Consider the following 55,941-nt stretch of genomic DNA (forward strand, 5'->3'; position numbering starts at 1 on the left):
CGTTCTCAACTGTACTGCCGCACCCGCGCCAGCAGATCTTCCGCGCTGTCGATACGATCGGCAATCACGATCAGCGCCTTGCCGAGCGTTATCGCGTGGCGCAGGCACTCGTGGCGCATCGCCTCGTCCTGAATGGTGTCGATATCCGCGACGTGGGAAAGCCCGACGCTGCGGCGAATGAGTTCGGTGCCGCAGAAGCCGATGGCGTCATGCCAGACCTTTTTCAGGAACGCGGAGGTATAGCCCGGCGCGCTGAGCGCCGCGTCGCGCGTTTTCTCGTGCGCCAGCGCCTGGAAGCGTTCCGCGAAGGTGTTCCACAGCTCCTGAATATCGGTCAGGCGCTGCTCGCGCGCGGCGGCGGCATCGCGAATGCCCAGGTGCCCCGGCAGGCCGCAGAAGTTGAGCAGCAGGTTGCCGATGGCGGTGCCGATATCAAATCCCATCGGGCCAAAATAGCCGAACTCGGCGTCGATGGCCTTCAGGCTGCCGTCGGCCACAAAAATCGAGCCGCTGTGAATGTCTCCGTGCAGCAGGGCTTCAGCCTGAGAAAAGAAACGGTGCTTGAGGGCGGCCACGGCAATTTTCAGCTGGGCGTCGTCGCGCAGCGCGGCGACGTCATTTTCCAGCTCGGCCGGGTAGCTGTTGCGTTCGTGGATCTGGTACGGATCGTTGAAGAACAGATCTTCGGTGATCTCACACATCTCCGGGTTGATGAATTTCGCCACCTGCGCTTTCTTCTCGTGCGGATGCAGGAAGAAATCGCTGGTGTGGAACAGCGCGTGCGCGAGGTATTCACCCAGCTGACGCGCCGCCTGCGGGTAATAATTATTTTTGATCAGCTCGCCGCGCCAGATGCGATGGCTGGAGAGATCTTCCATCACCATTACCGCCAGTTCCGGGTCAAAGTGGTGGATTTTCACGGTGTGCTGCGGGCTGTGCCGGTAGTGCTCGACCAGCGTTTGCGCCTCCAGACGGGCGCGATCCAGCGTCAGCGGCCAAGACTCGCCGACGCAGCGCACGTAGGGCAGCGCCTGCTTGACGATGATGCGGCTCACGCCCGCGCTGTCGAAAATTTTAAACACCAGATTGAGGTTGCCGTCGCCTACCTCCTGCGCCTCCACCAGCGATGAAGGATCGTCAAGGCCGCCAAATTGCCTGGCATATTCCACGGCGTCCTGAGCGGTAAAGGTACGGTATTGCGACATGGCCTGCTCCTCACGGGTTTGCTAATAAAGACATGTAGACGTCTATACATCTGGATTTCATCCTGACACAATGTGCTACAACAACGCAACAGGGAATTAACGACATGCAGACATTACAGACGACCAGCCTGCGGGTAGCGGATAATCAGCTCTTTATTCTCGACCAGCAGGCCCTTCCGCAGGAGAAACGCTGGCTGGATGCCTCAACGGTAGAGGCGCTGGTGGGGTATATTCACGCCCTGCGGGTGCGCGGCGCGCCGCTGATCGGTCTCTCTGCAAGCCTGCTGCTGGCGCTGCTGGCGGAAAACGGCAAAAGCCGCGACGAGCTGGCGGTTGCGCTGGAAACCCTGCGCGCCTCCCGCCCGACGGCGGTGAACCTGATGAACAACCTGGACCGCATGAAGCGGGCGCTCTGGCAGGAAGATTTTGTTCCGGCGCTGGTGGCCGAAGCGCTGCGCCTGATTGACGAAGACAAACGACTTTGCGATGCGATTGCCAGCGCGGGCAGCCCGCTGGTGAAGCCCGGCAGCCGTCTGCTGACCCACTGCAACACCGGCGGGCTGGCAACGGCGGGGGTCGGTACGGCGCTTGGGGTCATTGCTCGCGCGCACCAGGAGGGTAACGTCAGCAACGTCTGGGTGGATGAAACCCGTCCCCTGCTGCAGGGCGGTAGATTAACCGCCTGGGAGCTGGGCGAGCTGGGCGTGCCGTATCAGCTGATTACCGACTCCATGGCCGCCAGCCTGATGGCGAAAGGGCAGGTAGACGCCGTGTGGGTAGGGGCAGATCGCATTGCCGCTAACGGCGACGTGGCGAATAAAATTGGCACCTACTCTCTGGCGGTGCTGGCGAAATTCCACGGTATTCCGTTCTACGTCGCCGCGCCGCAAACGACCCTCGACCCGGCCTGCCCGAACGGCGACGCGATCCCCATTGAGCAGCGTGCCGCCAGCGAAGTGACGGGCGTCGCCGGAAGCTTTGGCGCGGTGCAGTGGGCGCCGGAAAACGCGCAGGTCTACAACCCGGCGTTTGACGTGACCCCAGCCTCGCTGATTAGCGGCTGGGTGCTGGATACGGGCGTGGTCACGCCGGAAGAGGTTGCAGAAGGGAAATTTGCCTGAGTCCGGCTATCCTTTAAGGGGCTCCCTTAAGAGGACAACATCGTGACGCTTGACCCTGAAACAGACTTAAAACTGGAGCGCGTGGTGGACGCACCGCGCGACCTCCTGTGGCTCTGCTGGACTACGCCCGAACACATCAAACACTTCTTCATTCCTGCACCGCATAAGGTGATCGACTGCGACCTTGACCTCCGCGTGGGCGGGCGGTTCAACACCGTGTTTGAGGTGGACGGCCAGCGGATGGATAACCGGGGGGTCTTCCTGGAAATCGACCCGGGGAAAAAGCTGGTTTTTACCGACGGCTATACCGAAGGCTGGAAGCCGGCCGAGAAGCCGTTTATGACGGCAATTTTGCTGCTGGAAGACGCCGGGGAGGGCAAAACCCGCTATACGGCGATTGCGCGCCACCCCACGAAGGAAATCCGCGAGCAGCATGAACAGATGGGATTTCACGAAGGGTGGGGGATTGTGCTGGATCAGCTGGTGGAGTATGTGAAAGGGCTTAACGCGTAGTGCGCGCTGGTGCCCTCACTCCGACCCTCTCCCACAGGGAGAGGGAGAAAAGATCAGGCCAGGCGTGGATACGCATCCGCAATTGCGTCACCGGTAAACTGGGCAACCCAGCCTTCCGGATTGTCGAAAATACGAATCGCCGTAAAGTTCGGCTCTGAGCCCATATCAAACCAGTGCGGCGTGCCCGCGGGCACGGAGATCAGGTCGTTTTTCTCGCACAAGACCTGATATACCTCATCGCCGATGTGCAGGCAGAACAAGCCCGCGCCTTCCACGAAAAAGCGTACTTCGTCTTCGCCGTGGGTGTGTTCGTTCAGGAACTTCGCGCGCAGCGCGTCTTTCTGCGGATTGTCGGCGCGCAGGCTGATCACGTCCCAGCTCTGATAGCCCTTCTCTGCCACCAGTTTGTCGATCGCATGTTGATACGCCGCGATCACGGCTTCAGGCGCGGGATCGTGTCCTAAATCGCGATCCGCCGCCCAGCGTTCAAACCGCACGCCTTTCGCGTTGAGCTGTTGGGCAATCTCGGCGGCGTCGGTGCTGTGCCACTGGTGTTGACTGGCGTCTTTGTCGGAATAAATGGTCAATGCGCTCATGAAGGGATCTGCTCCGGGTTAATCTCGTCAAACTGGTGGACCTGATGGTGGTGGCTTGCGCCGTCATCATCGCCGCGAATCAGCTGCAGGGTACGAAAACCTGCCTGTTCAGCCGCGTCCAGCTCCTGATGAATATCGGAGAGGAAGAGGATCTGCGACGGGGCAATGCCCGTTTGCGCCGCAATGTTCTGATAAGACTGCACCTCGCGCTTGGCGCCGATGTGGGTGTCGAAATAGCCGCTGAACAGATGAGTAATATCACCTTCGTCGCTGTAGCCAAATAACAGTTTCTGCGCGGCGACGGAGCCAGAGGAATAAACATAGAGATCAATCCCTTGCGCTTTCCATTTTTCCAGCGCCGGGAGCACGTCCGGGTAGAGATGGCCGGTAAAGTCGCCGTTAACGTAGCCGTCGTGCCAGATGATCCCCTGCAGCGCTTTAAGCGCCGTGGATTTACGGTCTTCATCCATAAAGGCAAACAGGGCGTCGATAAGTTCGCTGACGCTGGCGTGTGGGTTAGCGATTTCATCACGCAGGTTGTCCAGAATGGATTTGACCGGCTCGGCGTACTGCTGCGCGGTCACGAAGGCCGCCAGTCGCTCACGCGCGTAGGGGAACAAAACATCATGGACAAAACGAATATCGCTGGTGGTCCCTTCAATATCCGTCACAATCGCGCGAATCATACTCTCTCCAGTTGTCGTAAACGCATTTCGCATTCAAATAAGAACTCTAATCCTTCCAGATGACGCCGGGCTTCGGCCACGTCGCGTCCCCAGCAGGTTAAGCCATGACCGCGCAGAAGAAAACCATAATTAAGCGGCCGTTCCTGGGCGTAATGAGCGATGCGTGAGGCGAGGGCGTCGATATCCTGGTCGTTATCAAAGACCGGGATAGCCACCGTATCCAGATGCGTGGTTTGTCCGGTGAGGGATTTTTGCATCTCAAAGCCGCTGATGGTGAGCTCGGCCTCTTTGACCAGACGCGATAGCACCGTGGCGTTAACCGTGTGAACGTGCAGCACGGCGTTGGCTTCCGGGAACAGGCGATAAATCAGCGTGTGCAGACCGGTCTCCGCCGACGGTTTACGACCGGACGGCGCGCGGTTGGTGGCGATCTCCACCTGCAGAAAGTCATCGGTTGTGAGGCTACCTTTGTCTTTGCCGGATTCGCTGAGCCAGCAGAGATGTTCGTCCTGACGCACCGACATGTTACCGCCGGTAGCGGGCGCCCAGCCTTTGGCACCGATCCAGCGGCAGGCGTCGACCAGATGCGTGAGTTGCAGGTTGTCTGTCATTTTCCTTTTACCCTCTCGGCCAGGAATATTCATATGGTTTATACCCGTCATACTTCAAGTTGCAGGTGCGTTGGCTGCACTCACTCACCCCAGTCACGGACTTATGTACGCTCCCGGGGATTCGTTCCCTTGCCGCCTTCCTGCAACTCGAATTATTTAGGGTATAGACGTCTAAGCGTCTTGATTGCCAAAGACTAACATCGTGTTATAGTGGCAGCAACATAAGTATTACAAGCAGGCACAACACAATGAGCATTAACGCCTTGATTCCGCAAAGTAAACTTCCCAACCTCGGTACTACCATCTTTACGCAGATGAGCGCCCTGGCGCAGCAGCACAACGCCATTAACCTTTCTCAGGGGTTCCCGGATTTCGACGGCCCGGCTTATCTGCAGGCGCGTCTGGCGTATCACGTGGCGCAGGGGGCGAATCAGTATGCGCCGATGACGGGCGTGCAGGCGCTGCGGGAAGCGATTGCCGACAAAACGGCGGAGCTGTATGGCCATAAGCCCGATGCGAACACCGACATCACGGTGACGGCAGGGGCGACCGAAGCGCTGTACGCGGCCATCACCGCGCTGGTGCGCGCGGGGGATGAAGTCATCTGCTTTGATCCGAGCTACGACAGCTATGCGCCTGCGGTTGAACTCTCCGGCGGCGTGGTGAAACGCGTGGCGCTCCAGCCGCCGCATTTCCGCCCTGACTGGCAGGCGTTTGCTGCGCTGCTGAGTGACAAAACCCGTCTGGTGATCCTGAATACGCCGCATAACCCGTCGGCGACGGTGTGGCAAAAAGCCGATTTTGCCGCGCTGTGGCAGGCTATCGCCGAACGGGAAATTTACGTCCTGAGCGATGAAGTCTACGAGCACATCTGCTTTGCTGAGGAAGGGCATGCCAGCGTGCTGGCCCATCCGCAGCTTCGCGAGCGTGCTATCGCCGTCTCTTCGTTTGGTAAGACCTACCATATGACCGGCTGGAAGGTAGGGTACTGCGTGGCCCCGGCGGCCATCAGCGCTGAGCTGCGCAAAGTGCATCAGTACCTGACGTTTGCCGTGAACACGCCGGCTCAGCTGGCGCTGGCGGATATGCTGCGCGCGGAACCCGCGCATTACCGCGAGCTGCCGCACTTCTATCGTGAACGTCGGGATCTGTTTGTGGCGGCGCTGAGCCAAAGCCGCCTGGAAATTTTGCCGTCTGAAGGAACCTATTTCCTGCTCGCCGACTACAGCGCGATTTCCGATCTGGACGACGTTAGCTTTTGCCAGTGGCTGACGAAAGAGGTCGGCGTGGCCGCCATTCCATTGTCGGTGTTCTGCGCCGATCCCTTCCCGCACAAGCTGATCCGCCTGTGCTTTGCGAAGCAGGAATCGACGCTGCTGGCGGTGGCGGAGCGTTTGAACACGCTCTGATTATTTCACCGTCCACGCTTCGGAGTAACGGCGGTCTGCAAACAGCTCCAGCAGACCGTTGATTTGCTTGAGGCGCAGCACCTCATCGCTGTCCATGCCCAGCTCTTTGCCTATTCGCTCATCATTCCAGCCGAGCTGTGCCAGTTCGCGCACGATATCTGACATGGCGTTGATCTGATGCCGACCCCGCGCCCGATTGTGGCGAATCGTGGCGGCCATACGGTCATGTTTATTCTGCCGGTGCTGGCGCAGGCAGGTGACGGGGAGATATCCCCTGAGCTGACGCTTTAACGCCGCCCGATTTTTGCCGATTTCGTGGCGATGAAAGCCATCCACAATTTCGTAGTGATGGGCTTCACTTTCCGTCACAACAATAGGTTGGGTGAATCCATCGAGTTCGAGCGACTTGCTGAGCAGCCGTTTTTCCGGAGGGGCAACGTTATTGGGGTTGTAGTCGTTAGCGATAATCGCGTCCTGTTTGATCCAGAGAACGCAGTCTATCGGTTGCTCGCGAAAAGGGCTGTTTTTATGGATCGCTTCGCGAAAGGCATTGATGGCGTTAATCCGATCCTCCTCGGAAAGTGACTGAAGGTACGTTTCGATCTCGGTAATTATTCTTTGTCGCATAAAATGCCCCACTCCTTGCGCTTCGCCTTCACTCGTTCGCTGTAGCGCTGATAATGTTTAGGTTTATTCGGGCTGAACGACAGCGCCCTGCACCAGTAGTCATTATTAAGTAAAACCTTACAAATACGGCGCCATGAGGGGATGTCTTTGGCGCCGATATCGCCGTCCTGCGTCTCGGGGATATCCGGCATGCCTCTCTTCTGATACCAATGCAGATAGATCGCGATTTTATTGCGGTAATGCTCAGCCGTGTTTTGCGGCATGCTGTTCAGCAGGAGCATGGCGTAGTCGCGCCAGCCGAGGTGATCGGGTTTGAGGATTTTCCGGTGGCCATAAAAGTGGTTGTCCTGCCCGGCGTAGAAGCCGCCGCTGCGCACGCCGCTGACGCGCTCGCACATGGCGGCCCAGCGCTCGGGCTCGAGAACGTGATAGAGCCACAGTCCCTGGCGCTGTTCCGGGCCGAAGGGCTCGCAGATGCGCATATAGCGCGGCGGGACGCCCGCCTGAAACATGAGGTTGTAGAGCGGGTTATAGCTGCTTCCGGATTTTGCAAACCATGTCCAGATGTCTGCGGTTTTCCAGTCGTAAAGAGGATAGACGTACCACGCGTGCCCGCCGGGCGCGGTGGTTGTCCAGGGCTTATCGTCCGCGAAGCGATGCTTGCGGTTGTTGGCGATGGTCAAAAATCGGTTGTAGGATTCATCGGCGCGAATGCCCACCAGCATGGCAGCCGGACGGTGCAGTGCAAACCAGTCGGAAAACGAACGGACAAAGGCTTCAAAGGTCATACCCGTCTGGTAAAAATCAAAATAATCCGCAGCGGTGATGGCGCCTTCCGGCGGCTGGCGCACCCAGCGCACGTCCGGCGCCCAGCATTGCCATTCAGGCTGATACTGTGAGAGGGAATTTTGCGTGGTCAGCGGAAGCGCCACCCAGTAAAAGTGCTCGATGACGTCCCGGTAGCCTTCGCGCAGCGCATTAACGTGCTCAATGGTGCATGAGAACTGTGCTTCCCAGTCAATAAAAAGCACGCTGATTTTTCGTTTTTGCGCCCGGGCCATTTGCGCGGTGAGATGCAGCATGACGGTGGAGTCTTTGCCACCGGAGAAGGAGACGCAGATGCGGGAAAAGGTGGCGAACGTCCAGGCGATGCGCTCCTGCGCGGCCTCCAGCACGTTAAGCTGCAGGGGATATTTATACAGTGACATGTTCAATCTCTTCCTGAGTATGACTGTCGGGGGCTTTTATTTACGCTGATTAACCATGAATAGTAAAGATATTAAGGAGAAACCGGAAGAATAAGATCTTCCATTAAAGGATTTGTTGCCCGAATGTAATTAAAAAGTATTCAGGCTATATCGCAAGTTATTCCACTTCGATTTTTTCAATGAATTGCGTAAACACGCTGCTGTTTAACGCCGAGCGATTGTAAAGCATGTAAACATCTACTTGAGGAATCGCAAAAGGCAAGGAAATGCTCTTCAGGTTGAGATGGTCTTTATATCGTTCAAACAATATTGTTGGTACAAAGCCTATTAAATCACTCACGCCAATAATATTCATAATCGAAAGCAGTGAGTCACTGCGGAAACAGACGTTGCGTTCCGGAAGGAGAATGTTTGACTGCAGCTGGAACTCTTTTATGCCATTCTCCTGACTGCGCATCAGCGTGAATTTTTCCTGGCCGAGTTCCTCAATCGTTGCGCTATCGCCGAGGCGGGGGTGATCTTTGCTGCACGCCAACAGCATTGCTAACTTCATAAAGCGGGTACAGACGATAGAGCGACTGTTAACCGGAGCAAAGCTAAACACCAGGTCGGCCTTGCGGTAGGCGAGCAAATCCTCGGCTGACTCAGGGGATAAGACCACATCATTATGTTCTATGTCGTAATTTTCGTCTGCAAGCAGAGAGCTTAGCAGGCTGCCGAAGCGCCCATGGGCCACAATCTGCGGGCAATAGATGACAAAGCTCTTTTTGATCTGCGCGTTATTCAGGATATTAATGGTTTGCTCAATGCTATTAAGGTTTTCTTCCAGATGGTGATGCAAATTGATCTCCACCGTCGTCGGGGTAATGCCTTTACCCGAACGAATAAAAAGCGGGTCATTCAGTTGCGCGCGCAGGCGTTGCAGGGACTGGCTCACTGCTGAGGGCGTGATATAGAGTGTTTCCGCTGCCTTGCTAATGCTAAGGTGCTGATAAATGCACTCAAAAATGACTAACAGATTAAGATCGAATTTTTTAAGGTCGTAAAGATTTGCCATAAATCATCCTGAGTGTGTTGTTGTCATCACATTACTGATAACTATAGTTCGAAGTTAATCATTTACAATCCTTGTGATTAACCTACTTAATTTGTTTTAAATACGAGCTTAATATATCACGAGGCTGGATTATTGAAATAGAACTTCAGCCGTTATTAAGATATTTTTATCTTTAAAACTTGCGGCGTTGTTCTCAAATAACCATTATTGGTTATACATTCGCTGTGACTCATTATTGTCACTTTCGTTCTGGCCACCAGGCAGACCACTTATTGCAACTCATTCTCATTATTAAGCCTCTCGTTGAGTCAGGCAGACGCGGAGGCTATTCGGTAAAACCTATCACAGCCATAGGGCGGAATGCCGGCGTGACGCATTGCCCAAACTGAAAACCGGTGCTGTAATCAAACCGCTGTTACGGCCTGAAATAAGGTATGTAGAGCGCAACGCAACGCCAGCCCAGGCTGGCACTGAAAGTTCCTGTGGAAAGTTCAGGTATCAGGGCCGCCCACCAGGGCGGCCTTTTTACGTTCAGGCTTTCCGTTGGTTCCGTTCACAAGGTTGTCTTGTTGGCGTTGTAAGGTTTGGCTGATTGATTTGATAAAGCATACGCATTAGCCCCGATGGATAAAGTTGGTTACCTTACATCTCAACGAAAACACGGAGGAAGTACAGATGTCTTTGATTAACACTAAAATTAAACCTTTCAAAAACCAGGCGTTCAAAAACGGTGAGTTCATCGAAGTAACCGAGAAAGATACCGAAGGTCGCTGGAGCGTCTTCTTCTTCTATCCGGCTGACTTCACCTTCGTTTGCCCGACCGAACTGGGCGACGTGGCTGACCATTACGACGAACTGCAGAAGCTGGGCGTAGACGTTTACTCTGTGTCTACCGATACCCACTTCACCCACAAAGCATGGCACAGCAGCTCTGAAACCATCGCCAAAATCAAATACGCGATGATCGGTGACCCGACTGGCGCCCTGACCCGTAACTTCGACAACATGCGTGAAGATGAAGGCCTGGCTGACCGTGCGACCTTCGTTGTTGATCCGCAGGGCATTATCCAGGCTATCGAAGTTACCGCTGAAGGTATCGGCCGTGATGCGTCTGACCTGCTGCGTAAAGTAAAAGCAGCGCAGTATGTCGCTTCTCACCCAGGCGAAGTGTGCCCGGCTAAATGGAAAGAAGGCGAAGCAACGCTGGCGCCATCTTTAGACCTGGTCGGCAAGATCTAAGTCTGTAAAGCCTGGCGGCGCTGCGCTTGCACAGGCCTACAGTATCGTAGGCCGGGTAAACGACGAGCCACCCGGCAATCAATGGGCGCACCCGCGCCCATTTCATTCCAGCACCATGATGCAAGTTGCATTCAGGCCGCCCGTATAAGGCAGCTTGCATGATGACGTTTTAAGAGAGGGAAGAACCATGCTCGACACCACGATGAAAACCCAGCTCAAGGCCTACCTTGAGAAACTGACCAAACCCGTTGAGCTGATTGCCACGCTGGACGACAGCGCGAAATCGGCAGAGATCAAGGAACTGCTGGCAGAGATCGCTGAACTGTCACCAAAAGTGACCTTCAAAGAGGATAACTCGCTTAACGTCCGTAAGCCGTCTTTCCTGATCACTAACCCAGGCTCTGAGCTGGGGCCGCGTTTTGCCGGCTCACCGCTGGGGCATGAATTTACCTCGCTGGTGCTGGCGCTGCTGTGGACCGGCGGTCATCCGTCGAAAGAGGCGCAGGCGCTGCTGGAGCAGATCCGCGATATCGACGGTGATTATGAGTTTGAAACCTATTACTCGCTCTCCTGCCACAACTGTCCTGACGTGGTGCAGGCGCTGAACCTGATGTCGGTCCTCAACCCGCGCATCAAACACACGGCAATTGATGGCGGTACCTTCCAGAATGAAATCACCGATCGCAACGTGATGGGCGTTCCGGCGGTGTATCTGAACGGTCAGGAATTCGGCCAGGGCCGTATGACGCTGACGGAAATCGTCGCCAAAGTGGATACCGGTGCCGAAAAACGTGCCGCAGAAGCGCTGAACAAACGTGATGCCTATGACGTGCTGATTGTCGGTTCCGGCCCTGCGGGGGCGGCGGCGGCAGTGTACTCCGCACGTAAAGGGATCCGTACCGGCCTGATGGGCGAACGTTTTGGTGGCCAGGTACTGGATACCGTGGACATTGAAAACTATATCTCCGTGCCGAAAACCGAAGGCCAGAAGCTGGCCGGCGCGCTGAAGGCGCACGTCAGCGACTATGACGTGGACGTGATCGACAGCCAGAGCGCCAGCAGGCTGGTACCTGCTGCGGTTGAGGGGGGGTTACACCAGATTGAAACCGCCTCCGGCGCGGTGCTGAAAGCGCGCAGCATCATCATTGCCACCGGCGCGAAATGGCGCAACATGAACGTGCCGGGCGAAGATCAGTACCGTACCAAAGGCGTGACCTACTGCCCGCACTGCGACGGCCCGCTGTTTAAAGGTAAGCGCGTGGCGGTGATCGGCGGCGGAAACTCCGGCGTGGAAGCGGCGATCGACCTGGCGGGGATTGTTGAACACGTAACCCTGCTGGAGTTCGCGCCAGACATGAAGGCCGACCAGGTTCTGCAGGATAAAGTGCGCAGCCTGAAAAACGTCGACATCGTGCTGAACGCGCAGACCACGGAAGTGAAGGGCGACGGCAGCAAGGTCACTGGTCTGGAATACCGCGACCGCGTGAGCGGCGACGTGCACAGCGTGCAGCTTTCAGGGATCTTCGTGCAGATTGGTCTGCTGCCAAATACCACCTGGCTGGAAGGGGCGATTGAGCGCAACCGCATGGGCGAAATCATCATCGATGCCAAGTGTGAAACCAGCGTGAAAGGCGTGTTTGCGGCCGGCGACTGCACCACCGTGCCGTACAAACAGATTATTATCGCCACGGGCGAAGGGGCGAAGGCGTCTCTGAGTTCGTTCGACTACCTGATCCGCACCAAAACCGCATAAAAAAGAAAGTAAGGCTACACCTGCAATAGCGAGAGGCCACCGAAAGGTGGCCTCTTTTTTTATCTGACGACCATCACCGGTATATGGGTGTGGCGGATGACGCTGGAGGCGTTAGAGCCCAGCAGATGCGTGGTAATGGACGGGTTACGCGAACCGATAACCACCACGTCTGCCTTCAGTTCGGTCGCCAGCTCATTGACCGCATCGCGTACGCTGCCGAATCTGACGTGCGTTTTGATCCGTGAAGGGTCGATGCTGAAGTGGCTGACCATGGTTTGCAGGCGATTTTCCGCTTCGTGCTGCAAATGTTCCTCGAAGCGACGCACATCGGCGGCAAAGCGGTGCAGGCTCAGGCTGGCGGAGCCTGGCAGCACGTGTAGCAGATGGATGACACCGTCCTGCTGCGCCAGAAACTCCGCGTGGCGTACGGCCTTGTCGCTCAGCTCCATTTCAAAAACATCAACCGGCATAATAATTCTCTGATACATACCCGTTTCTCCTTGTTTATAAACGCTGTACTCATTCAACCACAAAATAGTCATGGTTTCTGTAAGCGCTCCGTCAGTTTTCTTATCTTGCCAGGATAAATCTCAAAAGACCCGTATTCACAGGCAGATCTTCAGGGGTAGCTACCCTTATACACTTACCCGGAACCTTTCGGAGGTCGCATGAAAGCACTTACGTATCACGGTCCACACCATGTTCGCGTCGAGAATGTCCCCGACCCCATCATCGAACAGCCCGACGATATTATTCTGCGCGTCACGGCCACGGCTATCTGCGGCTCCGATTTGCATCTCTACCGCGGAAAGATCCCAAAGGTGCAGCACGGCGATATTTTTGGCCATGAGTTTATGGGGGAAATCGTCGAGTGCGGCGCAGAGGTGAAGAATTTGCAAAAGGGCGATCGCGTGGTGATCCCCTTTGTTATCGCCTGCGGGGACTGTTTCTTCTGTCGCCTCCAGCAGTATGCGGCCTGTGAGAATACCAACGCCGGGCAGGGTGCCGCACTGAACAAAAAGCAAATTCCCGCGCCTGCGGCGCTGTTTGGCTATAGCCACCTCTACGGCGGCGTGCCGGGCGGGCAGGCGGAATACGTTCGCGTGCCGAAGGGTAACGTCGGACCGTTTAAAGTCCCGCAGCTTCTTTCTGATGATAAAGCGCTGTTCCTGTCCGACATTTTGCCCACGGCCTGGCAGGCGGCAAAAAATGCGCAGATTGAAAAAGGCTCAAGCGTAGCCGTTTTTGGCGCCGGGCCGGTGGGGCTACTGACCATTGCCTGTGCGCGGCTGCTGGGGGCTGAGCAGATTTTTGTTATCGATCACCATCCCTACCGGTTGCGATTTGCCGAGGCGCGCTATGGCGCTATCCCCATCAACTTCGATGATGACAACGACGCGGCGGAAAAAATCATCGAGCAGACCGCGGGCCAGCGCGGCGTTGACGCCGTGATTGATGCAGTCGGGTTTGAAGCGAAAGGCAGCACCACGGAAACGATCCTCAGCAATCTTAAAATCGAAGGCAGCAGCGGCAAAGCGTTGCGTCAGTGCATTGCTGCCGTGCGTCGCGGCGGGGTGGTCAGCGTACCCGGCGTATACGCAGGGTTTATCCATGGCTTCCTGTTTGGCGATGCCTTTGATAAGGGGCTGACGTTTAAGATGGGCCAGACGCACGTCCATGCCTGGCTGGGTGAACTGTTACCGCTGATCGAAAAAGGGCTGCTTACGCCGGAAGAGATCGTGACCCATTATCTCCCCCTTGCGGATGCGGAACGCGCCTATAAGATTTTCGAAAAACGGGAGGAGGAGTGCCGGAAGGTGATTCTGGTCCCGGGCGCAGAGACCCCCGAAGCCGCAGAGCAGACCGTTAAAGGGCTGGTGAATGCCTTCCCGGGCGGGGTTGCCTGAGAATGTTCGCTTACCAGTGGCGTTCAAGATAGAGCACGGCCGTGACGATAATCGCCACAAAAATCAGAAAGATAAGTGTGATAACGCCTATCTCACTCATGACCGTCCCCGCGGCACCAAAACAGGTTAAGCGTGGATTAAGGCCATTTTGCGCGGTATAGGAAAATTGGGTGAATTTGCGGAAAGAGGATGCGGCTGCATCCTCTGTGCAAAGCGGGTAGGCGCTTATTCAGAAGAGATTAACGCAGGTAATCGCCCGCGGCTTCTGGCTGGTAGAGCAGCTCCAGCACTTCCAGATGGGTCGAGGCGCCACCCGGTAATTCCCAGTGGATCGTATCCCCCGTACGCAGTCCCAGCAGTGCGGCACCCACAGGGGCCAGAACAGAAAGCTGTGTGCTGCTGTCGGTCATCTGAGCCGGGTATACCAGCGTACGGGTCAACTCTTCACCGGTGGTCAGGTTGCGGAATTTCACCTGGCTGTTCATGGTGACCACGTCATGCGGTATCGTCTCAGGCGTGCACATCTGTGCCCGGTCGAGCTCCTCATTCAGGGCGTCGGCCACGGGGAGCGAGGCAAATTCCGCTTTTTCCAGCAGCCTGTCGATACGTTCTGCGTCGAGCTCATTGATGATAATGGTAGGTCTGGACATTTTTTACTCCATGTCGTTAATGCTGCGTCTAACGCAGAAACTGATCCAAAAGAAAACCCTCGCCGTCTGGCAGCGAGGGTTTAACTCTCCCGATGATACTGGCTGAGCGCGCAAGTTTGAAGTGATGAAAGTCACATTCATGGGCCATATGAATTTTCGCTGAAATTTATTCAGTCTTCATTCCTGACGGAATACGTTACGCTGAGTGTCCTGAACCCGGGCGTTGCCCACCAACGAGAGAGAATTATGTACTTCTATCAACCGTCTCAGGGGCACGGCCTGCCGCATGACCCGCTGAACGCCATTATTGGTCCACGCCCGATAGGCTGGATCTCCTCTTGCGACAAGGCCGGTCAGCTGAACCTTGCACCGTACAGTTTCTTCAACTGCTTTAACTACCGCCCGCCGATCATCGGCTTTTCCAGCAACGGCTGGAAGGACAGCGTGCGTAATATTACGGAAACCGGGGAGTTTGTCTGGAACCTGGCAACGCGCGATCTCGCACATGCGATGAATCAAACCTCCGCGATGCTTCCCCACGATCGGGATGAATTTAGCTTTGCCGGGCTCACGCCAGCGGCAAGCCAGCTGGTTAACGCCCCCCGCGTTGCAGAAAGCCCGGTGAATTTTGAGTGTCGACTGTCCCAGTGCATTCAATTGACGGGGGCCGACGGTACGCCGGTGGACACGTGGCTGGTGCTGGGGGAAGTGGTCGGTATCCATATTGCCGAAACGCTGCTGGAAGAGGGGATATACCAGACGGCGAAAGCGCAGCCCATCCTGCGTGCGGGTGGGCCGACGGCGTACTATGGCATCAGCGATGAAAACCGGTTTGATATGGTGCGCCCGGGCGCGGATCAGTAACCGGCTTTATCAATCACGAATTGTTTACCGCAGTTACCCGGATGTGGCTGCGGGGCAAATGAGGCCGCAGAAAGCGGGTTGTTAATGGCGTCAGCCTTCAGCGAAATCTGCATCTCGGTCAGATAAGCCGGATTGCCGTTGCAGGTCAGCTTGAACGCTCTGACGTTCTCCTTGCCCCAGCTTTTGGCTACGGCACTGTCAAAGTCGCTGCGATTGACGGGTTTTCCGTAGTTATTGGCAAGGAATTTACCGACCGCACTGTTTTTAACTTCCTGATTCATCCGCACCATCGTGCCGAAATAGGCATCCGGATCGAAACCAAAGCAGACGCCATGTTTGGCGTATTCGTAGCGTTCCAGGCAGGAATTACCGCCCGCACCCGGCATCACGTCGTTGAGCTTTGCGGCAGCAGAAAGCGACAGTCCGGTTTCGGCGGCATCGCATTTACGGCTGGCCTTCACTTCCGGCATGTTCGGAATGGGGCGCGTGGCGCAGCCAAAACGCATCCATCGACGTTCATCCACCCCGCGTGCGGCAATGGATTTCGGCAGGCCGGGCCATAGCCCGTGAACGGTCAGAAAATCGGCTTTATTTTCGCGCTCTTTTTGCAGGCGACATTCGTCAGGTTCATTGCGGTTGCGCTCGACCATGCTCTGGCAAAACCCGGTTTGCCAGGACAGAGCCAAAACATAGCGATCGAAATCGCCATACTGGGTTGCCTTGAGCGGTTCTGCCTGCGTGGAGAAAACACAGAGGGCAAGCGCGATTGCCCCAGACGGGATAACGATATCCTTCCTGAACATATGATTTCCTGATCGAATGAGCGTGATTGATTTCTGGGGGTTATTAAAGCACAAAAAGCGCCCGCAGGCGCTTTCTGGATATCAGGAATTTAGCTTAGGCTGCGCCGGGCACCAGCACTTCCGTGGCGATAATCACGATAATCAGCCCAACCATAACGGGCACTGAGGTGCGTTTTACCACTTCAAATGGCGAGATTTTTGCCATCCCGGCAACGGCGACGACCACGCCCGATACCGGGGAAATGGTACGGCCCAGGTTTGACGCCTGCAGCATAGGAATGGAGAGATAGGCCGGGTTAATACCGGAGGAGTGGGCCAGTTTCGGGATCATCTCCACAAAAGCGTAGAAAGGCGCATTGCCGGAACCGGTGGTCATGGCCGCCAGCATGGTGAGTACCACCAGGACCAGCATCAGGATAATACTGGCCGAGCCGAACGAGGTGGCGATAGAGATCAGGCTCTGGATAAAGCCGATGGTGCTCAGACCCTGAGCAAAAACGCCCGCTGCCACCAGCAGCATCACCACGCCAGCGAAGGCATCCGCCATACCGCGATAGGCGACTTCCAGACCAGAGAACACCTTTTGCGTGTTGAAACCGCGCACAAACTCCAGCACGGCAGCCAGCAGCATGCAGATCACCAGAATGGTGATGATGTGCAGCTGCGGGCCCCATTTGCCGTCAAAAATCAGCACTCCGATAATCGGCGTGAAGGGCAGAATGGCATAAAACGCGGGGGCGGTGGTGGTGATCTCACTCACATCCATCATCTCGTGACTGATGTTTTCTTTCTTATCCAGATAGCGCTGCCAGAAGAAATGCGCGATTCCCATTCCCACAATGGCGACAATAGAGATTGGCAGCGTGGTTTTAAAGGCGAAGTCGATGAGCGACATCTCCGCAGCCTTTGCCGCCAGCACAACGTCGCCGGAGGTCGGGGAGAGAATAATGGCTGCCGGAGACGCGCAAATGGCTGCTGCCGCGCCGCGGCTGATACCGACGTTCACCATGACCGGGAACAGCGTGGCCATGAGCAGTACGCCAAGTCCGGTTGCCGACGACACGGCCAGCGACATCAGGCAGGCGAGGAAATAGGCGGCGACCATCAGCAGATAGGGTGAGTTGATGTACTGCAGCGGTTTTGAGGCAAGCTTAACGACCATGTCGTTGGCACCGATATGGGTCATGTAGGCGGCAAAACCGCACAGCATCATGATCATCATACCCAGGTCGCCGCCGCGGCTCATGAGTAATATCTTAATGTATTCAACAATATCAGTGGCGGTGTAACCCGTACTGGTTGCACTGGCAGGTAATACCTGATGTCCCATTATGGCGCTGATAATCAGCAGCGTTAAACCGCCAACAAATAATACGCCCGTGGCCGAATAGCCTTTAATGATGTAGCGTGCGACACCGACAATGACGACGACCCCAATAAGGAGTTCGAATAACGTAAGCATGATTTCCCCTGTATCTCTGCTGCAATGGAGCACAAAAAATCAATAAAATAAGAAGGATGAAAATGTGCCGAATAAATGGCCTGTTCTTGCTGATTAAAATCAATAAACAGACGACTAGAGAGCAGAACAACCGTGTTTTTGCCATGGCTCTTACATTTACGCCATGAGAGTCTTGACCGTCAGAAATAGCGCAATATGTCCTTACAATGATAACAGATTGTTAATATTTTGTGTAATTCAGCATGTTGCTGATATACAAGGCTAAACAGGTTAAAGGCTCACTCTGAATGGGCTTATTCAAACTTGCGGTCCAGTTTATTGAGAATATTCCCGGAAAAAGGCCGAATAATTAGGAATAACGCTGATGTCGTTAAGCCTTGATTCAACTACTTTATGGTAAACTTTGCCTCGAATACTAAGAATGGTAATTGCATTGTGATCGTACGTAATACATTTTTCTCAATTTTATTGTTTATTTTTGGGCAGTTAACGTTTTCTTCTGTTGCACAGGCAGAGGACAACGCGACGGATAAAGGGTGGTTCTCAACCTTTACGGATAATGTCTCTCAGACCTGGACGGCGCCCGAACATTATGATCTCTATGTTCCGGCAATAACGTGGCATGCGCGTTTTGCTTACGACAAAGAGAAAACCGATAAATATAACGAGCGTCCGTGGGGCGCTGGTTTCGGTCAGTCGCGCTGGGATGATAAGGGAAACTGGCATGGCATCTATCTGATGGCCTTTAAAGACTCCTTTAATAAATGGGAGCCGATTGGGGGCTACGGCTGGGAGAAAACCTGGCGCCCGCTAGCCGACGAGAACTTCCATGTCGGGTTGGGCTATACCGCGGGGGTCACCGCACGTGACAACTGGAACTACATTCCGATCCCGGTGCTGCTGCCGTTGGCCTCTATCGGTTACGGCCCCGCAACGTTCCAGATGACCTACATCCCGGGCACGTACAACAACGGTAACGTTTACTTCGCCTGGATGCGTATTCAGTTTTAACTGAAAAAACTTTACCTGTTGGTGATAAAACGCGCAGCCGTTGATTCATAAACGATAAAAATCTGCCAGTGAAAATTAACGCGACTTTAGTCACTTTTTATCAAAGATCCGCTGGACAAAAGGTCTCACAATTGATGTACTGGTAACCGACACAGCATTTGTGTCGTTTTTTAATGTAAAGGTAATTTTGATGTCTAAGATTAAAGGTAACGTTAAGTGGTTTAATGAGTCCAAAGGATTCGGTTTCATTACTCCTGAAGATGGCAGCAAAGACGTGTTCGTACACTTCTCTGCAATCCAGTCTAATGGTTTCAAAACTCTGGCTGAAGGTCAGCGTGTAGAGTTCGAAATCACTAACGGTGCCAAAGGCCCTTCTGCTGCTAACGTAATCGCTCTGTAATCCAGACGCGTCAGCAAGAATTTCAAAACCCGCTCACTGAGCGGGTTTTTTTCGTTTTGAATCAGCCAAGCAGATACATTTTCAGGAAGCTGGCCACGATCAGCACGCTTAACAACACCATGCCTGCGCTCATCAGACTCTGTTTCATTCTGTCACCCTCGTTCATTACTGCATCCAGAGTGACAGAGAAAAATTAAGCCAACATTAACGGTTCGGCTGTTAATGCGCGCTTGCGGAAGAAAATAGCCAAAATGCGATCCCCGTCATCGCAAAGGAGCCGAGCATATTGATCGCCATATTCATCAGCGCCCAGCCGATACGGCCTTCCTGAAAGAGAAAAACCGTTTCCGCAGAAAAGGTTGAGAAGGTGGTTAACCCGCCGCAGAATCCGGTGGTAATCAGGACTTTCCACATTGGGTCAATGTGTGTCATTCGGTTAAACCAGGCCAGCCCCATGCCAATGATAAAGGCACCTATCAGGTTTGCAGCCAGCGTCCCCATGGGAATCGCCTGATGCAGGGGGTTAAACCGCATACTGAGAAACCATCGCGCAACGCTACCCGTTCCCCCACCAATAAAAACGGCTAAAAGTAGTTGTAACACGCTAAATACCTGCTATTTGATGTGTAAGAGAAGCGAGTTTAACGCCGTTTATGATGAGGGGACAAATATGTATGTTGCGGTAGGGCAATTTGCGGTCACGCCTGACTGGCAGGCTAACGCGATAAAATGCGTCAATCTGATGATGCAGGCCCAACAGAAAGGCGCGTCGCTGCTGGTGCTTCCTGAGGCGCTACTGGCCAGGGATGATAATGACCCGGATTTATCCGTGAAGTCCGCGCAGCCGCTGGACGGTGAATTTTTACAGCAATTGCTCGCCCAGAGCGTGGGCAATACGATGACGACGATCTTAACAATCCATGTTCCCTCTACGCCGGGTCGGGCGGTGAATACGCTGGTGGCGATTCGCGGCGGAGCCATAGTCGCACGTTACGCCAAGCTCCATCTTTATGATGCCTTCAGCATTCAGGAATCACGGCGCGTCGACCCAGGAGACCGTGTTCCGCCGCTGCTGGAGATTGACGGATTAAAGGTTGGGCTGATGACCTGCTATGACCTGCGTTTTCCGGAGCTGGCACTCCATCTGGCGCTACAGGGGGCGGACGTGCTGGTTCTGCCTGCCGCGTGGGTTAAAGGGCCGTTAAAGGAACATCACTGGGCAACGCTGCTGGCGGCACGCGCGCTGGATACCACCTGCTATGTCGTTGCTGCAGGAGAATGCGGAACGAAGAACATCGGGCAAAGCAGGGTAGTCGATCCGCTGGGTGTGACGATCGCCGCCGCTGCGGAAGCCCCGGATTTGCTGGTGGCGGAGATAAACATAGACAGAATTGCGCTTGCACGTCAGCAATTACCTGTTCTTCGCAATCGTCGGTTTGCGCCACCGCAATTATTGTGATGTTTTTTTCAACAATGCTTGATTCACCTTGTTACAGATTGCTATTGTGTGCACGCGCTAAATGACCGTTAATACAGTCAGGTTTTGGCGCTGAATGCAGCCTGTTTTAAGTAAAGAAGGTATCTATGGGTGAGATTAGTATTACCAAACTGCTGGTGGTTGCCGCACTGGTCGTCCTGCTGTTTGGTACCAAGAAGTTACGCACGCTGGGTGGTGACCTGGGGGCTGCCATCAAAGGCTTTAAGAAAGCAATGAACGACGATGATACAGCCGCGAAGAAAAGCGCTGAGGATGACGTCCCGGCAGACAAGCTTTCTCACAAAGAGTGACAGCAACGCCTGAGGGCATGCGAAAAAAAACCGGCTCATGAGGCCGGTTTTTTTGTATTACTGTAAATGAATATTACAGCATTATTTAACTTCTTCGCCTTTTGCCTGCATATCTGCATGGTAGGAGGAGCGAACAAACGGGCCGCATGCGGCGTGAGTAAAGCCCATCGCCAGCGCTTCGGCTTTCATCTCATCAAACTCGTCCGGGCTCACGTAGCGCTGTACCGGCAGGTGGTGACGGCTTGGCTGCAGATACTGGCCCAGAGTCAGCATGGTTACACCGTGGCGGCGAAGATCGCGCATCACCTCGATGATTTCATCGTTAGTTTCACCCAGACCTACCATCAGACCTGACTTGGTCGGAATATGCGGATGCGCTTCTTTGAAGCGTTCCAGCAGTTTCAGAGACCAGTTATAGTCAGCGCCCGGGCGCACCTGACGATAGAGACGCGGTACGTTTTCCAGGTTGTGGTTAAACACATCTGGCGGCGTCGCGGTCAGGATATCCAGCGCACGGTCCATACGGCCGCGGAAGTCTGGCACCAGCGTCTCGATTTTGATGTTTGGGCTTTTCTCGCGAATGGCCGTAATACAGTCAGCGAAGTGCTGCGCTCCGCCGTCGCGCAGATCGTCACGGTCAACGGACGTGATAACCACGTAACGCAGCGCCATGTCGGCGATGGTCTGCGCCAGCTTCTGGGGTTCGTTAGCATCAGGTGCGACCGGACGGCCATGAGCAACATCGCAGAACGGGCAGCGGCGGGTACAGATCGCACCCAGAATCATAAACGTCGCGGTACCGTGATTGAAACATTCAGCAAGGTTCGGACAAGAGGCTTCTTCACAAACGGAGTGAAGGCCATTCTTGCGCATCGCCGCTTTGATCCCCTGGATACGCGAAGAGTCGGCCGGAAGTTTGATTTTCATCCATTCCGGTTTTCTTAACAGCGCCTCGCGCTCTGTAGCCACGTTTTTAACCGGGATAAGGGCCATTTTATCGGCATCGCGGTATTTAACACCGCGTTCCATCACAATGGGTTTACTCATAGCGTGCGTGTTCCAGTTGCGAATATCGAAGGAAAGCGTTTCAATTCAAGGGAATGTTGTATTTATCAACTATTTTTGAACGAACGACAGGCAGTATATCATTGAAACGGTCGTTAAAGCAGCCTGCCAGATCGCCAATTTGTAAAATAGTTGTTGTTTTGTGCCTTTTGCCCTGCCTGTCGCAGGGGCTTATGCTGGCTCAACCTGTCAGAAGGCCTGACGGATAATGCGGATGACGTTTTCCAGAACCGGATCGCGCAAGCTCAGCTTGTTGTAATGCAGTGAAATTTCAATAGATTCCGCATTAAGCTGGCTGAGGGGGATACTGTCCAGCGGCCAGCATTTCCGGAGCAGGCTGTACAGGCGCGATGGCATGATGCACAGCATATCGCTGCTGCCTATCAGGGATGCGGTGGTGAACATATTGTAACTGCTGAAGCTGATCTGACGTTCCGGGAAAATTTCATCAATACGCTGACGAAGGCCATGGTTGGACTGCCCTTCGGTCATGAAAGACGAGTGGTCGTAGTTGCGCAGGTTTTCGATGGTCAGCGGCTCGCTGAGGGCAGGATGCTGCTGACGGCAAACCAGCACCAGGTTATCCGCATAGAGCACATTTTGCCCCAGCGCTCTGGCACTGAAGCTGCCGCTTTCAATAATCAGGTCCGTCTGGAACTGGGCAAGCTGAACGTCAGGCTCATGGAGAGGCACATTGCGAAGCAGGAGCTGCGGAGCATGCTCTTTTACGGCCTGGAAGATCGCTGGCATCACCAGCACACCCACCGAAGGGGAACAGCCGATGGTGATGGTTCTCTGCTTATCGTAGCTCCCGGTTAAATCCAGTGCGCCCAGAATCGACTCCAGCCCTTGGCTGATGTACTCATGGAGATGCGTGGCGTAGGCCGTCGGCGTTACCCCCTGGCCCTTACGGATAAATAACGGGTCAGGAAATATAGCGCGTAGCTTTTGGATTGACTGGCTTATTGCTGATGGCGTGAGATTAAGAATTTTCGCAGCGTTAACGATACCCTTATGGACATATACTGCCTCAAAAATAGTCAGTAAATTGAGATCAATATTACGTAAAGTCCGAAAAATTTGCGGCTTGTCTTCGCCACCAGGTTCATTCAGTCGTTTGGCTGGTAAATTATTATACTCCACGCTTTCACTCCGTATACATTCACAATATGAATGATAGTTGAATTTATTTATTATGCTTGTAGAGATTCGTAAAGTGTTGGTTTTGTTTCATTTCTTTATCAAAAGCAAACACTTGTGTGATAATTGCTCACGTTACTTATGCCGTGTTTGCCGTGCATGCTGGAGGCTAAATAATATGTAGCGGTAATATTCGGGCGCTTCGAAAATATAGAATCTATGGATTATTGTAAAGTGCAAAAACGGTAAATAGACAGTGGCCCGTCAAATTAGCGAGCCCTGTTGTACGATATATTAAGCAGGAATATATTCGTGCGGGGGGTTGTTAAGTAGTGCTAACACGTTCTTCAACAGCACGGGACGAATCGTGTCTGGCGTAGCGGTTTCTACCCACTGGCGCATTTGCGTCATTTCCATGCCGGCGTAGCCGCAGGGGTTTATGCGCTGGAAAGGCGCGAGATCCATATTAATATTCAAGGCCAGGCCATGGAATGAGCAGCCTTTACGAATACGCAACCCCAGAGAACAGATCTTCATTTCCCCAACGTAGACCCCAGGCGCATCGGCTCGCGGATGCGCGTCAATCCCGTATTCCGCCAGCGTATTGACGACTGTCTGTTCCAGTAAGGTAACCAGTTCACGCACGCCGAGCTTTCTGCGCTTCAGATTGAGCAGGACGTACATCACCTGCTGCCCGGGACCATGGTACGTGACCTGACCGCCGCGATCGCTCTGGATAACCGGAATATCGCCCGTCATTAATAAATGTTCTGCTTTTCCCGCCTGACCCTGCGTAAAGACTGGCAGGTGTTCGACCAGCCAGATCTCATCGGGGGTAGTGTCATCGCGTGAATCGGTGAAGTCATGCATAGCCTGGGAGACAGGCTCGTAAGGTTGCAGCCCGAGGTGACGGACCAGAATTTTATCCTGATACAAAACTGCGTCTCCGAAGACGAGGGACAAAAGGTATGCGGGAGTATATCACAGCGGGGAGAGGGGTTACCCGGCAAACCGGGTAACCGCAAAGGGACTACAGCACCATACGAACGATTTCGATATTGCCGAGCTCTTCGTACAGCGTCTCAACCTGCTCAATGTGTGTCGCAGTGATGGTAATAGAAACCGAGTGGTAGTTGCCCTTGCTGCTTGGTTTTACTGACGGAGAGTAGTCACCCGGCGCATGGCGCTGTACCACTTCAACCACCTGATCAACCAGCTCAGGTTTCGCCAGACCCATTACTTTGTAGGTAAATGGGGTAGGGAATTCAAGCAGTTCGTTAAGTTTGGTTTTCATGTCAGCTCCGGCGTAACGTCAAAAAATAATAACTCCCACGTCAGGTGGGAGTTATCAGGATACTTAGTATATGGGGATCAAAATCACACTTTCAAGTGTTCGATTTTTAACCAAACCAGTGGTGGAACATCAATTTAATATAATCAATGATTTTGCCGAAGAAATTGCCTTCAGGAATTTCTTGCAGGACCACCAGCGGGCGCTGATCGATCGTTTTACCATCCAGCTGGAAGTTGATTGTGCCCACGACCTGATTTTTCTGCAGCGGGGCGTGCAGCTCGGTGCTGTTCAGGACGTAGCTGGCTTTCAGATCCTTCATACGACCACGCGGAATGGTCAGGTAGAGGTCTTTATCAACGCCGAGAGAAGCACGGTCGTTGTCGCCGAACCAGACGGGTTCAGACGCAAACTCTTTGCCTGCTTTCAGTGGATTCACGGTTTCGAAGAAACGGAAGCCCCAGGTCAGCAGCTTCTTGCTTTCTGTTTCACGGCCTTTAAAGGTGCGGCCACCCATCACGGCAGAGATCAGACGCATCTGGCCTTCAGTGGCGGAGGCGACCAGGTTGTAGCCCGCTTTGTCGGTATGGCCCGTTTTGATGCCGTCAACGTTCAGGCTGTTATCCCACAGCAGGCCGTTACGGTTGGTCTGACGAATACCGTTGAAGGTGAACTCTTTCTCTTTATAGATAGAGTACTCATTAGGAACATCGCGGATCAGCGCCTGACCAATCAACGCCATGTCACGTGCCGAGCTGTACTGACCGTCTGCGTCCAGGCCGTGTACGGTCTGGAAATGGCTGTTTTTCAGACCCAGCGCGTTCACGTAGCTGTTCATCAGGCCTACGAAGGCATCCTGGCTACCGGCGGCGAAATCGGCCATCGCTACGCAGGCATCGTTACCCGACTGCAGGTTGATACCGCGAATCAGCTGGGAAACAGGAACCTGCATACCCGGTTTCAGGAACATCAGAGAGGAACCCTTAAAGACCGGGTTCCCGGTTGCCCACGCATCGTTACCGATGGTGACCAGATCCGTTTCTTTGAATTTACCTGCCTTCATCGCCTGGCCGATAACGTAGCTGGTCATCATTTTGGTCAGGCTGGCCGGGTCACGGCGGGCATCGGCATTCTGTTCTGCCAGCACTTTGCCAGAGTTGTAATCGATCAGGATGTAGGATTCCGCGTCGATTTGCGGAACGCCAGGGATCATGGTCTTGATATTCAGGTCATCGGCGTGAGCTGCAGAGAGCGCAGCCGCGCAAAGGGCCGTGGTCAGCGCCATGCGCTGCACAAAACGAGCAGAAAAAGTGGTCTTCATGGTCAGAACTACGACATCCGTGATGGAATTAAAAAAAGTGCCTTACTATAGCAAATGCTATTCAGGCAGGCATCCGACTTTAAGCATGAGTTTGTGAATGTGTTTTACACAAACTGACAATTCGGATACCGCCGGTTAATTATTTCGCAACAGCGATAAATGACTGAAGCTGAGCTTCATTCTGCAGACGCTGCTGCAGGGAAGCTGCCTGCGATTTGCTGCCAAACGGGCCCATCTGAATGCGCCAGACCGCACCGTTCTGCTCAACGCGTCCTGGTACGCCAAACTGCTGGCTCAGACGCTGCTGATACTGTTTAGCCCGGGCCTGATCGCTCACAGCACCGACCTGAACCACATAGCTGCCGCTGGCCGCTGTTGGAGCCGCCACCGCAGCACTTTGCGTGGCCGCGGGCGCCGTTACGGGAGCCGACTGGGTCGCTGGTGCAGCAACGGGAGCGGGGGCTGGGGTAGGCTCACTGCCTTCCAGCACGCCCGAGGCTAAGGTCGTCGGTGCGCCAAGAAAGCCGCTACTCTTTACCGGTGCGCCCGTTGAATCGTCGCTTTGCAGCGTGTCGTTGCTGATTGGGCGTATTTCTCCCCCCGGCTGAGCAGGCTCGGCCGGAGAAGAGACGCTGCCCATTCCGCCGTCAAGATTGGGGCGGTCGGGCAGGGCATAGGTCTGTTTCGCCACCGTCGTACACGCGGTACCTGGACCGGACAGCGAACCATCCTGCGCCACAATAATCGGGTCAATACGGACTTTGGTGTTGTTCGAGGTATTCAGGCGATCGGCAGACGCGCGCGACAGGGAGATCACCCGGTCATTTCCGTACGGGCCGCGGTCGTTGATACGCACGACGATCATGCGGCCGTTTGCCAGGTTGGTGATACGAGCATAGCTCGGGATCGGCAGCGTCGGATGTGCCGCCGTCAGCTGCATGGGGTCGAACGTCTCTCCGGAGGCCGTCAGGTTACTGCCAGGCTCGGCATCATAAATGGCGGCAAAGCCCGCCTGGCTGAAACGGGAAGGATCCTGAACAATTTTATAGCTTTTGCCGTCGCGCTCGTAATCCTGATTGGCACTGGCATTCAGCGGTTCATAAACGGGATCGGCACCGCTGATTTCTACGATCGGGCCATTACACACCGCAGGCTGCGGCGGCGCGACGGTTGCCTGTTGCTGACCATCATCACTAGTACAGGCCGCAAGTAAACTTGCCGCAATGCAGATCCCCAGCCACTGCTTACGCATTCCGATCCCCTTATTTTTATACGCTTTTTGACAACATTTTTCTGTGGGTATGGATCGACATCACGATACCAAACCCGGCCATCAACACGATCAGTGCCGAGCCTCCGTAACTCACCAGCGGCAGCGGTACGCCTACCACCGGCAGAATACCACTCACCATACCAATATTTACGAAGACATAAACGAATAAAATCAGCATCAACCCGCCAGCCATGACGCGACCAAAGGTCGTTTGCGCGCGTGCTGCAATCCACAATCCCCGCATGATCAGCAGAACGTATAGGGCCAGGAGTATTAAGATGCCCACCAGCCCCAGCTCTTCCGCCAGAACGGCAAAGATAAAGTCGGTGTGGCGTTCCGGTAAAAATTCCAGCTGCGACTGCGTGCCGTGCAGCCAGCCTTTACCGCGCAGGCCGCCGGAGCCAATCGCAATCTTGGACTGAATAATATGATAGCCCGCGCCCAGCGGATCGGTTTCCGGATCGAGCAGCATCATGACGCGCTGGCGCTGGTAATCGTGCATCAGGAAGAACCAGAGAATAGGGATGAACGCCGCAATCAGCACTACCGCGATACCAATCAGGCGCCAGCTCAGGCCCGACAGGAACAGGACAAACAGGCCAGAGAGGGCGATGAGGATAGAGGTACCCAGGTCAGGCTGTGCCGCAACCAGCAGCGTTGGCAGGAAAATCAGCACCAGCGCGATGGCGGTATTCTTCAGCGACGGCGGACAGACGTCGCGGTTGATAAAGCGTGCCACCATTAAGGGCACGGCGATTTTGGCAATTTCCGAAGGCTGAAAGCGGACAATGCCCAAATCCAGCCAACGTTGCGCCCCTTTTGAAATGGCCCCAAAGGCATCTACCGCAACCAGCAAAATAATACAGAAGATGTAGAGGTAGGGCGCCCAGCCTTCGTAGACGCGCGGCGGGATCTGCGCCATCACCACCATAATGATCAGGCCCATGGCGATCTGGCCGATTTTGCGCTCCATCATCCCGATGTCCTGGCCGCTGGCGCTCCAGATAACCAGCGCACTGTAAACCAGCAGGGCCAGCAGGATCAGCAGCATGGCTGGGTCGATGTGGATTTTGTCCCACAGCGATTTTTTATTTGGATTATCCGTCATGATTATTGGTCCTCCGCCGCAGCGGCGGCCGGGTTTTCAGCCGGCAGTTCGGTGTTGTTATCACCCAGCATAATGTGGTCAAGGATCTGGCGCATGATGGTCCCTACTGCAGGCCCGGCACCGCCGTTCTCCAGAATCATCGCCACCGCGACCTGCGGGTTGTCATAAGGGGCAAACGCCGTCATCAGCTTGTGGTCACGCAGACGTTCGGCAATGCGGTGCGCGTTATAGGTTTCGTTGGCTTTCAGACCAAAGACCTGCGCAGTACCGGACTTCGCCGCCACTTTGTACGGCGTACCGGCGAAATACTTGTGGGCGGTACCGTTGGGGCGGTTTGCCACGCCGTACATACCGTCTTTCGCGATCTCCCAGAAGCCGGAATGAATGTCACCCACCGGCGCTTCGTGCGGCTGGTTCCACGGCACTTTTTTGCCGTCTTCAACCGTACTCTGCAGCAGGTGAGGCACTTTCACCACGCCGTCATTGATGAGGATCATCATGGCTTTGTTCATCTGAAGCGGCGTTGCCGTCCAGTAACCCTGACCGATACCCACCGGAATGGTGTCGCCCTGATACCACGGTTTTTTAAAGCGCTTCAGCTTCCATTCGCGCGTCGGCATGTTGCCGGAGCGTTCTTCCGCCAGGTCAACGCCGGTGTAGTGTCCGTAGCCGAATTTGCTCATCCATTCTGACAGGCGGTCGATCCCCATGTCATACGCCACCTGATAGAAGAAGGTATCCGCAGACTCCTCCAGCGATTTGGTGACGTTCAGATGACCGTGGCCCCATTTTTTCCAGTCGCGATAGCGCTTTTCTGAACCGGGCAGCTGCCACCAGCCCGGGTCAAACAGGCTGGTATTGCGGTTGATGACGCCAGCACTCAGTGCAGAGACCGCCACGTACGGTTTAACCGTGGATGCCGGCGGGTAAACCCCTTGCGTCGCGCGGTTCACCAGCGGCGTGTTGGGGTCATTCAGCAGACCGGAGTAGTCTTTACTGGAAATGCCGTCAACAAACAGGTTCGGGTCATAACTTGGCATAGACACCATCGCCAGGATGCCGCCGGTGCGGGGATCGGTGACCACAACGGCTGCGCGGCTGCCTGCCAGCAGGGTTTCAATATACTGCTGTAGCTTAAGGTCGAGGGTCAGATAGACGTCATGCCCCGCCTGAGGCGGCACTTCTTTAAGCTGGCGAATCACGCGGCCACGGTTGTTAACCTCAACCTCTTCATAGCCGGTTTGCCCGTGCAGGACATCTTCGTAGTAGCGTTCAATACCGAGCTTACCGATGTCGTGCGTTGCGGCGTAGTTCGCCAGCTTGCCGTCTTTATCGAGGCGGTCGACGTCTTTGTCGTTAATCTTGGAGACGTAGCCAATCACATGCGTCAGCGCGGAGCCGTAGGGGTAGTAGCGACGCTTGTAGCCCTTTACTTCCACGCCGGGGAAACGGTACTGGTTTACCGCAAAGCGGGCCACCTGGACTTCCGTCAGGTTGGTTTTAACCGGTATGGAGGTGAAACGGTGAGAGCGGGCGCGCTCTTTTTTGAAGGCGGCGATATCGTCGTCGTTAAGGTCAACAACGCTTTTCAGCGCTTCCAGCGTATCCTGAACGTTATCGACTTTTTCCGGCATCATCTCGATTTGATAGATGGTGCGGTTTAACGCCAGCGGGGTGCCGTTGCGATCGTAAATAATGCCGCGGCTGGGTGCGATAGGCACCAGCTTGATACGGTTTTCGTTGGAACGCGTCTGGTAGTCGGTAAAACGGACAATTTGCAGATTATAAAGGTTGGCGATCAGCACGCCGGTAAGCAGCAAAATCCCGGTGAAGGCGACCAGCGCCCGGCGCACAAACAGCGCGGACTCAGCCGTATAGTCGCGAAAAGAATTCTGTAGTTTCATCCGCTGCTTAATCTACCCTGGTCAGTCATTACTCGCGGTGATAGGGGTGGTTGGTAGTAATGCTCCACGCGCGATACAGGCTTTCTGCCACCAGTACCCTAACGAGCGGGTGGGGAAGCGTCAGCGCGGAGAGGGACCAACTTTGTTCTGCTGCCGCTTTGCAGGCAGGGGATAACCCTTCGGGTCCGCCAATCAACAGACTGACGTCTCGGCCATCCTGCTTCCAGCGCTCCAGTTCGTGCGCCAGCTGCGGCGTATCCCAGGGTTTTCCTGGAATATCGAGGGTGACGATGCGGTTTTTGCCAGCGGCAGCCAGCATCAGTTCGCCCTCTTTATCGAGAATACGTTTGATATCGGCGTTCTTGCCGCGCTTACCGGCGGGGATTTCCACCAGTTCGAACGGCATGTCTTTTGGAAAACGACGCAGATATTCAGTAAAACCGGTTTGTACCCAGTCCGGCATTTTGGTGCCGACGGCGACCAGCTGCAACTTCACGCATTAACCCCAGAGTTTTTCCAGCTCATACAGGCGACGGCTCTCTTCCTGCATGACGTGGACAATCACATCGCCGAGATCGACAACCACCCAGTCAGCCGTCGCTTCACCTTCAACGCCGAGCGGCAACAGCCCTGCAGCACGTGATTCCTGTACCACGTGATCGGCAATTGAAACAACATGACGTGTGGACGTACCGGTGCAGATGATCATGCAGTCGGTAATACTGGATTTACCTTTAACGTCGATAGCGATGATGTCCTGACCTTTCAGGTCATCAATTTTGTCAATAACAAAATCCTGGAGTGCTTTACCCTGCAAGTTTTCCCCCTGGGGTGAATGAGATTGTAAAACGTTGAATTCGTAGCCAGACAGTATACCTGAACTCATGCCTGTATCGGGACAAAAGTCTCCGGCCGGGCTTTTGAAGGCAGGTATCATCCCACCCTCTGCCTGAGATTGCATCGCCATTTTTGTAAAACAATTTCTGTAAAGCAATCATCGGCGGGAAAGTCTGGCAGCGGAGAATAACAGTATGGCTTACCCTGTCAAGGCAGGATAAACAATAAGCCGCTTTTTATGCCCTCCGGCTATTCATCTGCGCTTTTCTGATACAAACCATGCGTATGGATATAGGCCAGCACCGGTGCGGGGAGCAGATCGTCACACGCTAAACCCTGCTGTAAGCGCTCGCGAATGAGGGTTGCAGAGATATCGAACCACGGCGTTTCCGCCAGATAAATCTTCCCGGCAGGCTGATTGTGGAGATCTTCAACATTGGCGGTGAGATGATCTTCCAGCCACTGCTGGTACTGCGCTTCGCGCATGGTCAGCGGATAGCCAGGACGGCGGCAGACGAGCAGGTGGCTGTTCTCCAGGATGGTTTCATATTTATGCCATGTGGGGAAGTTCAGCAGGGAATCCTGTCCGATGATAAAAGCCAGCGGCTGGTCTGGACCTTGTTCTGCGCGCCACTCCTGAAGCGTCTGCGAGGTCCAGGAGGGCGTATCGCGACGCAGCTCACGCTCGTCAAGCCGGAAGAGCGGCTTATCTGCGATGGCAAGGGCAAGCATCTCTTTTCGCTGCTCGCTGGTCGCCTCAGGCTGTGGACGATGGGGCGGGACATTATTCGGCATGATGGTGACGCGCTGAAGGCCGATCAGATTCGCCAGAATTTCAACCGGCTTCAGATGCCCGTAGTGTACCGGGTCGAAGGTGCCGCCATACAGGGCCTGTAAAGAGTGCATACTATCCATCAATAAAAACGTCTGCCAGCGCCTTGTGGCAGAGCAGCAGGGAAAGGCTTTCCAGCTCTGCCCAGACCGACTGGCCGTAATCTTGTTTTAACGTGAGTTCGGCGCGCATCAGAAGCTGTACCGCCTGGCGAAGCTGTTCATGACTCAGACGGTTGATGGCCTCGGAAGTCAAAGCCCGGCGATTTTGCCACACCCGGTGTTTATCAAACAGCGAACGCAAAGGCGTATGGGCAGACTGACGCTTGAGCGTAATCAGCAGCAGCAGTTCGCGCTGCAGCGTACGCAGCAGAATGACCGGTTCACTCCCTTCGAGGCGCAGCTGCTGCAGAATATGCAGGGCGCGTTTACTTTTTGCCGACAGCAGCGCGTCCACCCAGTGGAACGGCGTGAAGTGCGCCGCGTCGTTAACGGCCTGCTCGACGCGCGGCAAGGTCAGCTTGCCATCCGGCCAGAGCAGGGAGAGTCTGTCAAGCGCCTGCGCCAGGGCCAGCAGGTTACCTTCATAGCAGTAGCAGAGCAGCTGGTTCGCCGCATCATCCAGCTGAAGGTTGTGCTGCTTCGCTCTCGCGGCGACCCATTTAGGCAGATGCGCCTGCTCAGGCGTCTGACAGGTGACCAGCACCGCGTGGGGCGTGAGTTGGGTAAACCAGGCCGCGTTTTCCTGCGCTTTGGTCAGCTTGTTGCCACGCACAATCAGGATCAGATCGCTGTGTAAGAGGCTGACCAGCGTAGCAAGCTGCTCGTTCATCGCCGCGTTAGGCCCGTTTTCCGGCAGCAGGATCTGAATCGTCTGGCGCGATGCGAACAGGCTCATCGCCTGACAGAGCGAGAAGAGGGCGTTCCAGTCGGTATTGTTATCCAGCTGGACGGTGTGGTGTTCATCAAAGCCCTGCTCGGCGGCGGCATGCCGCACGGCATCCAGGCTTTCCTGAAGTAATAACGGATCGTTTCCAAGAAGCAGATACGCCGCGCGCAGCCCTTCATTGAGCTGCGCGCGGAGTTGTTCAGGATACAGCCTGATCATCATTTACCCAGAGAGTTAGCTGCAGGAAGCGTGCCATCAACCGGTTTATCAACAATGTCAGATCCTTGTTTGGTTGACGCTGCAATACTTGGCAGTTTACGGATCAGCTGTTCCGCCGCCTTGTCATACATTTCGTTGATGATAATCTGCTGTTCGGCATCTTTTGCCAGCGCCGTCTGCGGGTTATCGAAGAACGAACGGTACACTTTCGTGCTGATCGGATAGATATCTTTACCCGGGATCAGGACTGCCGCGTTGACCGTCAACACCATTTGATACTCTGCGGTACGGCCATCCTGGAAGATAGACGCAGTGTCTCTCGACAGACCACTTCCTGTCACACGCAGAGACGGTACATCCTGACGCAGCGTCTGTTTCTCAACAAGCTCAACGCCGTTCAGACGCAGCTGATTGCGAATTGCCCGGCTGAGTGGACCGTTCGGATCTCCGGAATCAAAGATCATGGTTTTCATCTGAGCAGGCACCGCCGTGGTATTGCGCAGGTGCCAGCCGCAGCCAGCGGTGACAAGCACCGCCAGAGATAAGAGTATTGTTGCCAGTTGTCGCACGTTTCCTCCCGCGCTTAGCCAACGACCAGATTCAGCAGTTTACCAGGTACGTAGATCACTTTACGTACGGTAACGCCCTCAAGATATTTAGCGACCAGTGGTTCCTGGCCCGCGCGCTCGCGAACCTGTTCTTCGGTTGCATCGACCGCCACGGTAATTTTACCGCGGACTTTACCGTTCACCTGGACCACGACCAGCGTGGTGTTTTCCACCATCGCGGCTTCGTCAGCCTGCGGCCACGGCGCGTTGTCGATATCGCCTTCGCCTTTCAGCTCCTGCCACAGGGTAAAGCTAACGTGCGGCGTGAACGGGTTCAGCATGCGAACGACGGCCAGCAGCGCTTCACGCATTAAGGCACGATCCTGCTCGCCGTCCTGCGGGGCTTTCGCCAGCTTGTTCATCAGTTCCATAATAGCCGCAATTGCGGTATTGAAGGTCTGACGACGACCAATATCATCGGTCACTTTCGCAATGGTTTTATGAACGTCACGACGCAGCGCCTGCTGATCTTCAGTCAGGGCAGCAGCGTTCAGCGCCGGGGCATCGCCCAGTGAGGTGTGCTCGTAAACCAGCTTCCAGACGCGTTTCAGGAAGCGGTTTGCGCCTTCCACGCCAGACTCCTGCCATTCCAGCGTCATGTCTGCCGGAGAGGCAAACATCATGAACAGACGCACGGTATCCGCACCATAACGCTCAACCATCACCTGCGGGTCGATACCGTTGTTTTTCGACTTGGACATTTTGCTCATGCCGGTGTAGACCAGCTCGTGACCTTCAGCGTCTTTCGCCTTCACGATACGGCCCTTCTCGTCGCGCTCAACGATCGCGTCAACCGGAGATACCCAGTTACGCTCGCCGTTTGCCCCGACGTAATAGAAGGCATCCGCCAGCACCATGCCCTGACACAGCAGCTGTTTTGCAGGTTCGTCAGAGTTCACCATGCCCGCATCGCGCATCAGCTTGTGGAAGAAGCGGAAGTAGAGCAGGTGCATGATGGCGTGTTCGATACCACCGATGTAGATATCTACCGGCAGCCAGTAGTTCGCTGCTTTGGAATCCAGCATGCCGTCCTGATACTGAGGACAGGTGTAGCGAGCATAGTACCAGGATGACTCCATAAAGGTGTCAAAGGTGTCGGTTTCGCGCAGCGCGGGCTGACCGTTGACGGTGGTTTTTGCCCACTCAGGATCGGCTTTGATCGGGCTGGTGATACCGTCCATGACCACGTCTTCCGGCAGGATCACCGGCAGCTGATCTTCCGGCGTTGGCATCACGGTGCCATCTTCCAGCGTCACCATTGGAATTGGCGCACCCCAGTAACGCTGACGGGAAACGCCCCAGTCGCGCAGACGGAAGTTAACTTTACGCTCGCCCACGCCAAGGGAGGCCAGCTTGTCGGCGATAGCGTTGAAGCCCTCTTCGAAGCTCAGACCGTTGAACTCGCCGGAGTTGAACAAGGTCCCTTTTTCGGTCAGCGCTTGTTCGGACAGGTCTGGTTCAGAACCGTCCGCCGTCAGAATAACAGGCTTGATGGTCAGGCCATATTTAGTGGCAAATTCATAGTCGCGCTGGTCGTGACCCGGAACAGCCATCACGGCGCCTGTGCCGTACTCCATCAGTACGAAGTTGGCGGCCCAGACAGGGATCGCTTCGCCCGTCAGCGGGTGAATGGCCTTAAAGCCGGTATCAACCCCTTTTTTCTCCATCGTTGCCATATCGGCTTCGGCCACTTTCGTGTTGCGGCACTCGTCGATGAAGGTAGCCAGTTCCGGATTGTTTTCTGCCGCTTTCTGCGCCAGCGGGTGACCTGCGGCCACGGCCAGGTAGGTCGCGCCCATGAAGGTGTCCGGACGGGTGGTGTAGACGGTCAGGGTCTGGTCGTAGTTCTCAACGTTGAAGGTAATTTCCACGCCTTCAGAACGGCCGATCCAGTTGCGCTGCATGGTCTTAACGGTATCTGGCCAGTGGTCCAGATTATGCAGATCGTTCAGCAGCTCATCAGCGTAAGCGGTGATTTTAATAAACCACTGCGGGATCTCTTTACGCTCCACTTTGGTATCACAGCGCCAGCAGCAGCCATCGATAACCTGTTCGTTCGCGAGAACGGTCTGGTCATTCGGGCACCAGTTAACGGCAGAGGTCTTCTTGTACACCAGGCCTTTTTTGTACAGCTCGGTGAAGAATTTCTGTTCCCAGCGGTAATATTCCGGGGTACAGGTTGCCAGCTCGCGGCTCCAGTCATAGCCAAAGCCCAGCATTTTGAGCTGGTTTTTCATGTACGCGATGTTGTCGTACGTCCACGGTGCCGGCGCCGTATTGTTTTTGACCGCCGCGCCTTCCGCAGGCAGACCGAACGCATCCCAACCGATGGGTTGCAGAACGTTTTTGCCCAGCATGCGCTGGTAGCGCGCAATCACATCACCGATGGTGTAGTTACGCACGTGGCCCATGTGTAGTCGACCAGAAGGATAGGGAAGCATCGACAGGCAGTAATACTTCTCTTTGCTCTCGTCTTCGGTTACTTCAAAGGTGCGCTTCTCGTCCCAGTGTTGCTGGACTTTTGATTCTATCTCTTCCGGGCGGTATTGCTCTTGCATGGCAGCCAGTGGTCCTGTGTTCAATACAGCTACAAATGTAGCCAATGGATGTGGTAATTCAGATCCGCATAGCATAGCCCAAACGCCCGCGTCAAAACAGCCTTTCGCACAAATGCGCTTTGCAGGAATTTACCGGGTCTGTGCTTCACCTGACAAAGCGGCGCTGAAATAAGGTCTATTATTAGAAATAGTTACTTACCCGGGAGGCAAAATGATGAACAAGGTTGCTCAATTTTACCGCGAACTGGTGGCGACACTGACGGAACGGCTGCGTAACGGCGAGCGTGATATCGACGCGCTGGTGGAGCAGGCGCGTGCCCGCGTGTCGCAAACGGGTGAGTTAACGCGAACCGAAGTGGAAGAGGTGACCCGCGCCGTGCGTCGCGATCTGGAAGAGTTCGCGCGCAGCTACCAGGAAAGCCAGGAGGAGGTCACGGACAGCGTTTTCATGCGGGTGATCAAAGAGAGCCTGTGGCAGGAGCTGGCCGATATCACCGATAAAACGCAGCTGGAGTGGCGTGAAGTCTTTCAGGATTTAAACCACCACGGTGTGTACCACAGCGGTGAAGTGGTCGGGCTGGGAAATCTGGTGTGCGAGAATTGCCACCATCATATTGCGGTGTATACGCCGGAGGTCCTGTCGCTGTGTCCGAAATGCGGCCACGATCAGTTCCAGCGTCGGCCGTTTGAGCCCTAGGTAAAAGCGCAGGTTTGCGCCCTCTCCCCGTGGGAGAGGGCCGGGGTGAGGGCATCAGGCCGCACTACGCACTATAGTAAGCCAGTCTCTCCGCCAGCAAATCCACAAACGCCTCACGGTCAATATCCACTATCACCGTGGTATTCGGTTTATTCCCCGTCAGCGAGTAGTAGTCCACCACCGTCATCCCCTGGGTGTATTTCCCCTGCGTTTCGACGCCAACCCACCTGTGGACCGTGGTAAACATCTCCGGTTTTAACAGCCAGGCAATGGTGCACGGATCGTGCAGCGGCGCGCCGTGGAATCCCCATTTCTCGGCTTTGTGATACTCCATAAAGAAGTCGAGCAGCTCAGCCACGGTTGTCGCGACCGGATTGCCAACGGAGCGGAAGCGCTCAATGTCGTCTGCCATAATCTGCGCGCGATGCGTCACGTCCAGCCCTGCCATCACAACTGGCAGGCCCGACTGGAAGACGATTTCCGCTGCTTCCGGATCGACAAAAATGTTGAACTCTGCGGAAGGCGTCCAGTTTCCCAGGCCCATAGCCCCGCCCATGATGACGATACGAGCGATTTTGCTGTGCAGTTCAGGATGGCTGTTCAGCAGCAGCGCGACGTTGGTTTGCGGTCCCGTTGCCACCAGGGTGACGGGTTCCGCGCTCTCGCGCAGCACCTTTGCCATCAGCTCCACGGCGGTGCAGCTTTGCGGCGTGAAGCCAGGTTCCGGCAGCGCCGGACCGTCCAGCCCGCTTTCGCCATGCACGTTATCCGCAATAATTAATTCACGCATCAGGGGCTTGAGGGCGCCGCCGGCGACAGGAATATCCGTGCGCTTGAGCAGCGTCAGCATGCGCAAAACGTTACGCAGGGTTTTATCCGGCGTCTGGTTTCCGGCAGAAGAGGTGACGGCTTTGACGTCGAGCTCGGGGGAGGCAAGTGCAAGGACGAGCGCGATCGCGTCATCATGACCCGGGTCGCAATCGAAAATTATAGGTTGTGCCATAGCGTTCTCCATTCATAGCGTTATTTTGTGACAAGGTTAACGCTGCAATGGGGCACCGACGAGAAGAAGTGAGCGAAAGCGTGAGGCAGTGCGCAATCCGCAGATTGCGCACTGAGAAGGTTAGTGCAGGATTTTCGCGAGGAAATCTTTCGCACGTTCCGATTTCGGGTTGGCGAAGAATTCCTCTTTCGGGGAATCTTCGACAATTTTCCCTTCGTCCATGAAGATCACGCGGTTGGCCACCTTGCGGGCGAAGCCCATTTCATGGGTCACCACCATCATGGTCATCCCTTCGTGCGCCAGCTCGACCATCACGTCCAGCACTTCGTTGATCATCTCCGGATCGAGCGCCGACGTGGGCTCATCAAACAGCATGGCAACCGGATCCATGCACAGCGCGCGGGCGATCGCCACACGCTGCTGCTGGCCGCCAGAAAGCTGCGCCGGGAACTTATCGGCATGCGCAGAGAGGCCAACGCGTTCCAGGAGCTTCAGGCCTTTCTCGCGCGACGCTTTTTTATCACGCTTGAGCACTTTCACCTGGGCCAGCGTCAGGTTCTCAATAATGGAGAGGTGAGGGAACAGCTCAAAATGCTGGAACACCATACCAACGTGAGAGCGAAGCTGGGCAAGATTGGTTTTCTTGTCGTTGACTTTGGTACCGTTGACGACGATCTCGCCCTGCTGGACCGGCTCCAGACCATTGACGGTTTTGATCAGCGTCGATTTACCGGAACCGGACGGTCCGCACACCACTACCACGTCGCCTTTTTTCACTTCGGTGGAGCAGTCGGTCAGCACCTGAAAGTGCCCATACCATTTAGAAACATTTTTCAGGGAAATCATTGTACCGTCCTTTTCTTCAGCCAGCTGACCAACAGCGACGCGCTTAAACTAATCACAAAATAGACCGCTCCCGCAAAGAGCACCATCTCAACCTGCGTACCATCACGCTCACCGATGGTGGACGCGGTACGGAAGAAGTCTGCCAGGCTCAGCACGTAGACCAGGGACGTATCCTGGAACAGCACAATTCCCTGGGTCAGCAGGAGCGGAACCATGGCGCGAAACGCCTGCGGCAGAATAATGAGCTGCATGGACTGCCAGTGCGTCATCCCCAGCGCCAGCGCGGCGCTGGATTGCCCGCGGGAGATGCTCTGAATGCCTGCACGGATAATCTCCGAGTAGTAAGCGGCCTCAAACATTGAGAACGCCACCATCGCCGAGATCAGACGGATATCGGTTTTTGGCGACAGCCCCAGCACGTTTTGCAGGAAGCCGGGCACAATCAGGTAAAACCACAGCAGCACCATTACCAGCGGGATGGAGCGGAACACGTTAACGTAGGCGGTCGCAAACCAGGCGAGCGGCTTAAAGCTCGACAGGCGCATAACGGCCAGCAGGGTGCCCCAGACGATACCGACGATAATGGCAATGACGGTGATTTTTAAGGTAATCATCAGTCCATCAAGCAGGTAAGGCATGGATGGAACGATAGAACTCCAGTCAAATTCGTACATTATTTGCCCCCCATGTTGCCCGGCAGGCGAATTTTGCGTTCAACCAGGTTCATCACCAGCATGATGAAAGCGTTAATCAGAACGTAGGCGAGCGTGATCGCGGTGAAGGATTCCCACGCGTGAGCGGAGTAATCCAGCAGCTTGCCCGCCTGCGCGGCCATATCAACCAGGCCGATGGTCGAGGCGATGGCCGAGTTTTTCACCAGGTTCATCATCTCGGAGGTCATCGGTGGAACGATGACGCGGTAGGCGTTAGGCAGCAGCACGTAGCGGTAGGTTTGTGGCAGGGTTAACCCCATCGCCAGACCCGCATTTTTTTGTCCGCGGGGTAATGACTGAATGGCGGCACGCACCTGCTCGCAAACGCGCGCAGCGGTAAACAGCCCCAGACACATCATGGAGGAGACAAAGAACTGCACATTCGGATCCAGTTCCGACTTGAACCACATGCCAATATTTTCCGGCAGCAGTTCCGGGATAACCAGATACCAGGTAAAGAACTGCACGATCAGCGGAACGTTACGGAACAGTTCCACGTACAGGGTGCCGAGTGTTGAAAGAAAACGGTTAGGGACGGTGCGCAGAATACCGAACAGAGAACCGACAAGAAACGCGATGATCCACGCCGTTATCGATAATGCCACGGTGACCTGAAAGCCGCTCCACAGCCAGCCAAGATAGGTGGTGTTGCCGAACGGGGCTTGTTGCAGGAATATGCCCCAGTTCCAGTCGATTGACATAATAAACTCCAGAAAAAAAAGGGTAGCAGCGCTACCCTCGAAGATTGGTGAGAAGCTCATTTTTCGCGCTGAGTGGGGAACGACCACTCAACGTATAGTCTGTCCATGCTTCCCGACAATCGAGAGGGCAGGAGATCCCGCCCCTGTTGTTCTAATTAGTTAAGAGCCTTGTCATTTGGAGATTTGAACAGCGCTTTCATGTCGTCTGACAGTTCAAAATTCATGTTCAGGTTTTTTGGTGGAATCGGGTTCTTGAACCATTTGTCGAACCATTTTTCCGCTTCGCCTGAGGTCTGCACCTGGGCGATGGTGTCATCGATCAGCTTTTTGAACTGCGGATCGTCTTTACGCAGCATACAGCCGTAGGCTTCTTTCGACTGCGCGGTACCGACGATATCCCAGTTGTCTGGTTTCTTCGCTTTCGCACGCTCGCCTGCCAGTAGGGCGTCGTCCATCATAAACGCGACGGCACGACCGCTTTCCAGGGTACGGAAGGAGTCGCCATGGTCTTTCGCGCTGATGATGCGCATATCCATTTTCTTCTCGTCGTTCAGCTTGTGCAGCAGCACTTCAGACGTGGTCCCGGAGGTGACAACGACCGCTTTCCCTTTCAGGTCAGCGAAGTCTTTGATCTCACCGCCTTTCTTCGTCAGCAGGCGGGTGCCCACAACAAAGATGGTGTCGGAGAAGGCAGCCTGCTTCTGACGCTCGAGGTTGTTGGTGGTGGAGCCACACTCGAAGTCAAAGGTGCCGTTTTGCAGCAGCGGAATACGGTTCTGTGAAGTGATGGGGATCAGCTTCACCTGCAGGTCAGGTTTGTTCAGCTTTTTCTTCACAGCTTCAACGATGGCGTTGGAGTAATCCTGTGAATAGCCCACGACTTTTTGCGTGTTGTCGTAGTAAGAGAACGGGACAGAAGATTCACGGTGGCCGACCACGATAACGCCGTTTTTGGCAATCTTGTCGAGAGTGCTGCCTGCTGCCGGAGCGTCTTCAGCGTGAACCACGCCTGCGGACATCCCCAAAACCAGCATTGCTGTGGCCAGTTTACGTAATTGCATACCCAACTCCTTTTTTATCAGCGCCAGCGACGCATTGATACCCATTGTGATGTTGTTATATCTCGCGCAATGCGAGTGCAGTGTTATGCAAGCTTGTTAACATTTAGTCTGGCTTAATGTAAAGATTTTGCTGCGTTATTGTTTATTTTTGCGAAGCACGCCGCACCATTCAGAGGCAAATATCTCCCGTTGCACCGTTTCGGTGCTACCGATGATCTACGCTGGTGCGACAAAGTTGCACAGTAAGCCAAACTGCGTTCACCTGAATAAACAAAGCAATAGGCGTGCCAGAATTGAAGTCTGGAGAGAATTGCCGAGTGGCGCTAACGCTTACCCGACCTACAAAAGCGAAACAGTAGGCCGGGTAAGCGTCAGCGCCACCCGGCAGGAAGAGGAGGGATTATCGACGACGCTGGCGCAGGCTCATCAGCACCGCGCCAAAGCCGAACAGCGCGGTCAGGATCCACAGCGGCCAGTTGCCGGTGCGGGCGTACGGCGTCAGCCCGGTGGTAGGCGTGACGTTGGTGGTCAGCACTTCTCGGGTGAACTGTGGGATCATGGCCTGGATTTCACCCTGCGGACCAATCACGGCGGTGATGCCGTTGTTGGTGCTGCGCAGCAGCGGACGGGCCAGCTCCAGGGAGCGCATGCGTGCCATCTGGAAGTGCTGCCACGGGCCGATTGATTTACCAAACCAGGCATCGTTAGAGATGGTCAGCAGATAGTCCGTATCCGGGCGGAAGTTATCGCGCACCTGCTCGCCGAGAATGATTTCGTAGCAGATGGCCGCCGTCAGGGCTGCGCCGTGCGCATGCAGCTGAGGCTGAACGTACGGTCCGCGGCTGAAGGAGGACATCGGCAGATCGAAGAACGGGGCCAGCGGGCGAAGAATTGACTCCAGCGGCACAAATTCACCAAACGGCACCAGGTGGTTCTTGTTGTACCGATCGGTGGAGTGGTAGCTGTATTCGCTGTCTTTGCCGAGCGTAATGATGGTGTTGTAGGTGTCGTAGCGGTTCTGCTGATTCAGACGCGCATCGACAATGCCGGTGATCAGCGTACTGCCACGCGAGAGCAGCAGGTCGTTCATCATGTTGAGGAACGGCTGCTGGTTGATCTCCAGATCGGGAATAGCAGACTCCGGCCAGATAATCAGCTGCGATTTACCCATCACCTCTTCGGTGGCGTTGGCGTAGATCTTCAGCGTATTCAGCAGTTCTTTCTCGTCCCACTTCATCGACTGCGGGATATTCCCCTGCACCATGGAGACCTGCATGGCGCGCGCGGGCTCCGGCGTGAACCACTGGATATAGCGCAGCGGGAAGGGCAGGGCGAACAGCACCAGCGCCACAGCCAGCGGTTTCCAGCATCGTGAAACCAGCGCTAATACCAGCAGGCCGCTAACGACCATCAGCAGGAAGTTAATGGCCTCAACGCCCATGACCGGCGCCAGGCCTTTCAGCGGGCCGTCAATCTGACTGTAGCCGAACTGCAGCCACGGGAAGCCGGTCAGCACCCAGCCGCGCAGGAATTCCGTGATCTGCCAGACCACCGGCGCGGCAATGGCGACGCGCAGCCAGGTGGTTTTGGGCCACAGGCGAGAAAGGATGCCGGCGAACAGACCGGTATAGAGCGAGAGATACGCGGCGAGCAGTACCACCAGGAAGACGTTTACCGGGCCCGGCATACCGCCAAACTGCGCGATGCTGACGTAGACCCAGTTAATCCCTGAGCCAAACAGCCCCAGTCCCCAGAAGTAGCCAATAGCGGCAGCCTGTACCGGACGACGGTTCAGGGTCAAACCCTGAAGCCCCATCAGGGAGAGAACGGCCGCAGGCCAGATATCGTAAGGAGAAAAAGCCAGCGTACCGCTGGCTCCGAGTAACAGCGCCAGCAGCAAACGGACGCGCTGGCGTTCAAGCAATGGGGCAAATGCCATTTACATTAATCTTCCAGTTTTGGCACCGGTGAGTCGTCCGGCGTTCTGACGTGAACCTGTATAATACGTCGGCTGTCGGCCATGGCTACTTTGAACTGGTAACCGTCGATGTCAACGGTCTCTCCGCGCGCCGGGAGGTGGCCAAAGGCCTGCATCACCAGCCCGCCAATGGTATCGACCTCTTCATCGCTGAAGTGGGTCCCGAAGGCGTCGTTGAAGTCCTCAATGGAGGCCAGCGCCCGCACGGTCCAGGTGTGGCGGCTGAGCTGACGGAAGTCGATATCCTCTTCTTCGTCATACTCATCTTCGATTTCGCCCACGATCAGCTCAAGGATATCCTCGATCGTGACCAGACCGGAGACGCCACCAAATTCATCAATAACAATCGCCATGTGGTAACGCTGAGAGCGAAACTCTTTCAGCATCCGATCCACACGTTTACTTTCCGGCACAACCACGGCCTGGCGTAACACTTTTTCCATGCTGAAGGCTTCGGCATCGCTGCGCATAAACGGCAGCAGATCTTTCGCCATCAAAATCCCTTCGATGTGATCTTTGTCTTCGCTGATGACCGGGAAACGCGAGTGGGCGGATTCGATGATGACATCGAGACACTCGTCCAGCGTCTGGTTACGTTTCAGGGTGATCATCTGCGAGCGGGGAATCATGATATCGCGAACGCGCTGGTCGGCGATGTCCATAACCCCTTCGAGCATTTCGCGCGTATCTTCGTCGATAAGGTCGTTTTGCCCGGAATCACGAATCAGCTCCAGCAGTTCATCACGGTTTTTCGGTTCGCCGTGGAAAAGCTGGTTCAGAATGAGGGAGAAAAATCCCTTTTTACTGGTTGTCGTGTCGCTACTGTGTGAATTGTCGTCGCTCATGGCGTTTGTTAAGGGTTCTCTTGTTAGTTCAATGTTTACCGCCACGCGATGTCCTTTCGTGGCGGCAGGGGAGTCAGTCCGGTGACTGACTATTCTTTCTCGGCAATGTACGGATCCTCATAGCCCAGAGCAAGCATTATCTCTGTCTCGAGGGACTCCATCTCTTCCGCTTCGTCGTCTTCAATATGATCGTAGCCGAGCAGATGCAGGCTGCCGTGTACCACCATGTGCGCCCAGTGGGCTTCAAGAGGTTTCTGCTGCTCTTTAGCTTCCTGTTCAACCACCTGGCGGCAGATGATCAGATCGCCCAACAGCGGCATCTCGATGCCCGGCGGGGCTTCGAACGGGAAAGAGAGCACGTTGGTCGGCTTATCTTTCCCGCGATAGGTCAGGTTAAGCTCATGGCTTTCTGCTTCATCCACCAGGCGAATCGTGACTTCTGATTCTTCCTGAAACTGGGGGATAACGGCATCCAGCCATTTCTGAAACTGTGCCTCATCTGGCATGCCGGAATTGTCTTCACAGGCCAGCTGTAAATCGAGGATCACCTGACTCATTTCTGTTCTTGCTCCTGCGCTTCGCGCTTACGTTCTGCGGCCACTTCGGCCTTACGCTTCTGATCTGCCTCTTCCCAGGCTTCATAAGCGTTAACGATACGCGCGACCACCGGGTGGCGTACCACGTCTTCACTGTGGAAGAAGTTAAAGCTGATTTCATCGACCTCGGCCAGCACTTCGATGGCGTGGCGCAGGCCCGATTTGGTGCTGCGCGGAAGATCGATCTGCGTGACGTCGCCGGTAATCACCGCTTTCGAGTTAAAGCCAATACGCGTCAGGAACATTTTCATCTGTTCGATGGTGGTGTTCTGGCTCTCATCGAGAATGATGAACGCATCGTTCAGCGTACGGCCGCGCATGTAGGCGAGCGGGGCCACTTCGATCACGTTACGCTCAATGAGCTTCTCGACCTTCTCAAAGCCCAGCATTTCGAACAGCGCATCGTATAAAGGACGGAGATACGGGTCGACCTTCTGGCTCAGATCGCCAGGCAGGAAGCCCAGTTTTTCACCGGCTTCAACGGCAGGGCGGGTCAGCAGGATACGCCGGATTTCCTGACGCTCCAGCGCATCGACCGCCGCGGCAACGGCCAGATAGGTTTTACCCGTACCCGCCGGCCCCACGCCGAAGGTGATGTCGTGGTCGAGAATATTGGCGATATACTGCGCCTGGTTTGGCGTACGCGGCTTGATGACGCCACGCTTGGTCTTAATGTTGATTGCCTTGCCATAATCCGGCACGCTCTCCGCGCTCTGCTCAAGCACGCGCGCCTCTTTAATGGCGAGGTGAATCTGCTCCGGTTCGATATCCTGAATTTCGCCGCGCATGGGGGAGGTGTCGACATACAGGCTACGCAGAATGTCCGCAGCGGCGTTGACGCAGATAGGGCGTCCGGTGAGTTTGAAATGATTATCGCGACGATTGATTTCGATACCCAGACGTCGCTCCAGTTGTTTGATGTTGTCATCAAACGGCCCGCACAGGCTCAGCAGGCGAGCGTTGTCTGCTGGCTCAAGGCTAATTTCACGCGTATCTATGTTCAAACTGTTCCTCTTTGATTGATTAACTGACCCGCTGCCACACGGCGCAATAAAACGGTCATTACCGAAATTATTCACGCCACAGAATAAAGGCGCAAGCGTTGCGGAAGATATTGGGGGCGATGAGAGGAAATACAAGGCCTGCCAAAGCGGCAGGCCTGAAGGATTATGGCTGGTAAATCCCAACGCCAGAATCGTTTTCTTTGCGGGTACGCGAGATCACGGATTCCGGTGACTCTGCGATACGCAGGCCCATTTCGTCTTCGGTGCGGACCACTTTCGCGCGCAGCGAGTTGGTCAGCACTTCGACAATCTCGACGTCCACAAATTTACCGATCATATCCGGGGTGCCTTCAAAGTTCACCACGCGGTTATTTTCCGTACGACCAGAGAGTTCCATAATGCTCTTGCGGGAAGTGCCTTCCACCAGAATGCGCTGTACGGTACCGAGCATGCGGCGGCTCCAGGCGTTAGCCTGCTGGTTGATGCGCTCCTGCAGAATATACAGACGCTGCTTTTTCTCTTCTTCCGGTACATCGTCAACCATATCGGCCGCCGGTGTTCCTGGACGCGCAGAGAAGATGAAGCTGTAGCTGACGTCAAAGTTCACTTCGCCGATGAGCTTCATGGTGCGCTCGAAGTCTTCTGCGGTTTCGCCAGGGAAGCCGACGATAAAGTCGGAGCTAATCTGGATATCCGGACGTGCTTCACGCAGCTTACGGATGGTGGATTTGTACTCCAGCACCGTATGGGGACGGCCCATCAGGTTCAGCACGCGGTCAGAGCCACACTGAATCGGCAGGTGCAGGAAGCTCACCAGCTCTGGCGTATCGCGATAAACGTCAATGATGTCATCGGTAAATTCCATCGGATGGCTGGTGGTAAAGCGAATGCGGTCGATGCCGTCAATCGCGGCCACCAGACGCAACAGCTCAGCAAAGCTGCCGGTCGTGCCGTCGTAGTTCTCACCGCGCCAGGCGTTAACGTTCTGGCCCAGCAGGTTCACTTCGCGCACACCCTGCGCGGCAAGCTGCGCGATTTCAAACAGAATGTCATCTGCCGGGCGGCTGACCTCTTCACCACGGGTGTACGGCACCACGCAGTACGTGCAGTATTTGTTGCAGCCTTCCATGATGGAGACGAAGGCGGTCGGGCCATCGGCACGCGGCTCCGGCAGACGGTCAAATTTTTCGATTTCCGGGAAGCTGACGTCAACGACCGGGCTACGGTTGCCACGAACCTGATTGATCATCTCAGGCAGACGGTGCAGGGTCTGAGGGCCAAAGACAATGTCCACATACGGGGCTCTCTGGCGGATCAGCTTGCCTTCCTGCGACGCGACGCAGCCGCCCACGCCGATGATCAGGTCCGGATTTTTTCGTTTGAGAAGTTTCCAGCGGCCTAACACATGAAAGACTTTTTCCTGCGCTTTTTCACGAATTGAACAGGTGTTCAGCAGCAGCACATCGGCTTCTTTCGCATTTTCAGTCAGCTGGTATCCGTGGGTGGTATCCAGCAGATCGGCCATCTTGGATGAATCGTATTCGTTCATCTGACAGCCCCAGGTTTTTATATGGAGTTTTTTAGTCATCGACTTGCTCAGCTCAGGATTGCAAGCCGCGTATTGTAATGCTTTGGTGGGGTTGTGACCAGTATGAAGGTTATGTGTCTCAGGACCGCAAAAATCCGGTAAACTTAAGGGATTCTCCAATAAGGAAAATTGACCATGACACTCCAACACACCGAAGTTGCCGTTGTCGGCGGCGGTATGGTCGGCGGCGCGCTGGCGCTGGGGCTGGCACAGCAGGGATTTGAGGTAACGGTAATCGAACAGGCGGCTCCGCCAGCCTACGATCCCGCCAGCAAACCGGACGTGCGCATTTCTGCGATCAGCGCGGCATCCGTCGATCTGCTGCGCGGGCTGGGCGTCTGGGAGGCAGTGCAGGCGATGCGCGCGCACCCTTACAGCCGCCTCGAAACCTGGGAGTGGGAAAATGCCCACGTCGCGTTTGATGCCGCAGAGCTGAAGCTGCCGCGCCTGGGGTATATGGTGGAAAACAACGTGCTCCAGCGGGCGCTCTGGCAGGCGCTGGAGGCGCATCCGAAGGTGACGCTGCGCGTGCCTGCGTCGCTTAAGGCGCTGCATCCTCACGAGCGTGGCTATCTACTGACGCTCGACAACGGCGATGAGCTGGCCGTGAAGCTGGTCATCGGGGCGGACGGCGCTAACTCGCAGGTCAGACAGATGGCGGGGATCGGGGTTCATGCCTGGCAGTATGAACAGTCCTGTATGCTGATTACCGCCGAGTGCGAGAATGCGCCGGGCGAAAGCACCTGGCAGCACTTTACGCCGAACGGCCCGCATGCCTTTTTACCGCTGTTTGATAACTGGGCGTCGCTGGTGTGGTACGACAAACCGGCGCGCATTCGTCAGCTGCAGGGGATGAACATGGAACAGCTGCAGCGCGAGATCCTGCTGCACTTCCCGAGCCGTCTGGGGCACGTCACGCCGGTCGCCGCCGGGGCGTTCCCACTCACGCGTCGTCATGCGTTGCAGTATGCCCGCGAAGGCTTAGCGCTGGTGGGGGATGCGGCACACACTATTCATCCGCTGGCCGGGCAGGGCGTGAACCTGGGATATCGTGATGTCGATGCCCTGCTGGATGTGCTGGGCAACGCCCGCGGACACGCGGAAAACTGGGCCAGCCATCAGGTGCTGAAGCGTTATCAGACGCGACGTATGGCGGATAACTTCATCATGCAGTCGGGGATGGATCTGTTCTATGCGGGGTTCAGCAATGACGTAGCGCCAGTGCGTATTCTGCGTAATATAGGCCTGATGGCAGCGGAACGTGCCGGTGGCCTGAAGCGTCAGGCCCTTAAGTACGCTCTCGGACTCTAAACTTTTTCCCTCTCCCCGTGGGAGAGGGCCAGGGTGAGGGCATCAGGCAGCACAATTCTGTATAAAAACAAAAAAGCCCGCAGAGCGGGCTATTTTGTTTTAAGTGGCTGGGGTGCAGGGATTCGAACCCCGGAATGCTGGTATCAGAAACCAGAGCCTTACCGCTTGGCGACACCCCAATTGCGTTAAACAAGCTGCTTAACGACTTTGTAAATTGGCTGGGGTACGAGGATTCGAACCTCGGAATGCCGGAATCAGAATCCGGTGCCTTACCGCTTGGCGATACCCCAACAATTTTTTCTCATTACCGAAATCGATCGATAATCTCAATTTGGTGGCTACGACGGGATTCGAACCTGTGACCCCATCATTATGAGTGATGTGCTCTAACCAACTGAGCTACGTAGCCAGTACTGCAATCTTCGATGGCTGGGGTACCTGGATTCGAACCAGGGAATGCCGGTATCAAAAACCGGTGCCTTACCGCTTGGCGATACCCCAATACCGCGGAGAACCGCAAAATCGAAGAAATATGGCTGGGGTACCTGGATTCGAACCAGGGAATGCCGGTATCAAAAACCGGTGCCTTACCGCTTGGCGATACCCCATCCGTGCAACGCTTACCCGGGAATGGTGCGGGAGGCGAGACTTGAACTCGCACACCTTGCGGCGCCAGAACCTAAATCTGGTGCGTCTACCAATTTCGCCACTCCCGCAAAAAAAGATGGTGGCTACGACGGGATTCGAACCTGTGACCCCATCATTATGAGTGATGTGCTCTAACCAACTGAGCTACGTAGCCATCTTTTTTTCGCGTTACCTTATCGGCGTTGCGGGGCGCATTATGCGTATAGACCCTTGCAGCGTCAACACCTTTTTCAACGAAAATAGCCGGAATGTGACTGTTTGGTTAGGTTGCGAACAGCGTGACCGAATATTCGGCAATTATTGGTTATTAATCGGTTTTAGCTGTGCAAAAGCGGGGCAAAAAAAATCAGGCCCCGCAGGGCCTGATGATGAAATGCGTGATTATTTGTAGGCTGACTGGTGAACGCCTACCGCACGTCCTGACGGATCGTTCATGGATTTGAACGATTCATCCCATTCAATCGCTTTGGCAGACGAGCAGGCGACGGATGGACCACCCGGCACACACTCCGCAGCGCTCGGTACCGGGAACAGTTCTTCAAAAATTTCACGGTAGAGGTACGCTTCTTTCGAGCCCGGCGTGTTATACGGGAAGCGGAAGCTTGCGGTTTCCAGCTGTTGGTCAGAAACCTGTTTCGCCGCCACCTCTTTCAGGGTGTCGATCCAGCTGTAGCCTACGCCATCGGAGAACTGCTCTTTCTGACGCCATGCCACGCTCGCCGGCAGGTAGGATTCAAAACATTCGCGCAGGATATGTTTTTCCATCTTGCCGTTGCCGCACATTTTATCCTGCGGGTTGATGCGCATCGCCACGTCGAGGAATTTCTTATCCAGGAACGGTACACGCGCTTCGACACCCCATGCCGACATCGCTTTGTTGGCACGCGCGCAGTCAAACATATGCAGCGCCTGGAGTTTACGCACGGTCTCTTCGTGCAGCTCTTTGGCATTTGGCGCTTTGTGGAAGTACAGGTAGCCGCCAAACACTTCGTCAGAACCTTCACCGGAGAGCACCATTTTGATGCCCATCGCCTTGATCTTACGCGACATCAGGTACATCGGCGTGGAGGCGCGAATTGTCGTTACGTCATAGGTTTCAATGTGATAGATCACATCGCGGATCGCATCCAGGCCTTCCTGCACGGTGAAGTGAATTTCATGGTGCACGGTGCCGAGGTGGTTTGCCACTTCCTGCGCGGCTTTCAGATCCGGCGCGCCTTCCAGGCCCACGGCAAAGGAGTGCAGCTGTGGCCACCAGGCTTCTGAGCGCTCCTGATCTTCCACGCGACGAGCCGCAAATTTCTTGGTGATGGCAGAGATCACGGAGGAGTCCAGACCGCCGGAGAGCAGCACGCCGTAAGGTACGTCTGACATCAGGTGGCTTTTCACGGAATCTTCCAGCGCCTGACGCAGCTCGGCTTTGTCCGTCACGTTGTCTTTTACCGCGTCGTAGTCGAACCAGTCGCGCTGGTAGTACGGACGGATCTCGCCGTCTTTACTCCACAGGTAACTGCCTGCCGGGAACTCTTTGATGGTGCGGCAGACCGGCACCAGGGCTTTCATTTCAGACGCAACGTAGAAGTTGCCGTGTTCATCGTGGCCCATGTACAGCGGGATAATACCGATGTGGTCACGGCCAATCAGGTAAGCGTCTTTTTCGCTGTCGTACAGGGCGAAGGCAAACATACCCTGCAGGTCGTCCAGAAACTCGGGACCTTTCTCCTGATACAGCGCCAGGATCACTTCACAGTCGGACCCGGTCTGGAACGCGTAGCGGTCGCCGTACTCGGCGCGCAGCGCCTGGTGGTTATAGATCTCACCGTTGACAGCCAGCGCGTGCGTTTTTTTCTCGTTATACAGCGGCTGTGCACCGGCGTTGACGTCAACAATAGACAGACGTTCGTGAGCCAGAATTGCTTTGTCACTGGCGTAAACGCCTGACCAGTCCGGGCCGCGATGGCGCATCAGGCGGGACAGTTCGAGTGCCTTTTTACGCAGTTCGCCCGCGTCAGTTTTAATATCCAGTACGCCAAAAATTGAACACATAACCTTCTCCGTTAACCCTGTTGCTTTGTAATGTTGCTTGCTTATGAAAATGCCGCAAAGGGACAGGGCGCGCAAGCGTTTTACGGGCGAAAACGGAAATAGTGCAATGGTGGTTGCAGATCAGTGAAAAACGCGTATGTCATGAGCGCTTTTATTGAGGATTATGCAATGAAAGTGCTTTTTCGTTAGATGTAGTCGTGTTTTGCAGGTGAGAAAATAAAAAACCACGCCCTGAGGCGTGGTTTGGTATCAGATGATGTCAATTTCATCGACGGAGGGGTAAATCCAGCTTGGGCGGAACGGCATTGAGTCAATGTCATCAAGCTGAGAGACCCCAGAGAGCACCAGAATCGTCTCCAGACCGGCCTGGAAACCGGCCAGAATATCGGTGCGCAGGTTGTCGCCGACAATCACGGTCTCTTCAGAGTGGGCCTGCATCTTGTTGAGCGCGGCGCGAATGATCCACGGGCTGGGCTTGCCGACATAGAACGGCTTGCGCCCGGAGATCTTCTCGATACCGGCACACAGCGCGCCGCAGGCCGGATAAAAACCGCGACCGTGGGTATCCGGGTTGGTCGCAATAAAGCGCGCGCCGTTAGCCACAAAGAAGGATGCCTTATGCATCATCTCCCAGTTGTAGGAACGCGTTTCACCTACAATCACAAAGTCCGGGTTGACGTCGGTGATGGTAAAGCCCGCTTTATACAGCTCATGGATCAGCGCGCCTTCACCGACCACATAGGCTTTTTTTCCTTCCTGACGCTTCAGAAAATCCGCCGTGGCCATCGCCGAGGTATAAAACACGCTGTCCGGGACGTCGACCCCCGCCGTGGCAAAGCGGTTTGCCAGATCCTGACCGGTCTGAGAAGGGTAGTTCGTGAGAAGAACCAGAGGCATTCCTTTGTCGATGATGCGGTGAAGAAACTCCGCAGCACCCGGCACGGCAACGTTGTCGTGCATCAGCACGCCGTCGATATCACAAATTACATTCTTAATGGTCATGGACAGTCCGACATCAAAAAAAGAAGGCGTTACTATAAGGTCCGATCAACTTTCCAGCAAATGCTGCAGCAGAATTCCGTTGAGCATGGCGCGTTTGACCAGCGCGAACGCGCCAATCGCCGAACGATGGTCAAGCTTTGAACGAACCACCGGAAGATTCTGGCGGAATGCTTTCAGCGCCTGGGTGTTAATACAGCCTTCAATCGCGGGGAGCAGCACCTTTTCCGCCTCCACAATTTCACCGGCGATCACCACTTTTTGTGGGTTAAACAGGTTAATGGCGATGGCGATGGTTTTCCCCAGATGGCGCCCCACCTGCTCGATCACTTCACAGGCCAGCGCGTCGCCTTTATTAGCGGCTTTGCAGATGGTGCCTATCTTGCAGTCATCCAGCGTGACGCGGCTTTGGTACCCCTGTTCAAGCAGATGGCGAACGCGCTGCTCAATGGCGGTGTTGGCGGCAATGGTTTCAAGGCAGCCAAAGTTGCCGCAGTGGCAGCGCTCCCCGAGCGGTTCAACCTGAATGTGGCCGATCTCACCGACGTTACCGTTGCGACCAATAAAAATTCGGCCGTTAGAGATAATGCCTGCGCCCGTACCGCGGTGAACGCGCACCAGAATAGAGTCTTCACAGTCCTGGCTCGCACCAAAGTAGTGCTCTGCCAGCGCCAGAGAGCGAATGTCATGGCCCACAAAGCAGGTCACTTTAAAGCGCTTTTCCAGCGCGTCGACCAGCCCCCAGTTTTCAACCTGAATGTGCGGCATATAGCGGATCACGCCGCTTTCCGGGTCGACCAGACCGGGCAGAATCACCGAGATGGCGATGAGTTCGCGGATCTTGCGCTGACAGCTTTCAATAAACTGCGCGATGGTATTCAGCAGCGCATGCTCCAGCGTCTCCTGGGTGCGTTCCGGAAGCGGATAGTGCTCTTCCGCAATGGCTTTACTGCTCAGATCGTACAGCGTGAGCGTGGTGTCATGACGGCCCAGACGGACGCCAATTGCCTGAAAATTGCGGGTTTCGGTAATAATGGAGATAGCGCGGCGGCCCCCGGTGGAGGCCTGCTGATCGACTTCTTTGATCAAACCGCGCTCAATGAGCTGGCGGGTAATTTTTGTCACGCTGGCGGGAGCAAGCTGGCTTTGTTCGGCTATCTGAATACGTGAGATTGGCCCGTGTTGGTCAATCAGGCGATATACCGCCGCGCTGTTAAGCTGTTTAACGAGATCGACATTACCGATTTGAGCTTGTCCGCCAGGTGTCATACTTTTACTTACTCAGTGACGACCTCGTTACCATTAACGATGGTCTTAATAATTTTATAATCGTGTGTGAATGCCGTCAGGTTTGCAACCATACCTGGTGCAATTCCGCCAAGCTGTTTATCCACGCCGATAGCGCGCGCAGGATAAAGGGTGGCCATGCGCAGGACTTCATCAAGCGCAATTCCGCAATGCTCAACCAGGTTACGCACCCCTTCAATCATGGTCAAAGAGGAACCGCTCAGCGTACCGTTTTCATCCACACACAGTCCATTGCGGTAGTATATTGTTTTACCGGCAAAAATGAACTGCTCAATATTTGCACCTGCCGGTGCGGTAGCGTCCGTTACCAGGCAGAGCTTGTCACCTTTCAGCCGCTTGGCGTTGCGAATGTTGGTGTAATCAACGTGTAAGCCGTCCGCGATAATGCCGCAGTAAACGTCTGGCTCATCCAGAATCGCGCCGACCAGACCCGGTTCACGACCCGTGATGTATGGCATGGCGTTATACAGGTGCGTCGCAAAGGTAATGCCCGCGCGGAAACCGGCTTTCGCTTCTTTCAGCGTGGCATTTGAGTGGCCCGCTGAAACCACAATTCCGGCGGCGGCCAGCTTGCTGATGACGTCCGTGCCGGTCATTTCCGGTGCCAGCGTCACCTTGGTGATCACATCGGCGTTGGCACACATGTAGTCAACCAGCTCCGCATCAGGTTTACGCACGTAGTCCGGGTTATGCGTTCCTTTCTTGACCATGTTCAGCCATGGCCCTTCCAGGTGCAGACCGAGCGCCTGATTCGGATGTTTGGCCAGGTATTCGCGCATCACGCGGATACCCTGCTTCATCAGGTCATCACTGCTGGTGATGAGCGTCGGCAGATAGCTGGTGCAGCCCGATTTCTCGTTGGCTTTCTGCATGATCTCCAGCGTTTCGACCGTTACCGCATCGGCGGTATCATTGAATTGCACACCGCCGCAGCCGTTGAGCTGTACGTCGATGAAACCGGGGGAGATTACTGCTCCATTGAGTGAGCGCTGTTCAATCTCCGGCGGCAGTTCTGCCAGCGGGCAAACACGTTCAATCAGGCCATTCGCGATAACAATCGCGTGGTCATCCAGAATTTCATGGCCGGTATAAATCCGACCGTGGGTTAAAGCGTACATAACGACCCCCGGTTAAAAAAAGCGGCCGCCTCTTGAGAAAGAGGCGGTTATTCAATTACAGACCTTTGATGTTCTCGGCTTCTAACTCGTTGAAGTATTTCAGCGTTTTAACCTTCAGCTCCATCGTGGACGGTTCGTCGCAGACGATGACGGATTTAGGATGCAGCTGCAGACAGCTGATGGTCCACATATGGTTAACGTTGCCTTCAACAGCAGCCTGGAGCGCCTGCGCTTTCACGCCGCCCAGCACCAGAATCATCACTTCTTCAGCATCCAGCAGGGTGCCTACGCCTACGGTCAGGGCGTATTTTGGAACCTGGTTCACGTCACCGTCAAAGAAGCGGGAGTTTGCCACGCGCGTGTCATGGGTCAGCGTTTTAATACGGGTACGGGAAGCCAGAGATGACGCCGGTTCGTTAAACGCGATATGACCATCATTACCTACACCACCCATGAACAGGTGGATTTTACCGTAGGAACGGATTTTTTCTTCATACTGACGGCATTCTGCGTCAATATCCGGCGCGTTTCCATTCAGCAGGTTAATATTTTCAGCTGGGATATCAACGTGATCAAAGAAATTGCGGTGCATAAAGCTATGGTAGCTTTCCGGGTGGTCTTTCGGTAAGCCAACATATTCATCCATATTGAAGGTCACAACATGTTTGAAGCTAACCTGGCCTGCTTTATGCATCTCAACCAGCGCCTTGTAAGCGGTCAGCGGTGTGCCGCCGGTCGGAAGGCCCAGAACGAAAGGACGATCGGCGGTCGGTTTGAACGCGTTAATGCGGTTTACGATATGGCGAGCGGCCCATTTACCAACTTGTTCTGCAGTTGCCAGGGGAATCAGTCTCATTGTTCACCTCAAAGTTTAATTAGAAGAGTGGGCGGATGGCTTCGGAACCTGATACTAAAGCGTAACCTGGAAACTTTCAGGCCGGATCAATCCGTCTTGATTTTTTGAATGATAAAATAAGTTTTCACTGTTAGCCAGTGTAAGGGAGGGCTGAATACGATATTTGGTGACAAAAATCACAAAAAATAGGTGTTTAATTTGCGATACGAATTAATTTTTCACACACTCAGACTGCCAGTGAATTATCAACGGTATCTATCGTTCGTGACACAATAAAAACATAGTTTATGCGCGAGCCTGAAAAAGGGTCTCGTAGGGGGAATAGGATGAATATTTTAGGTTTTTTCCAGCGCCTCGGTAGGGCTTTGCAGCTCCCTATCGCCGTGCTACCGGTTGCAGCGCTGCTGCTGCGATTCGGGCAACCCGATCTTCTTAACGTACCGTTTATTGCTCAGGCTGGCGGTGCCATTTTTGACAACCTGGCGCTGATTTTCGCCATCGGTGTTGCCTCTAGCTGGTCAAAAGACAGCGCGGGTGCCGCAGCGCTGGCAGGGGCAGTCGGTTATTTCATCCTGACGAAAGCGATGGTAACCATTAACCCAGAAATCAACATGGGCGTGCTGGCAGGTATCATTACCGGTCTGGTCGGTGGTGCTGTGTACAACCGCT

General features: G+C 54.9%; 57 protein-coding genes and 7 tRNA genes (1 of these 64 only partly in view). 15 read left to right on the forward strand and 49 right to left on the reverse strand.

Going from position 1 to position 55,941, the window contains the following annotated elements:
* Positions 1-5: 5 nt before the first annotated feature.
* On the reverse strand, positions 6-1,205 hold the full coding sequence (gene mtnK / locus ACVCAM_RS19015) for an S-methyl-5-thioribose kinase (RefSeq protein ID WP_407223164.1): 1,200 nt from the start codon (positions 1,203-1,205) through the stop codon (positions 6-8).
* 104 nt (positions 1,206-1,309) lie between these two features.
* Here mtnK and mtnA point away from each other — a divergent pair, with 104 nt between their 5' ends.
* Complete coding sequence (gene mtnA, locus ACVCAM_RS19020) at positions 1,310-2,326, forward strand: S-methyl-5-thioribose-1-phosphate isomerase (RefSeq protein ID WP_407223165.1); 1,017 nt, start codon at positions 1,310-1,312, stop codon at positions 2,324-2,326.
* Between the two features lie 42 nt (positions 2,327-2,368).
* A complete protein-coding gene (locus ACVCAM_RS19025; protein ID WP_320751300.1) occupies positions 2,369-2,839 on the forward strand; it encodes an SRPBCC family protein in 471 nt (156 codons plus the stop codon).
* A gap of 53 nt (positions 2,840-2,892) precedes the next feature.
* Here the strand turns inward: ACVCAM_RS19025 and ACVCAM_RS19030 are convergent, their stop codons facing one another.
* From ACVCAM_RS19030 to ACVCAM_RS19040, 3 genes are read right to left on the reverse strand one after another with little or no spacing between them, the layout of a single operon-like run.
* Positions 2,893-3,435 carry a 1,2-dihydroxy-3-keto-5-methylthiopentene dioxygenase gene (locus tag ACVCAM_RS19030; protein WP_008501008.1) on the reverse strand — a complete coding sequence of 181 codons (543 nt, stop codon included), beginning with the start codon at positions 3,433-3,435 and terminating at the stop codon, positions 2,893-2,895.
* Positions 3,432-4,121, reverse strand: coding sequence for an acireductone synthase (gene mtnC, locus ACVCAM_RS19035; protein ID WP_008501009.1), 690 nt, complete (start codon positions 4,119-4,121; stop codon positions 3,432-3,434). The genes ACVCAM_RS19030 and mtnC overlap by 4 nt, the downstream gene beginning before the upstream one ends.
* A complete protein-coding gene (locus tag ACVCAM_RS19040; protein WP_008501010.1) occupies positions 4,118-4,732 on the reverse strand; it encodes a methylthioribulose 1-phosphate dehydratase in 615 nt (204 codons plus the stop codon). Before ACVCAM_RS19040 ends, mtnC begins: the two co-directional genes overlap by 4 nt.
* A gap of 248 nt (positions 4,733-4,980) precedes the next feature.
* Here ACVCAM_RS19040 and ACVCAM_RS19045 point away from each other — a divergent pair, with 248 nt between their 5' ends.
* The gene (locus tag ACVCAM_RS19045; RefSeq protein ID WP_447093644.1) at positions 4,981-6,141 is read left to right on the forward strand and encodes a pyridoxal phosphate-dependent aminotransferase; all 1,161 of its coding nucleotides are present in this window, start codon (positions 4,981-4,983) and stop codon (positions 6,139-6,141) included.
* Here the strand turns inward: ACVCAM_RS19045 and ACVCAM_RS19050 are convergent, their stop codons facing one another.
* The 3 genes from ACVCAM_RS19050 to citR all read right to left on the reverse strand — a co-directional run bounded on the left by ACVCAM_RS19050 (position 6,142) and on the right by citR (position 9,033).
* Positions 6,142-6,768, reverse strand: coding sequence for an IbrB-like domain-containing protein (locus ACVCAM_RS19050; protein WP_407223167.1), 627 nt, complete (start codon positions 6,766-6,768; stop codon positions 6,142-6,144). It abuts the gene before it with no gap.
* A complete protein-coding gene (locus ACVCAM_RS19055; RefSeq protein WP_023326893.1) occupies positions 6,753-7,976 on the reverse strand; it encodes a phosphoadenosine phosphosulfate reductase in 1,224 nt (407 codons plus the stop codon). The genes ACVCAM_RS19050 and ACVCAM_RS19055 overlap by 16 nt, the downstream gene beginning before the upstream one ends.
* Before the next feature lie 157 nt (positions 7,977-8,133).
* Positions 8,134-9,033, reverse strand: coding sequence for a DNA-binding transcriptional repressor CitR (gene citR, locus ACVCAM_RS19060; RefSeq protein ID WP_407223168.1), 900 nt, complete (start codon positions 9,031-9,033; stop codon positions 8,134-8,136).
* Between the two features lie 675 nt (positions 9,034-9,708).
* On the opposite strand from citR, the gene ahpC reads away from it, so the two are divergent.
* Together ahpC and ahpF are read left to right on the forward strand one after the other, a co-directional pair.
* On the forward strand, positions 9,709-10,272 hold the full coding sequence (gene ahpC / locus ACVCAM_RS19065; RefSeq protein ID WP_008501015.1) for an alkyl hydroperoxide reductase subunit C: 564 nt from the start codon (positions 9,709-9,711) through the stop codon (positions 10,270-10,272).
* A gap of 187 nt (positions 10,273-10,459) precedes the next feature.
* Complete coding sequence (gene ahpF, locus ACVCAM_RS19070; RefSeq protein ID WP_447093645.1) at positions 10,460-12,025, forward strand: alkyl hydroperoxide reductase subunit F; 1,566 nt, start codon at positions 10,460-10,462, stop codon at positions 12,023-12,025.
* 59 nt (positions 12,026-12,084) lie between these two features.
* Here the strand turns inward: ahpF and uspG are convergent, their stop codons facing one another.
* Positions 12,085-12,513 carry a universal stress protein UspG gene (uspG, locus tag ACVCAM_RS19075; RefSeq protein ID WP_008501017.1) on the reverse strand — a complete coding sequence of 143 codons (429 nt, stop codon included), beginning with the start codon at positions 12,511-12,513 and terminating at the stop codon, positions 12,085-12,087.
* 180 nt (positions 12,514-12,693) lie between these two features.
* Here uspG and ACVCAM_RS19080 point away from each other — a divergent pair, with 180 nt between their 5' ends.
* Positions 12,694-13,932: a zinc-dependent alcohol dehydrogenase gene (locus ACVCAM_RS19080; RefSeq protein ID WP_008501018.1), complete on the forward strand. Its 1,239-nt coding sequence runs from the start codon at positions 12,694-12,696 to the stop codon at positions 13,930-13,932.
* A gap of 10 nt (positions 13,933-13,942) precedes the next feature.
* Here ACVCAM_RS19080 and yldA read toward each other — a convergent pair whose 3' ends face one another.
* Together yldA and rnk are read right to left on the reverse strand one after the other, a co-directional pair.
* Positions 13,943-14,032, reverse strand: coding sequence for a small membrane protein YldA (gene yldA / locus ACVCAM_RS19085; RefSeq protein WP_008501020.1), 90 nt, complete (start codon positions 14,030-14,032; stop codon positions 13,943-13,945).
* A 139-nt stretch (positions 14,033-14,171) separates the two neighbouring features.
* Positions 14,172-14,582, reverse strand: a complete 411-nt coding sequence (gene rnk / locus ACVCAM_RS19090; RefSeq protein WP_021242588.1) for a nucleoside diphosphate kinase regulator — start codon at positions 14,580-14,582, stop codon at positions 14,172-14,174.
* 246 nt (positions 14,583-14,828) lie between these two features.
* Here rnk and ACVCAM_RS19095 point away from each other — a divergent pair, with 246 nt between their 5' ends.
* Positions 14,829-15,446 carry a flavin reductase family protein gene (locus ACVCAM_RS19095; protein WP_063417924.1) on the forward strand — a complete coding sequence of 206 codons (618 nt, stop codon included), beginning with the start codon at positions 14,829-14,831 and terminating at the stop codon, positions 15,444-15,446.
* On the opposite strand, the gene rna is transcribed toward ACVCAM_RS19095, so the two are convergent.
* Both rna and dcuC read right to left on the reverse strand, forming a co-directional pair.
* The gene (gene rna / locus ACVCAM_RS19100; protein ID WP_008501023.1) at positions 15,440-16,249 is read right to left on the reverse strand and encodes a ribonuclease I; all 810 of its coding nucleotides are present in this window, start codon (positions 16,247-16,249) and stop codon (positions 15,440-15,442) included. The genes ACVCAM_RS19095 and rna overlap by 7 nt on opposite strands.
* 94 nt (positions 16,250-16,343) lie before the next feature.
* A complete protein-coding gene (gene dcuC / locus ACVCAM_RS19105) occupies positions 16,344-17,711 on the reverse strand; it encodes an anaerobic C4-dicarboxylate transporter DcuC (RefSeq protein ID WP_021242585.1) in 1,368 nt (455 codons plus the stop codon).
* A 393-nt stretch (positions 17,712-18,104) separates the two neighbouring features.
* On the opposite strand from dcuC, the gene pagP reads away from it, so the two are divergent.
* Together pagP and cspE are read left to right on the forward strand one after the other, a co-directional pair.
* Positions 18,105-18,722 (forward strand): lipid IV(A) palmitoyltransferase PagP, encoded by a 618-nt coding sequence (gene pagP / locus ACVCAM_RS19110; protein ID WP_249424977.1) that lies wholly within the window; start codon positions 18,105-18,107, stop codon positions 18,720-18,722.
* Between the two features lie 190 nt (positions 18,723-18,912).
* Positions 18,913-19,122: a transcription antiterminator/RNA stability regulator CspE gene (cspE, locus tag ACVCAM_RS19115; RefSeq protein WP_002439184.1), complete on the forward strand. Its 210-nt coding sequence runs from the start codon at positions 18,913-18,915 to the stop codon at positions 19,120-19,122.
* 219 nt (positions 19,123-19,341) lie between these two features.
* Here cspE and crcB read toward each other — a convergent pair whose 3' ends face one another.
* Positions 19,342-19,725: a fluoride efflux transporter CrcB gene (gene crcB, locus ACVCAM_RS19120; protein WP_008501029.1), complete on the reverse strand. Its 384-nt coding sequence runs from the start codon at positions 19,723-19,725 to the stop codon at positions 19,342-19,344.
* Positions 19,726-19,792: 67 nt separating this feature from the next.
* Here crcB and ACVCAM_RS19125 point away from each other — a divergent pair, with 67 nt between their 5' ends.
* Positions 19,793-20,581, forward strand: a complete 789-nt coding sequence (locus ACVCAM_RS19125; RefSeq protein ID WP_021242583.1) for a deaminated glutathione amidase — start codon at positions 19,793-19,795, stop codon at positions 20,579-20,581.
* Positions 20,582-20,706: 125 nt separating this feature from the next.
* Positions 20,707-20,910: a twin-arginine translocase subunit TatE gene (gene tatE, locus ACVCAM_RS19130; RefSeq protein WP_008501031.1), complete on the forward strand. Its 204-nt coding sequence runs from the start codon at positions 20,707-20,709 to the stop codon at positions 20,908-20,910.
* Between the two features lie 81 nt (positions 20,911-20,991).
* Here tatE and lipA read toward each other — a convergent pair whose 3' ends face one another.
* From lipA to leuS, 14 genes are all read right to left on the reverse strand, one after another.
* Positions 20,992-21,957 (reverse strand): lipoyl synthase, encoded by a 966-nt coding sequence (lipA, locus tag ACVCAM_RS19135; protein WP_008501032.1) that lies wholly within the window; start codon positions 21,955-21,957, stop codon positions 20,992-20,994.
* A gap of 207 nt (positions 21,958-22,164) precedes the next feature.
* Positions 22,165-23,118: a YbeF family transcriptional regulator gene (locus ACVCAM_RS19140; protein WP_021242582.1), complete on the reverse strand. Its 954-nt coding sequence runs from the start codon at positions 23,116-23,118 to the stop codon at positions 22,165-22,167.
* 291 nt (positions 23,119-23,409) lie between these two features.
* Positions 23,410-24,051 carry a lipoyl(octanoyl) transferase LipB gene (gene lipB / locus ACVCAM_RS19145; protein ID WP_008501034.1) on the reverse strand — a complete coding sequence of 214 codons (642 nt, stop codon included), beginning with the start codon at positions 24,049-24,051 and terminating at the stop codon, positions 23,410-23,412.
* Between the two features lie 94 nt (positions 24,052-24,145).
* Positions 24,146-24,409, reverse strand: coding sequence for a DUF493 family protein YbeD (ybeD, locus tag ACVCAM_RS19150; protein WP_003858718.1), 264 nt, complete (start codon positions 24,407-24,409; stop codon positions 24,146-24,148).
* A gap of 106 nt (positions 24,410-24,515) precedes the next feature.
* Positions 24,516-25,727 (reverse strand): D-alanyl-D-alanine carboxypeptidase DacA, encoded by a 1,212-nt coding sequence (dacA, locus tag ACVCAM_RS19155; protein WP_008501035.1) that lies wholly within the window; start codon positions 25,725-25,727, stop codon positions 24,516-24,518.
* 139 nt (positions 25,728-25,866) lie between these two features.
* Complete coding sequence (gene rlpA / locus ACVCAM_RS19160; protein WP_021242581.1) at positions 25,867-26,979, reverse strand: endolytic peptidoglycan transglycosylase RlpA; 1,113 nt, start codon at positions 26,977-26,979, stop codon at positions 25,867-25,869.
* 16 nt (positions 26,980-26,995) lie between these two features.
* Positions 26,996-28,108 (reverse strand): peptidoglycan glycosyltransferase MrdB, encoded by a 1,113-nt coding sequence (mrdB, locus tag ACVCAM_RS19165; RefSeq protein ID WP_008501037.1) that lies wholly within the window; start codon positions 28,106-28,108, stop codon positions 26,996-26,998.
* 2 nt (positions 28,109-28,110) lie between these two features.
* Entirely contained in the window at positions 28,111-30,012 is a 1,902-nt protein-coding gene (gene mrdA / locus ACVCAM_RS19170) for a peptidoglycan DD-transpeptidase MrdA (RefSeq protein ID WP_023293034.1), read from the reverse strand.
* A gap of 28 nt (positions 30,013-30,040) precedes the next feature.
* Positions 30,041-30,508, reverse strand: coding sequence for a 23S rRNA (pseudouridine(1915)-N(3))-methyltransferase RlmH (gene rlmH, locus ACVCAM_RS19175; protein ID WP_003858701.1), 468 nt, complete (start codon positions 30,506-30,508; stop codon positions 30,041-30,043).
* Positions 30,509-30,511: 3 nt separating this feature from the next.
* A complete protein-coding gene (gene rsfS / locus ACVCAM_RS19180; RefSeq protein WP_003858696.1) occupies positions 30,512-30,829 on the reverse strand; it encodes a ribosome silencing factor in 318 nt (105 codons plus the stop codon).
* Positions 30,830-31,098: 269 nt separating this feature from the next.
* Complete coding sequence (gene nadD / locus ACVCAM_RS19185; RefSeq protein WP_025912714.1) at positions 31,099-31,764, reverse strand: nicotinate-nucleotide adenylyltransferase; 666 nt, start codon at positions 31,762-31,764, stop codon at positions 31,099-31,101.
* Positions 31,757-32,788 (reverse strand): DNA polymerase III subunit delta, encoded by a 1,032-nt coding sequence (gene holA / locus ACVCAM_RS19190; RefSeq protein ID WP_126349109.1) that lies wholly within the window; start codon positions 32,786-32,788, stop codon positions 31,757-31,759. Before holA ends, nadD begins: the two co-directional genes overlap by 8 nt.
* Entirely contained in the window at positions 32,788-33,357 is a 570-nt protein-coding gene (gene lptE, locus ACVCAM_RS19195; RefSeq protein WP_008501042.1) for an LPS assembly lipoprotein LptE, read from the reverse strand. The genes holA and lptE overlap by 1 nt, the downstream gene beginning before the upstream one ends.
* Before the next feature lie 14 nt (positions 33,358-33,371).
* On the reverse strand, positions 33,372-35,954 hold the full coding sequence (gene leuS, locus ACVCAM_RS19200; protein ID WP_407223170.1) for a leucine--tRNA ligase: 2,583 nt from the start codon (positions 35,952-35,954) through the stop codon (positions 33,372-33,374).
* A gap of 214 nt (positions 35,955-36,168) precedes the next feature.
* Between leuS and ACVCAM_RS19205 the strand changes: the two genes are divergently transcribed.
* On the forward strand, positions 36,169-36,651 hold the full coding sequence (locus ACVCAM_RS19205) for a zinc ribbon-containing protein (protein WP_023617134.1): 483 nt from the start codon (positions 36,169-36,171) through the stop codon (positions 36,649-36,651).
* 64 nt (positions 36,652-36,715) lie between these two features.
* On the opposite strand, the gene rihA is transcribed toward ACVCAM_RS19205, so the two are convergent.
* From rihA to miaB, 10 genes are all read right to left on the reverse strand, one after another.
* Complete coding sequence (rihA, locus tag ACVCAM_RS19210; RefSeq protein WP_025912716.1) at positions 36,716-37,654, reverse strand: pyrimidine-specific ribonucleoside hydrolase RihA; 939 nt, start codon at positions 37,652-37,654, stop codon at positions 36,716-36,718.
* A 120-nt stretch (positions 37,655-37,774) separates the two neighbouring features.
* Positions 37,775-38,500 (reverse strand): amino acid ABC transporter ATP-binding protein, encoded by a 726-nt coding sequence (locus ACVCAM_RS19215; protein WP_014883001.1) that lies wholly within the window; start codon positions 38,498-38,500, stop codon positions 37,775-37,777.
* The gene (gltK, locus tag ACVCAM_RS19220) at positions 38,497-39,174 is read right to left on the reverse strand and encodes a glutamate/aspartate ABC transporter permease GltK (RefSeq protein ID WP_008501047.1); all 678 of its coding nucleotides are present in this window, start codon (positions 39,172-39,174) and stop codon (positions 38,497-38,499) included. Before gltK ends, ACVCAM_RS19215 begins: the two co-directional genes overlap by 4 nt.
* Positions 39,174-39,914, reverse strand: coding sequence for a glutamate/aspartate ABC transporter permease GltJ (gene gltJ / locus ACVCAM_RS19225; RefSeq protein ID WP_008501048.1), 741 nt, complete (start codon positions 39,912-39,914; stop codon positions 39,174-39,176). Before gltJ ends, gltK begins: the two co-directional genes overlap by 1 nt.
* Positions 39,915-40,069: 155 nt before the next feature.
* Complete coding sequence (locus ACVCAM_RS19230; protein WP_025912717.1) at positions 40,070-40,975, reverse strand: amino acid ABC transporter substrate-binding protein; 906 nt, start codon at positions 40,973-40,975, stop codon at positions 40,070-40,072.
* 400 nt (positions 40,976-41,375) lie between these two features.
* On the reverse strand, positions 41,376-42,914 hold the full coding sequence (lnt, locus tag ACVCAM_RS19235) for an apolipoprotein N-acyltransferase (protein WP_025912718.1): 1,539 nt from the start codon (positions 42,912-42,914) through the stop codon (positions 41,376-41,378).
* A gap of 5 nt (positions 42,915-42,919) precedes the next feature.
* Positions 42,920-43,798 carry a CNNM family magnesium/cobalt transport protein CorC gene (gene corC / locus ACVCAM_RS19240; protein ID WP_021242574.1) on the reverse strand — a complete coding sequence of 293 codons (879 nt, stop codon included), beginning with the start codon at positions 43,796-43,798 and terminating at the stop codon, positions 42,920-42,922.
* Positions 43,799-43,887: 89 nt separating this feature from the next.
* Entirely contained in the window at positions 43,888-44,355 is a 468-nt protein-coding gene (gene ybeY / locus ACVCAM_RS19245) for an rRNA maturation RNase YbeY (RefSeq protein ID WP_008501052.1), read from the reverse strand.
* Positions 44,352-45,398, reverse strand: a complete 1,047-nt coding sequence (locus ACVCAM_RS19250) for a PhoH family protein (protein ID WP_025912719.1) — start codon at positions 45,396-45,398, stop codon at positions 44,352-44,354. The genes ybeY and ACVCAM_RS19250 overlap by 4 nt, the downstream gene beginning before the upstream one ends.
* 163 nt (positions 45,399-45,561) lie before the next feature.
* Complete coding sequence (miaB, locus tag ACVCAM_RS19255; RefSeq protein ID WP_021242573.1) at positions 45,562-46,986, reverse strand: tRNA (N6-isopentenyl adenosine(37)-C2)-methylthiotransferase MiaB; 1,425 nt, start codon at positions 46,984-46,986, stop codon at positions 45,562-45,564.
* A gap of 135 nt (positions 46,987-47,121) precedes the next feature.
* On the opposite strand from miaB, the gene ubiF reads away from it, so the two are divergent.
* Positions 47,122-48,297 carry a 3-demethoxyubiquinol 3-hydroxylase gene (gene ubiF, locus ACVCAM_RS19260; RefSeq protein ID WP_248210055.1) on the forward strand — a complete coding sequence of 392 codons (1,176 nt, stop codon included), beginning with the start codon at positions 47,122-47,124 and terminating at the stop codon, positions 48,295-48,297.
* A gap of 104 nt (positions 48,298-48,401) precedes the next feature.
* On the opposite strand, the gene ACVCAM_RS19265 is transcribed toward ubiF, so the two are convergent.
* From ACVCAM_RS19265 to ACVCAM_RS19295, 7 genes are all read right to left on the reverse strand, one after another.
* A tRNA-Gln gene (locus ACVCAM_RS19265) sits at positions 48,402-48,476 on the reverse strand.
* Positions 48,477-48,512: 36 nt separating this feature from the next.
* A tRNA-Gln gene (locus tag ACVCAM_RS19270) sits at positions 48,513-48,587 on the reverse strand.
* Positions 48,588-48,629: 42 nt separating this feature from the next.
* A tRNA-Met gene (locus ACVCAM_RS19275) sits at positions 48,630-48,706 on the reverse strand.
* A 17-nt stretch (positions 48,707-48,723) separates the two neighbouring features.
* Positions 48,724-48,798: transfer RNA gene (locus ACVCAM_RS19280), tRNA-Gln, on the reverse strand.
* A 32-nt stretch (positions 48,799-48,830) separates the two neighbouring features.
* A tRNA-Gln gene (locus ACVCAM_RS19285) sits at positions 48,831-48,905 on the reverse strand.
* A 23-nt stretch (positions 48,906-48,928) separates the two neighbouring features.
* Positions 48,929-49,013: transfer RNA gene (locus tag ACVCAM_RS19290), tRNA-Leu, on the reverse strand.
* 9 nt (positions 49,014-49,022) lie between these two features.
* Positions 49,023-49,099 (reverse strand) — tRNA-Met (locus ACVCAM_RS19295).
* 42 nt (positions 49,100-49,141) lie between these two features.
* On the opposite strand from ACVCAM_RS19295, the gene ACVCAM_RS19300 reads away from it, so the two are divergent.
* On the forward strand, positions 49,142-49,336 hold the full coding sequence (locus tag ACVCAM_RS19300) for a hypothetical protein (protein WP_119312017.1): 195 nt from the start codon (positions 49,142-49,144) through the stop codon (positions 49,334-49,336).
* On the opposite strand, the gene asnB is transcribed toward ACVCAM_RS19300, so the two are convergent.
* The 5 genes from asnB to nagB all read right to left on the reverse strand — a co-directional run bounded on the left by asnB (position 49,327) and on the right by nagB (position 55,272).
* Positions 49,327-50,991: an asparagine synthase B gene (gene asnB / locus ACVCAM_RS19305; RefSeq protein WP_021242994.1), complete on the reverse strand. Its 1,665-nt coding sequence runs from the start codon at positions 50,989-50,991 to the stop codon at positions 49,327-49,329. The genes ACVCAM_RS19300 and asnB overlap by 10 nt on opposite strands.
* Before the next feature lie 249 nt (positions 50,992-51,240).
* A complete protein-coding gene (gene nagD / locus ACVCAM_RS19310) occupies positions 51,241-51,993 on the reverse strand; it encodes a ribonucleotide monophosphatase NagD (protein WP_008501057.1) in 753 nt (250 codons plus the stop codon).
* A 45-nt stretch (positions 51,994-52,038) separates the two neighbouring features.
* On the reverse strand, positions 52,039-53,259 hold the full coding sequence (gene nagC, locus ACVCAM_RS19315) for a DNA-binding transcriptional regulator NagC (protein ID WP_021242995.1): 1,221 nt from the start codon (positions 53,257-53,259) through the stop codon (positions 52,039-52,041).
* Positions 53,260-53,267: 8 nt separating this feature from the next.
* A complete protein-coding gene (gene nagA / locus ACVCAM_RS19320) occupies positions 53,268-54,416 on the reverse strand; it encodes an N-acetylglucosamine-6-phosphate deacetylase (RefSeq protein WP_008501059.1) in 1,149 nt (382 codons plus the stop codon).
* A gap of 55 nt (positions 54,417-54,471) precedes the next feature.
* Positions 54,472-55,272 (reverse strand): glucosamine-6-phosphate deaminase, encoded by an 801-nt coding sequence (gene nagB, locus ACVCAM_RS19325; protein WP_008501061.1) that lies wholly within the window; start codon positions 55,270-55,272, stop codon positions 54,472-54,474.
* A gap of 326 nt (positions 55,273-55,598) precedes the next feature.
* Here nagB and nagE point away from each other — a divergent pair, with 326 nt between their 5' ends.
* On the forward strand, positions 55,599-55,941 hold the start of the coding sequence (gene nagE, locus ACVCAM_RS19330) for a PTS N-acetyl glucosamine transporter subunit IIABC (protein WP_023326910.1). 1,610 nt of this gene lie beyond the right edge of the window; 343 of the gene's 1,953 nt are visible here — the first part of the coding sequence; it begins with the start codon at positions 55,599-55,601; its stop codon lies off the right edge, out of view.

This window comes from Enterobacter sp. CFEC122 (genome assembly GCF_052983755.1).

Coding starts and splice junctions, on each gene's coding strand:
- ACVCAM_RS19040 (WP_008501010.1), bottom strand. CDS start 4,732: ATGACAGACAACCTGCAACTCACGCATCTGGTCGACGCCTGCCGCTGG.
- leuS (WP_407223170.1), bottom strand. CDS start 35,954: ATGCAAGAGCAATACCGCCCGGAAGAGATAGAATCAAAAGTCCAGCAA.
- nagD (WP_008501057.1), bottom strand. CDS start 51,993: ATGACCATTAAGAATGTAATTTGTGATATCGACGGCGTGCTGATGCAC.
- holA (WP_126349109.1), bottom strand. CDS start 32,788: ATGATCAGGCTGTATCCTGAACAACTCCGCGCGCAGCTCAATGAAGGG.
- ACVCAM_RS19215 (WP_014883001.1), bottom strand. CDS start 38,500: ATGATTTCCCTGAAAAATGTTTCTAAATGGTATGGGCACTTTCAGGTG.
- nadD (WP_025912714.1), bottom strand. CDS start 31,764: ATGGATAGTATGCACTCTTTACAGGCCCTGTATGGCGGCACCTTCGAC.
- dcuC (WP_021242585.1), bottom strand. CDS start 17,711: ATGCTTACGTTATTCGAACTCCTTATTGGGGTCGTCGTCATTGTCGGT.
- nagC (WP_021242995.1), bottom strand. CDS start 53,259: ATGACACCTGGCGGACAAGCTCAAATCGGTAATGTCGATCTCGTTAAA.
- rna (WP_008501023.1), bottom strand. CDS start 16,249: ATGTTCAGGAAGGATATCGTTATCCCGTCTGGGGCAATCGCGCTTGCC.
- rnk (WP_021242588.1), bottom strand. CDS start 14,582: ATGTCCAGACCTACCATTATCATCAATGAGCTCGACGCAGAACGTATC.
- ACVCAM_RS19045 (WP_447093644.1), top strand. CDS start 4,981: ATGAGCATTAACGCCTTGATTCCGCAAAGTAAACTTCCCAACCTCGGT.
- citR (WP_407223168.1), bottom strand. CDS start 9,033: ATGGCAAATCTTTACGACCTTAAAAAATTCGATCTTAATCTGTTAGTC.
- gltK (WP_008501047.1), bottom strand. CDS start 39,174: ATGTACGAATTTGACTGGAGTTCTATCGTTCCATCCATGCCTTACCTG.
- ACVCAM_RS19125 (WP_021242583.1), top strand. CDS start 19,793: ATGTATGTTGCGGTAGGGCAATTTGCGGTCACGCCTGACTGGCAGGCT.
- lipA (WP_008501032.1), bottom strand. CDS start 21,957: ATGAGTAAACCCATTGTGATGGAACGCGGTGTTAAATACCGCGATGCC.
- mrdA (WP_023293034.1), bottom strand. CDS start 30,012: ATGAAACTACAGAATTCTTTTCGCGACTATACGGCTGAGTCCGCGCTG.
- dacA (WP_008501035.1), bottom strand. CDS start 25,727: ATGAAGACCACTTTTTCTGCTCGTTTTGTGCAGCGCATGGCGCTGACC.
- cspE (WP_002439184.1), top strand. CDS start 18,913: ATGTCTAAGATTAAAGGTAACGTTAAGTGGTTTAATGAGTCCAAAGGA.
- ACVCAM_RS19095 (WP_063417924.1), top strand. CDS start 14,829: ATGTACTTCTATCAACCGTCTCAGGGGCACGGCCTGCCGCATGACCCG.
- ubiF (WP_248210055.1), top strand. CDS start 47,122: ATGACACTCCAACACACCGAAGTTGCCGTTGTCGGCGGCGGTATGGTC.
- ahpC (WP_008501015.1), top strand. CDS start 9,709: ATGTCTTTGATTAACACTAAAATTAAACCTTTCAAAAACCAGGCGTTC.
- mtnK (WP_407223164.1), bottom strand. CDS start 1,205: ATGTCGCAATACCGTACCTTTACCGCTCAGGACGCCGTGGAATATGCC.
- corC (WP_021242574.1), bottom strand. CDS start 43,798: ATGAGCGACGACAATTCACACAGTAGCGACACGACAACCAGTAAAAAG.
- asnB (WP_021242994.1), bottom strand. CDS start 50,991: ATGTGTTCAATTTTTGGCGTACTGGATATTAAAACTGACGCGGGCGAA.
- ACVCAM_RS19080 (WP_008501018.1), top strand. CDS start 12,694: ATGAAAGCACTTACGTATCACGGTCCACACCATGTTCGCGTCGAGAAT.
- ACVCAM_RS19050 (WP_407223167.1), bottom strand. CDS start 6,768: ATGCGACAAAGAATAATTACCGAGATCGAAACGTACCTTCAGTCACTT.
- miaB (WP_021242573.1), bottom strand. CDS start 46,986: ATGACTAAAAAACTCCATATAAAAACCTGGGGCTGTCAGATGAACGAA.
- ybeD (WP_003858718.1), bottom strand. CDS start 24,409: ATGAAAACCAAACTTAACGAACTGCTTGAATTCCCTACCCCATTTACC.
- nagA (WP_008501059.1), bottom strand. CDS start 54,416: ATGTACGCTTTAACCCACGGTCGGATTTATACCGGCCATGAAATTCTG.
- gltJ (WP_008501048.1), bottom strand. CDS start 39,914: ATGTCAATCGACTGGAACTGGGGCATATTCCTGCAACAAGCCCCGTTC.
- mtnC (WP_008501009.1), bottom strand. CDS start 4,121: ATGATTCGCGCGATTGTGACGGATATTGAAGGGACCACCAGCGATATT.
- nagB (WP_008501061.1), bottom strand. CDS start 55,272: ATGAGACTGATTCCCCTGGCAACTGCAGAACAAGTTGGTAAATGGGCC.
- ybeY (WP_008501052.1), bottom strand. CDS start 44,355: ATGAGTCAGGTGATCCTCGATTTACAGCTGGCCTGTGAAGACAATTCC.
- mrdB (WP_008501037.1), bottom strand. CDS start 28,108: ATGACGGATAATCCAAATAAAAAATCGCTGTGGGACAAAATCCACATC.
- ACVCAM_RS19055 (WP_023326893.1), bottom strand. CDS start 7,976: ATGTCACTGTATAAATATCCCCTGCAGCTTAACGTGCTGGAGGCCGCG.
- mtnA (WP_407223165.1), top strand. CDS start 1,310: ATGCAGACATTACAGACGACCAGCCTGCGGGTAGCGGATAATCAGCTC.
- ACVCAM_RS19230 (WP_025912717.1), bottom strand. CDS start 40,975: ATGCAATTACGTAAACTGGCCACAGCAATGCTGGTTTTGGGGATGTCC.
- lnt (WP_025912718.1), bottom strand. CDS start 42,914: ATGGCATTTGCCCCATTGCTTGAACGCCAGCGCGTCCGTTTGCTGCTG.
- tatE (WP_008501031.1), top strand. CDS start 20,707: ATGGGTGAGATTAGTATTACCAAACTGCTGGTGGTTGCCGCACTGGTC.
- ACVCAM_RS19300 (WP_119312017.1), top strand. CDS start 49,142: ATGCGTATAGACCCTTGCAGCGTCAACACCTTTTTCAACGAAAATAGC.
- ACVCAM_RS19205 (WP_023617134.1), top strand. CDS start 36,169: ATGAACAAGGTTGCTCAATTTTACCGCGAACTGGTGGCGACACTGACG.
- yldA (WP_008501020.1), bottom strand. CDS start 14,032: ATGAGTGAGATAGGCGTTATCACACTTATCTTTCTGATTTTTGTGGCG.
- ACVCAM_RS19030 (WP_008501008.1), bottom strand. CDS start 3,435: ATGAGCGCATTGACCATTTATTCCGACAAAGACGCCAGTCAACACCAG.
- uspG (WP_008501017.1), bottom strand. CDS start 12,513: ATGTATCAGAGAATTATTATGCCGGTTGATGTTTTTGAAATGGAGCTG.
- rihA (WP_025912716.1), bottom strand. CDS start 37,654: ATGGCACAACCTATAATTTTCGATTGCGACCCGGGTCATGATGACGCG.
- pagP (WP_249424977.1), top strand. CDS start 18,105: ATGGTAAACTTTGCCTCGAATACTAAGAATGGTAATTGCATTGTGATC.
- ahpF (WP_447093645.1), top strand. CDS start 10,460: ATGCTCGACACCACGATGAAAACCCAGCTCAAGGCCTACCTTGAGAAA.
- rlpA (WP_021242581.1), bottom strand. CDS start 26,979: ATGCGTAAGCAGTGGCTGGGGATCTGCATTGCGGCAAGTTTACTTGCG.